The organism is Kitasatospora sp. NPDC056076 (genome assembly GCF_042266305.1).
Taxonomy (GTDB): domain Bacteria; phylum Actinomycetota; class Actinomycetes; order Streptomycetales; family Streptomycetaceae; genus Kitasatospora.
The window spans coordinates 1-57,671 of the sequence record NZ_JBHJWG010000023.1 but is presented as its reverse complement, the minus strand read 5'-3'; the positions used below and the strand labels follow the sequence as shown (position 1 = coordinate 57,671).

The 57,671-nt window shown below is 74.3% G+C and carries 33 protein-coding genes (1 of these 33 running past the window's edge); 12 read left to right on the top strand and 21 right to left on the bottom strand.

Features of this window, described 5'->3' with window-relative positions; all coding sequences use genetic code 11:
• The 3 genes from ACFC1T_RS20450 to ACFC1T_RS20440 all read right to left on the bottom strand — a co-directional run.
• Nucleotides 1–69, bottom strand: the 5' portion of a protein-coding gene (locus ACFC1T_RS20450) for an amino acid adenylation domain-containing protein (RefSeq protein ID WP_375890494.1). The gene continues 7,857 nt to the left of window position 1, outside the view; 69 of the gene's 7,926 nt are visible here — the first part of the coding sequence; its start codon is at nucleotides 67–69; its stop codon lies off the left edge, out of view.
• 175 nt (nucleotides 70–244) lie between these two features.
• Nucleotides 245–1,063: a phytanoyl-CoA dioxygenase family protein gene (locus ACFC1T_RS20445; protein ID WP_375890492.1), complete on the bottom strand. Its 819-nt coding sequence runs from the start codon at nucleotides 1,061–1,063 to the stop codon at nucleotides 245–247.
• Nucleotides 1,064–1,122: 59 nt separating this feature from the next.
• Complete coding sequence (locus tag ACFC1T_RS20440; RefSeq protein ID WP_375890490.1) at nucleotides 1,123–4,512, bottom strand: amino acid adenylation domain-containing protein; 3,390 nt, start codon at nucleotides 4,510–4,512, stop codon at nucleotides 1,123–1,125.
• 304 nt (nucleotides 4,513–4,816) lie between these two features.
• Here ACFC1T_RS20440 and ACFC1T_RS20435 point away from each other — a divergent pair, with 304 nt between their 5' ends.
• Nucleotides 4,817–6,676 (top strand): amino acid adenylation domain-containing protein, encoded by a 1,860-nt coding sequence (locus tag ACFC1T_RS20435; RefSeq protein WP_375890488.1) that lies wholly within the window; start codon nucleotides 4,817–4,819, stop codon nucleotides 6,674–6,676.
• A 119-nt stretch (nucleotides 6,677–6,795) separates the two neighbouring features.
• Here ACFC1T_RS20435 and ACFC1T_RS20430 read toward each other — a convergent pair whose 3' ends face one another.
• The 9 genes from ACFC1T_RS20430 to ACFC1T_RS20390 are packed head-to-tail and all read right to left on the bottom strand — an operon-like array spanning nucleotide 6,796 to nucleotide 21,760.
• Entirely contained in the window at nucleotides 6,796–7,296 is a 501-nt protein-coding gene (locus tag ACFC1T_RS20430) for an FBP domain-containing protein (RefSeq protein WP_375890486.1), read from the bottom strand.
• 59 nt (nucleotides 7,297–7,355) lie between these two features.
• Nucleotides 7,356–8,951, bottom strand: coding sequence for an amino acid adenylation domain-containing protein (locus ACFC1T_RS20425; RefSeq protein WP_375890484.1), 1,596 nt, complete (start codon nucleotides 8,949–8,951; stop codon nucleotides 7,356–7,358).
• Nucleotides 8,941–9,972, bottom strand: a complete 1,032-nt coding sequence (locus ACFC1T_RS20420; RefSeq protein WP_375890482.1) for a kinase — start codon at nucleotides 9,970–9,972, stop codon at nucleotides 8,941–8,943. The genes ACFC1T_RS20425 and ACFC1T_RS20420 overlap by 11 nt, the downstream gene beginning before the upstream one ends.
• Nucleotides 9,965–11,290: an MFS transporter gene (locus tag ACFC1T_RS20415; RefSeq protein ID WP_375890480.1), complete on the bottom strand. Its 1,326-nt coding sequence runs from the start codon at nucleotides 11,288–11,290 to the stop codon at nucleotides 9,965–9,967. Before ACFC1T_RS20415 ends, ACFC1T_RS20420 begins: the two co-directional genes overlap by 8 nt.
• Entirely contained in the window at nucleotides 11,287–12,030 is a 744-nt protein-coding gene (locus ACFC1T_RS20410) for a thioesterase II family protein (RefSeq protein ID WP_375890478.1), read from the bottom strand. The genes ACFC1T_RS20415 and ACFC1T_RS20410 overlap by 4 nt, the downstream gene beginning before the upstream one ends.
• 32 nt (nucleotides 12,031–12,062) lie before the next feature.
• A complete protein-coding gene (locus tag ACFC1T_RS20405; protein ID WP_375890476.1) occupies nucleotides 12,063–13,292 on the bottom strand; it encodes a cytochrome P450 in 1,230 nt (409 codons plus the stop codon).
• Nucleotides 13,289–15,103: a non-ribosomal peptide synthetase gene (locus ACFC1T_RS20400; protein ID WP_375890474.1), complete on the bottom strand. Its 1,815-nt coding sequence runs from the start codon at nucleotides 15,101–15,103 to the stop codon at nucleotides 13,289–13,291. The genes ACFC1T_RS20405 and ACFC1T_RS20400 overlap by 4 nt, the downstream gene beginning before the upstream one ends.
• Before the next feature lie 43 nt (nucleotides 15,104–15,146).
• Entirely contained in the window at nucleotides 15,147–15,938 is a 792-nt protein-coding gene (locus ACFC1T_RS20395) for a hypothetical protein (RefSeq protein ID WP_375890472.1), read from the bottom strand.
• Nucleotides 15,935–21,760, bottom strand: a complete 5,826-nt coding sequence (locus ACFC1T_RS20390) for an amino acid adenylation domain-containing protein (RefSeq protein WP_375890470.1) — start codon at nucleotides 21,758–21,760, stop codon at nucleotides 15,935–15,937. Before ACFC1T_RS20390 ends, ACFC1T_RS20395 begins: the two co-directional genes overlap by 4 nt.
• 461 nt (nucleotides 21,761–22,221) lie before the next feature.
• Between ACFC1T_RS20390 and ACFC1T_RS20385 the strand changes: the two genes are divergently transcribed.
• The 5 genes from ACFC1T_RS20385 to ACFC1T_RS20365 all read left to right on the top strand — a co-directional run bounded on the left by ACFC1T_RS20385 (nucleotide 22,222) and on the right by ACFC1T_RS20365 (nucleotide 26,419).
• Nucleotides 22,222–22,440, top strand: a complete 219-nt coding sequence (locus ACFC1T_RS20385; RefSeq protein ID WP_375890468.1) for an MbtH family protein — start codon at nucleotides 22,222–22,224, stop codon at nucleotides 22,438–22,440.
• Between the two features lie 107 nt (nucleotides 22,441–22,547).
• On the top strand, nucleotides 22,548–22,826 hold the full coding sequence (locus ACFC1T_RS20380) for a phosphopantetheine-binding protein (RefSeq protein WP_375890467.1): 279 nt from the start codon (nucleotides 22,548–22,550) through the stop codon (nucleotides 22,824–22,826).
• Complete coding sequence (locus ACFC1T_RS20375) at nucleotides 22,826–23,983, top strand: acyl-CoA dehydrogenase family protein (RefSeq protein ID WP_375890466.1); 1,158 nt, start codon at nucleotides 22,826–22,828, stop codon at nucleotides 23,981–23,983. The genes ACFC1T_RS20380 and ACFC1T_RS20375 overlap by 1 nt, the downstream gene beginning before the upstream one ends.
• 33 nt (nucleotides 23,984–24,016) lie before the next feature.
• Entirely contained in the window at nucleotides 24,017–25,279 is a 1,263-nt protein-coding gene (locus ACFC1T_RS20370; protein ID WP_375890464.1) for a class I SAM-dependent methyltransferase, read from the top strand.
• 27 nt (nucleotides 25,280–25,306) lie between these two features.
• Nucleotides 25,307–26,419: a DUF6421 family protein gene (locus ACFC1T_RS20365; protein WP_375890462.1), complete on the top strand. Its 1,113-nt coding sequence runs from the start codon at nucleotides 25,307–25,309 to the stop codon at nucleotides 26,417–26,419.
• Between the two features lie 122 nt (nucleotides 26,420–26,541).
• On the opposite strand, the gene ACFC1T_RS20360 is transcribed toward ACFC1T_RS20365, so the two are convergent.
• Together ACFC1T_RS20360 and ACFC1T_RS20355 are read right to left on the bottom strand one after the other, a co-directional pair.
• Complete coding sequence (locus tag ACFC1T_RS20360) at nucleotides 26,542–31,659, bottom strand: amino acid adenylation domain-containing protein (RefSeq protein ID WP_375890460.1); 5,118 nt, start codon at nucleotides 31,657–31,659, stop codon at nucleotides 26,542–26,544.
• A 91-nt stretch (nucleotides 31,660–31,750) separates the two neighbouring features.
• On the bottom strand, nucleotides 31,751–35,017 hold the full coding sequence (locus ACFC1T_RS20355) for an amino acid adenylation domain-containing protein (protein WP_375890458.1): 3,267 nt from the start codon (nucleotides 35,015–35,017) through the stop codon (nucleotides 31,751–31,753).
• Nucleotides 35,018–35,480: 463 nt separating this feature from the next.
• Here ACFC1T_RS20355 and ddaH point away from each other — a divergent pair, with 463 nt between their 5' ends.
• The 3 genes from ddaH to ACFC1T_RS20340 all read left to right on the top strand — a co-directional run bounded on the left by ddaH (nucleotide 35,481) and on the right by ACFC1T_RS20340 (nucleotide 39,348).
• Complete coding sequence (gene ddaH / locus ACFC1T_RS20350) at nucleotides 35,481–36,341, top strand: dimethylargininase (RefSeq protein WP_375890456.1); 861 nt, start codon at nucleotides 35,481–35,483, stop codon at nucleotides 36,339–36,341.
• A gap of 149 nt (nucleotides 36,342–36,490) precedes the next feature.
• Nucleotides 36,491–38,425: a non-ribosomal peptide synthetase gene (locus tag ACFC1T_RS20345; RefSeq protein ID WP_375890455.1), complete on the top strand. Its 1,935-nt coding sequence runs from the start codon at nucleotides 36,491–36,493 to the stop codon at nucleotides 38,423–38,425.
• Nucleotides 38,422–39,348 carry a TauD/TfdA family dioxygenase gene (locus ACFC1T_RS20340; RefSeq protein WP_375890453.1) on the top strand — a complete coding sequence of 309 codons (927 nt, stop codon included), beginning with the start codon at nucleotides 38,422–38,424 and terminating at the stop codon, nucleotides 39,346–39,348. The genes ACFC1T_RS20345 and ACFC1T_RS20340 overlap by 4 nt, the downstream gene beginning before the upstream one ends.
• Before the next feature lie 59 nt (nucleotides 39,349–39,407).
• On the opposite strand, the gene ACFC1T_RS20335 is transcribed toward ACFC1T_RS20340, so the two are convergent.
• Entirely contained in the window at nucleotides 39,408–39,977 is a 570-nt protein-coding gene (locus ACFC1T_RS20335) for a TetR/AcrR family transcriptional regulator (RefSeq protein WP_375890451.1), read from the bottom strand.
• A 93-nt stretch (nucleotides 39,978–40,070) separates the two neighbouring features.
• On the opposite strand from ACFC1T_RS20335, the gene ACFC1T_RS20330 reads away from it, so the two are divergent.
• Nucleotides 40,071–41,597 (top strand): MDR family MFS transporter, encoded by a 1,527-nt coding sequence (locus tag ACFC1T_RS20330; RefSeq protein ID WP_375890450.1) that lies wholly within the window; start codon nucleotides 40,071–40,073, stop codon nucleotides 41,595–41,597.
• A 71-nt stretch (nucleotides 41,598–41,668) separates the two neighbouring features.
• Here the strand turns inward: ACFC1T_RS20330 and ACFC1T_RS20325 are convergent, their stop codons facing one another.
• The 6 genes from ACFC1T_RS20325 to ACFC1T_RS20300 form a co-directional block, all read right to left on the bottom strand.
• Nucleotides 41,669–42,364, bottom strand: a complete 696-nt coding sequence (locus tag ACFC1T_RS20325) for a formyltransferase family protein (protein ID WP_375890448.1) — start codon at nucleotides 42,362–42,364, stop codon at nucleotides 41,669–41,671.
• A 63-nt stretch (nucleotides 42,365–42,427) separates the two neighbouring features.
• On the bottom strand, nucleotides 42,428–43,717 hold the full coding sequence (locus tag ACFC1T_RS20320) for a cytochrome P450 (protein ID WP_375890446.1): 1,290 nt from the start codon (nucleotides 43,715–43,717) through the stop codon (nucleotides 42,428–42,430).
• Nucleotides 43,714–45,510, bottom strand: coding sequence for a beta-ketoacyl synthase N-terminal-like domain-containing protein (locus tag ACFC1T_RS20315; RefSeq protein ID WP_375890444.1), 1,797 nt, complete (start codon nucleotides 45,508–45,510; stop codon nucleotides 43,714–43,716). Before ACFC1T_RS20315 ends, ACFC1T_RS20320 begins: the two co-directional genes overlap by 4 nt.
• Nucleotides 45,511–45,557: 47 nt before the next feature.
• Complete coding sequence (locus ACFC1T_RS20310) at nucleotides 45,558–47,384, bottom strand: amino acid adenylation domain-containing protein (RefSeq protein WP_375890442.1); 1,827 nt, start codon at nucleotides 47,382–47,384, stop codon at nucleotides 45,558–45,560.
• Nucleotides 47,381–53,455 carry an acyltransferase domain-containing protein gene (locus tag ACFC1T_RS20305; RefSeq protein ID WP_375890441.1) on the bottom strand — a complete coding sequence of 2,025 codons (6,075 nt, stop codon included), beginning with the start codon at nucleotides 53,453–53,455 and terminating at the stop codon, nucleotides 47,381–47,383. Before ACFC1T_RS20305 ends, ACFC1T_RS20310 begins: the two co-directional genes overlap by 4 nt.
• Nucleotides 53,456–53,595: 140 nt before the next feature.
• Nucleotides 53,596–53,880, bottom strand: a complete 285-nt coding sequence (locus ACFC1T_RS20300; RefSeq protein WP_375890440.1) for a hypothetical protein — start codon at nucleotides 53,878–53,880, stop codon at nucleotides 53,596–53,598.
• 404 nt (nucleotides 53,881–54,284) lie between these two features.
• On the opposite strand from ACFC1T_RS20300, the gene ACFC1T_RS20295 reads away from it, so the two are divergent.
• Together ACFC1T_RS20295 and ACFC1T_RS20290 are read left to right on the top strand one after the other, a co-directional pair.
• Nucleotides 54,285–55,631 (top strand): MFS transporter, encoded by a 1,347-nt coding sequence (locus tag ACFC1T_RS20295; RefSeq protein WP_375890439.1) that lies wholly within the window; start codon nucleotides 54,285–54,287, stop codon nucleotides 55,629–55,631.
• 95 nt (nucleotides 55,632–55,726) lie between these two features.
• Nucleotides 55,727–57,577 (top strand): acyl-CoA dehydrogenase, encoded by a 1,851-nt coding sequence (locus ACFC1T_RS20290; RefSeq protein ID WP_375890438.1) that lies wholly within the window; start codon nucleotides 55,727–55,729, stop codon nucleotides 57,575–57,577.
• Nucleotides 57,578–57,671 lie beyond the last annotated feature (94 nt).

Sequence of the window (57,671 nt, the reverse complement as noted above, 5' to 3'; positions counted from 1 at the left end):
GTCCGCGTCCACCACCTCGCTCGCGATGTCCCGGCGGGGCAGGGGGGAGTTCTCATCGTCGAGGGGCATGTCGTGTCCACTTCATGGAGGGTTCTGTGGATGGTCTCGTGATCGGAGGAGCGGGCGGGCGGCGTCGGCCGGTGGCGGCGCGCGGCCCACGCGGTCATGGCCTCCGGGCCCGCGCCGTCAGGGCCTCGGGGCCCGCGCGGTGGCGGGCCCCGAGGGCCCCGGCCGTGCCGTGCGGTCAGGAACGGACGTCCAGCGCCGTCGCGTCGTGGTTGAGGAAGAACTCGGGGCGCGGGTTCGCCCACTCCGCCGGAGCGTTGCCCACCGTGTTGTAGCTGATCAGCGCGAGCGTCCGGGGCTGGCCGGACCGGTTGGGCGAGGAGCCGTGCACGATGTTGCTGCTGAACAGCACCACCGTCCCGGCGGGCCCGGTCGCCCGGTGGACGCCGTGCTCCTCGGCGAGTTCCTCGGCCACGGCCGGCGGGATCGAGTGCGACAGGTTGGCGGAGACGATGGCCGACCAGTTGTCGTCCGCACGGCTGGCGCTGTCCGCCCGCTGTTCCTCGGCGGTCTCGTACCTGGTCGCGACGGCGTGGCTGCCGGGGATCAGCTGGAGCGGGCCGTTCTCCTCGGTGACCTCGTCCAGGAAGACGGCCGCGGTGAGCGCGTCGGGTGCGGGCATGCCGTCCTCCCGCTGCCAGAAGGTGAAGTCGCGGTGCCACTCCCAGCGGTCACCGGTGTTGGCGGCCTTCGGGTTGATCTTCCACTGGTAGACGTACATGTCCTCGCCCAGCAGCGTCCGTGCCGCGCGGGGGAGGAGCGTCTCCTCACTGACGGTGCGCCAGGGGGCGTCCTTGCGGTGCAGGCCGTAGACGGCGCGGACGGTGCTGCCGTCCTGCTCGAAGAAGCGCTGCGGGCCGTCCTCGGCGAGGAGGGCGGGGAGCGCCCGGCGGATCTCCTGGAGGAGCTGGTCGGGGATCAGGGCGGGGAGGACGACGAAGCCGTCCCGGCGGTACCGCTCAAGGATTCCGTCGAAGTCGACATCGGGTTCGGTCATGGCACGACACTCCTGCGTCGGTGGGTGGGCGCACGTCGGTGTGCGGGTTCAACACAGTGTCACCGGCCGGTCGCGGCGGCGCTGTCCAGCAGCGCGGCCAGCTCGGCCACCGTGGGGGTCTCGAAGAGCGCGCGGAGCGGCAGTTCGACGCCCAGCTCCGAGCGGATCCGGTTGATCAGCCGGGTGGCCAGCAGCGAGTGCCCGCCGAGGTCGAAGAAGCTCCGGTCGACGTCGATGTCCGGCCTGCGCAGGACCTTGGCGAAGACCGCGCTCAGCCGCCGTTCGGTCTCGCTGGTGAACTCCCTCGGGGTGGAGGGAGGTTCGGCCCCGGGCGCGGGGAGGGCGGCCCGGTCGAGCTTGCCGTTCGGGGTCAGCGGCAGCCGGTCGAGCCACACGTAGGACGCGGGCAGCATGAAGGAGGGCAGTGTGCGGGACAGGTGCTGTCGCAGCTCCGCCGGAGTCGGGGCGGGGTCGGCGGCGGGGTCGGCGGCGGGGCCGACAGCGCGATCGGGGCCGGCCGGGGCCGGGGCCGGGACGAGGTAGCCGACCAGGGTCTTCCCGCCGGGCCGGTCCTCCCGCGCCAGCACCGCCGCCCGGGCCACGGCCGGGTGCCGGGTCAGGGCCTCCTCGATCTCCCCGGGCTCCACCCGGAAGCCCCGGATCTTGACCTGGTGGTCCGCCCGGCCGAGGAAGGCCAGGGTTCCGTCGGGCAGCCACTGGGCCAGGTCGCCGGTGCGGTACATCCGCGAACCGGGCGGCCCGAACGGGTCGGGCAGGAAGCGCTCCGCCGTCCGGTCGGGCCGGCCCGCGTAGCCCCGGGCGACGCCGGCTCCGGCCAGGTGGACTTCTCCGACCACGCCGTACGGGACCAGGCGCAGGCCCGGATCCAGCAGGTACACCCGGGTGTTGGCGATCGGGCCGCCGATCGGGGCGGTGGCCGGCCAGCCGGTGCTGTCCGGCGCCGTGCTGTACGCGGTGACGGCGTGGGTCTCGGCCGGCCCGTAGACGTTGTGCAGCCGCCGGCCGGTGTCGGGGTGGTGGAAGGCGCGGGTCCGGGCGCTGGTGGTCAGCGCCTCGCCGCCCTGGTAGACGGTGCGCAGCGGGGCGAGGGCCCGTCCGTGCTCCTCGGCCGCCTCGTACAGGGCCTCGATCACCGAGGTGGGTGCGAACAGCTCGTCGACCTCGTACCGCTCGATCCACGCGGCCAGGTCCTCCGGGCTGCGGCGGATCGCGTCGGTGGGGACGACCAGGGTCTTGCCCGACACCAGGGTGGTCAGGATCTCCTGGACGGACGCGTCGAAGCCGATCGCGCAGAACTGGGCGGTCCTGGTGCCGGGACCGCCGGGGAAGGCGGCGCGGTGCCAGGCCAGCAGGTTGAGCAGGCCGGCGGCGGGCATCAGGACGCCCTTGGGGGTGCCGGTCGAGCCCGAGGTGTAGATCAGGTAGGCGGACTGCTGCGGGTGCAGCGGGGCGGTGCGGTCGCGGTCCTCGGGGTCGCGGTCCGGTCGCTGCGCGAGTTCCGCGGCGGTGTCGGCGGTGTCCGTCCGCAGCTGGGGGACGCCGTTCGGCAGGGCCGGCGCGGTGTCGGCGTGGGTGAGGGCGAGGACGGGGCGCGCGTCGCCGAGCAGGTGGGCGATCCGCTCGGGCGGGTAGTCCGGGTCGACCGGCAGGTAGACCGCCCCGGTCTTGAGCACCGCCAGCAGGCCGACGAACATGTCCGGGGAGCGCGGCAGCAGCAGCGCGACCACCCGTTCCGGCCCGGCGCCCCGGGCGATCAGCGCGTGGGCGAGCCGGTTGGCACGGCGGTTCAGCTCCGCGTAGCCGAGTGCCTCGTCCTCGTACAGCAGCGCCGCGGCGTCCGGGGTGCGGGCGGCCTGGTCCTGGAAGAGCTCGGGGACGGTGCGCGGGGGCGACGCGAGCTGCTCGCCGGTGCCGGTGGCCAGCAGCAGGGCGCGCTCCGCCGCGGAGACCGTGGGGAGGTCGGCGACGGGCCGGTCCGGGTCGGCCACGGCGGCGGTCAGCACCTCCAGGTAGTGCTCCGCCAGTCGCCGGACCCGGTCGCGGTCGAAGAGCTCGGTGGCGTAGACGAAGCGGCAGACCAGGCCGGTCGGGCGCCGCTCGACCTGGACCTCCAGGTCGAAGCGGGTGCTGCACCCGGCGATCTCGACGAACCCGGTGCTCAGGGCCGTTCCGGGCGCTCCGGCCGTTCCGGGCGCTCGGGGGGCCGGGGAGTCGTGGAGGTCCGTGTAGGTGCAGAGGACCTGGAAGGGCGCGGCGCCGGTCCGCTCCCGCCCAGCGGCGACGGCCTCGACCACCTGGGCGAAGGGGACGGCCTCGTGGTCCTGCGCCGCTGCCACCGTGCTGCGGGTGCGGCGCAGCAGCTCCCGGACGTCGGGGGAGCCGGCCAGGCTGGTGCGCAGGGCCACCGTGTTGGCGAAGAAGCCCACGACGCCGTGGAACTCGGGCTGCCGCCGGTTGGCGACCGGCGTGCCGACCACCAGGTCCGTGCCGCCGGTGCGGTGCGACAGCACGACGTTCAGGACGGCCGCCGCCAGCATGAAGGGGGTGACGCCCTCGGCCCGGCAGAGCTCGCCGACGCGGGCGGTGAGCGGTGGCGGCAGTTCGAGCAGGACGGCGTCGCCCGCGAAGCTCGGCCGCGCGGGCCGGGGGCGGTCGGTGGGCAGGTCGAGCCCGGGGAGCGGGCCGCGCAGCTGCTCCTGCCAGTACCGCAGGCCGTCCCGGAACCCGCCCTCGTCGACGGCCGCGCGTTCCCGGCGCGCGTGGTCGGCGAAGGTGGCTGTCAGCGGCGGGAGTTCGGCGGCGGAGCTGGTGGTCAGGCCGTCGTAGCGCGTCCACAGTTCGGCGAGGAGGACCCGCTCGGACCAGCCGTCGATCACGCTGTGGTGGACGTTCAGCAGGAGGACGTGCCGCTCGGGTTCCGTGCGCAGGAGCGCGGCCCGGACCAGGAGTTCGCCGTCGAGGGTGAAGGGCCGACGGGCCTCGGCGGTCAGCAGGCGGCCGAGCTCGGCCGCCCGGGCGGCCGGGTCGGCGCCCTCGACGGTGCGGTACGGGACGTCGAACTCCGGTGCGGAGACGGTCTCCTGGACGAGCTCCCGGCCGTCGAAGGTGAAGCGGGTCCGCAGCGCCTCGTGTCGGCGGACCAGGTCGCGGACGGCGGTGGTGAGGGCCTCGGGCCGGAGCGGGCCGTCGATCCGGACGGCGATCGGGACGTTGTAGGCCGCGTTGCCGCCGTGCAACCGGTCGAGGAACCACAGGCGTTGCTGGGCACTCGACGCGGGAATCGGTCCGGTGGCCGGAAGGTGTTCGACCGTCGGTTTTCCCGTCGTGGTCCTACGGTTTTCGCGTAGGCGTCGAAGGAGTTCGTTCTCGGAATTCACGCCGCACCCCCGTGTCGACGGCACTGTGTCAATCGACGTGCCCGGCCTCATGGTTGTGGAAGTTCGTAGGGGGCCGGGAGATTGTGTCCGCGACGGCCCCGTTGTCGATCAATCGTCGAGTCTGCCAGGAACCGGGGAGGTTCGGTAGCCCGAGTTTTCCCCGAACGGTATTGCCCCGTCGGGAAACTCGCCGGAATCGCGCCGTACCGGCGCAGGGGCCGACGAGAGGTGAGATATTGTCATGAACTGGACATCAGGGCGGGATGATCGCCCATGGATCTTGTTCCCGGGGCCCGCCCCGTTGCAGGATCGCTCTGTCGACGCAGTCCGCACCGTACCCGACGATGGGGGATCCATGCTCTCCGCAGACGACGCGCCGACGGTCCACCGGATGGTGGAGGCCCAGGTCGGCCGCACCCCGGACGCGCTCGCGGTGGTCAGCGGGCCGGACCGGACGACCTACCGGCAGCTGAACGCCCGGGCCGACCGGCTGGCCCGGGCCCTGCAGGCCCGCGGCGTCACCCCCGGCAGCCACGTCGCGGTGGCCGTCGAACGCGGCACCGGCCTGGTCGCGGCGCTGCTGGCGGTGCTCAAGGCGGGCGCCGCCTACCTGCCGCTCGACCCCTCGTACCCGGACGTGCGGCTGCGCTTCATGGTCGAGGACGCCGAAGCCGCCGTTCTGGTGACCGACCGTCACCACCGCGGCCGGGCCTGGGCCGAGGGCCTCCCGGAACTCCTGCTGGAGGACCTGGACGGGCCGCAGCACACCGATGACCCGGACGAGCCGGACGGCGGGGCCTGCCTCGACGGCCTCGCCGGACCCGACGACCTCGCCTACCTGATCTACACCTCGGGCTCCACCGGCCTGCCCAAGGGCGTGATGGTCCGGCACGCCGGCGTGGTGAACTTCCTGGCCGACATGGTCGAGCGGTTCGCGCTGGGCCCCGAGGACCGGTTCTTCGCGATCACCACCGTCTCCTTCGACATCGCCGTGCTGGAGATCTTCGGGCCGCTGGTCAGCGGTGGCACCGTGGTGCTGGCCGGGCGTGAACTGGTGCACGACCCGCGGCGGCTGGCCGAGGCGGTGCGGGGCTCGGCGGCGACCCTGCTGCAGTCCACGCCCTCGCTGCTGCGCCTGCTCGTCCCCGAGCTCCGGGAGCGGGTGCCGGGCCTGCGGGTCGTCGTCGGCGGCGAGGCGCTGACCGCCGAACTGGCCGGGGCGCTGGCCGGCGTGGCGTCCGCCGTCACCAACGTCTACGGGCCCACCGAGACGACCGTCTGGGCCACGGCCTGGGAGGTCGACCCCGGCGGCGGCCGGGTGTCGATCGGCCGCCCGATCCGCGGCACCGACGTGCTGGTGGTGGACGAGGCGGGTGCCGCCGTCCCCGACGGCACCCCGGGCGAGCTGTGGATCGGCGGGGCCGGGGTCGCCCGCGGCTACTGGCGGCGGCCCGGGCTGACCGCCGAGCGGTTCGTGCCGCACCCCGGCGCGCCGCGGGCGGGTTCCCCGCAGCCCGGCTCGCCTCAGCCCGGCTCGCCGCAGGACGGCTCCCCGGAGGCGTCCGCCCGGGCCTACCGCACCGGCGACCTGGTGCGCCGCCGCCCGGACGGCTGCCTGGACTTCCTCGGGCGGATCGACCACGAGGTCAAGCTGCGCGGCATGCGGATCGACCTCGGCGAGGTCGAGGCGGTGCTCGGCGCCCACCCGGAGGCCTTCGCCGTCGCCGTGCTGGCCCGCGAGGACCTCCCGGGCGGCACCGTCCTGGTGGCGTACGGGGTCTGGCGCAGCGGCCGGGCGCCCGAGGTCGCCGCGCTGCGGGACTGGTGCCGCCGCAGCCTGCCGGAGCACATGGTCCCCGGCCGCTTCGTGGCCCTGGACGAACTGCCGCTGACCCCGAACGGCAAGGTCGACCGGCGGGCCCTGCCCCGCCCCGACGAGGGCCGCCCGGACCTCGGCACGCCGTACGCGGCGCCGCGGGACGAGATCGAGGGCATCATCGCCGAGGTCTGGGCCGAGGCGCTCGGGATCCAACCGGTGGGCGTGCGGGACGACTTCTTCGAGCTGGGCGGCCACTCCCTGCTGGCGGCCGGGATCGTGGACCGGATCGAGGCCCTCACCGGACTGCGCCTCAGTGCCGAGGCGCTCTACGAACGTCCCACGGTCGAGCGGTTCACAGCCCACCTGCGGGAGGCCTTCGAGGCCGGGGTGTCGTGACCGGGGCGTCGAGGCCGGGGCGTCGAGGCCGGGGCGTCATGACGCCGGAGGCCGACGACCACCCGGGTCGTCGGCCTCCGGCCTCCCGCGTCCGCGGTTCGCCGCCCGCGGCCCGCGGGTCACACCTTCTTGAGCACCTGCGCCACGAAGGCGTCGAGGTTGGTCATCGTGCGGGCGATCTGCTCCTCCAGCGAGAGCGACTCCTCGGGGCGGCTGACCGAGGCCGACCTGCGCTTGCCGCGCACGTACAGCGAACAGGCCAGGTCGGCGCAGATGTACGTGCCGACGGTGTTCCCCTCGCGCCCGGCCGGGCCGGCCAGCCGGGCGGAGAGCAGGGCGACCCCGCTGCCGCCGTGGATGGTGATGCACAGCGAGCAGACGTTGGTCTTCGTCAGGCTGCGCCGGACGTTCGGCGACCGCAGGGTGATCCCCACCAGGCCGTCGCCCCGCTCCACCACCAGGTAGCCGCGGTCGGGCGCGCCCGGATCCCGCCAGCCCAGGAAGTCCAGGTCGTCCCATGGGAGTTCGGAGAGGTTGCGGGGAAGGCTGAGCCTGCGCGCCTCTCCCTTGGTGCAGTTGACGAAGGATTCACGGACTTCGTTGTCGTCGAGTGCGCGCATTTGGCAGATCCTAGCAGTGGGTTTGTGCGACACGGTCGGGAATATGACGGGTCGTTCATTCAGGAAAGGACGGAAGGGGCCTCGGTGGCAAGGGAATTCCGCGCCACCAGGGCGTCCCGGTCGACTTTTCCGCCGGGGGTCAGCGGGATCTCCGGGAGGACGGTCAGGAGGGTCGGCACCATGAACTCGGGCAACCGGGCGACCAGATGGGCGCGGAGCTCCTCGGCCCGCTCCGCCCGACCGGTGCGCAGCACCACACTGGCGGCCAGCCGGTCTCCCGGGGCGCCCGGTTCGGCGGGCTGGACGAAGGCGGCCGCCTGGGCCACCGCCGGGTGGCCGAGCAGCGCGGCCTCCACCTCGGCGGGTTCGATCCGGAACCCCTTGACCTTCACCTGGCGGTCGGCCCGGCCGAGGTAGCACAGCCCGCCGTCCGCGGTGCGCCGCACCAGGTCGCCGGTCCGGTACATCCGGGCCCCGGGCGGGCCGTCCGGGCAGGGCAGGAAGCGCTCGGCGGTCAGATCCGGCCGTCCGAGGTAGCCGCGGGCCAGCGCGGCGCCCGACACGTACAGTTCGCCCTCGGCCTCCGGCCCGTCGACCGGCCGCAGCCGCGTGTCCAAGACGTGGAGCCCGACGCCGTCGATGGCGGTGCCGATCGGGACGGGACCGGGCGGCAGCTCCGCGCCCGGTTCGATCCGGTACTCCGTGCAGCCGACGGTGGCCTCGGTCGGCCCGTACTCGTTGACCACGGTGGCCTCCGGGTGCCGGGCCCGCCAGCCGGCGAGCGCGGCACCGAGCAACTGCTCACCGCCGAGGACCAGTTCACGGCGGGGGGAGAACTCCGCCGGGAGCAGGTCGAGGAGCGGCAGGTGCCCCGGGGTCGCCTTGAGGAAGGTGCACGGGTGCTCGCGCAGTGCGGCCCGGCCGCCGCCGCGGCCGCCCGCCAGGTGCACCGCGCCGCCCGCCAGCAGGGGGGCGAACAGGCCGGTGACGGTCAGGTCGAAGGCGACCGAGGACTGGACCAGCGCCACCCCGCCCGTGCTGGGGTAGGAACGCGCCGCCCAGGTGAGGTAGTTGACCACCGAGGCGTGGCACAGCACGACGCCCTTGGGCCGGCCGGTGGAGCCGGAGGTGTAGATGACGTACGCCGGGTGCTGGGGCCGCAGCCGCCGCAGGCGTTCGGCGTCCCGCACCGGGGCGGCGCTGTGGCCGGCCAGGGCGAGACCGGTCGCGGCGGAATCCAGTAGCAGCACCGGGGCCGGGGTGCGGGGCAGCGCCCCGGCGGTCGGGGCGACCGTGAGCAGCAGCGCCGGTTCGGCGTCCCGGAGCACCTGGTCGAGGCGTTCCGCCGGGTACGCCGGGTCCACCGGGACGTAGGCGGCGCCGGCCTTGAGCACCCCGAGGAGGGCCACCAGCAGCGTGACCGACCGTTCCAGGGCCACCGCCACCAGGTGCTCCGGGCCGATCCCGCGCGCGATCAGCTCGCGGGCCAGCCGGTTGGCGCGCTCGTCCAGTTCCCGGTGGCTCAGCCGTTCGGCGCCGCACAGCACGGCCGTCGCGTCCGGGCAGCGCGCCATCCGGCGGGCCAGCAGCCCGGTGAGGGTGGACCCGTCGGTCCCGTCCGGGGCCGAGCCGTCCGGTGTGGCGTCAGCGCGCATGGGGCTGTCCTTCCCCGGCGCCGGGTGCGGCCGGTACGGCGGTGAACTCCGGTACGGCGGTGAGCTCCGGTGCGGCGGCGAACTCCTCGGGCCCGAGCGTGCGGTGCACCGACACGGTGCCGCCGACGGACCGGCAGGCGGCCCGGGCGTGCTCGACCTTCGCGGCCAGCTCCGGGTCGCCGGCTGGCAGCAGGACGCCCAGGTTGGTGCCGCTGTGCGCGCGGACCAGCCCGAGGCCGTCGAGCTCCGCGCAGAGCGCGCGCAGCTCCCCGGAGCCGCGGTGCGGCCGCCGCCGCAGGCTCAGTTCGGTGCTGCGGGTGGCGATCCTGCCGACCTCGGCGAGGTCCCCGGTGCGCACCGCCGTGCCCAGCGCGGTCAGCAGCCGGCCGTACTCCCGGCGTTCCTCGTCGGTGTAGTCCTTGGGGATCCGGTTGAAGCCGACGGTGTCGACCCGGCCGCCCTCGTCGTGGGCGAGGACGGTCATCGACGGCAGGAAGCCGAGCCGCTCGCGCAGCCGGACGTCCCGGTGCAGGAAGGAGACGATGCCGTCGTACATCACGCCGTCGGTCGGTTCGATCCGCCGCAGCAGGGCCTCGACCGCGGTCGGCGGCAGGGGTGTGCGTAGCGCCGCCGCGACGGCCCGGGCGGTCGCCACCAGGTCGGCGGAGGAGCTGGCCAGCCCCTTGCCCTCGGGCAGTTCACCGGTCAGGTCCAGTTCGCCGCCGCCGGGCCGCCCGGTCAGCTCCAGCAGCAGCCCGGCCAGCCGCCGGGACTTGGCCTTGTGGGCGGGCCGGACGGAGACCGCGGGCTCCTGCGGGTCGTAGCGGAAGGTCGCGGTGCTCCATCCGGCGATCGGGAGGGTGACCAGGAACTCCGGGCCGTCGTCGGGCAGTGCGCCCTGCAGCAGTTCGCCGAAGGTGCCGAAGGCCCGGCCGGTGCCCGCGCTGCGGCCGGTGCCCGTGCCGCGGCCGGGGCCCTCCCGCAGCGCGGTGGCGGCGGGCAGCTCGGTGGGGCTAGTCAACCGGGACCCCCTCGACGGGGTCGGCCTGGGCCGACCCGTGGTCCGCGGTCGGCGCCGGGTCGGCGGCCGCCCCGGGGATCTCGGTCACCCGCCGGACCGGTGACAGGGCGATGATCACGGCGGCCACCAGGAGGCCCACCGAGGCGAACACCAGGGCCGGGGAGACGCCGATCCGGTCGCCGAGGAAGCCGCCGAAGACGGCTCCCAGCGGGGCACCGCCCATGACGACCATCCGCACCACGGCGGTCATCCGGCCCTGGAGTTCGTCCGGGGTGATGGAGGTGCGGTAGGCGCGCAGGTTGATGTTGCAGACGATCACCATCGCGGAGTTCACCACGTGCATCACCAGCAGCAGCACGATCGCCGCCGCCTCCGGCACCACGGTGGCCAGCGGGGTCAGCAGCGAGGCGAGGCCGATCGCGGTCGAGGTGAACACCAGCAGCCGGCCCAGCGGCATCCGTCGGCTCATCGGCCCGGCCAGTACCGCCCCGATCAGGGCGCCCGCGCCCGAGGAGGCCAGGATGACGCCGACGAAGGTCGGGGCGAGGTCCAGGTTGCGGGTCACGAAGGCGAGGAAGAGCGGTTCGCAGGCCAGCGCGAAGAAGTTGGCGACCAGGGTGGCGAGCACCAGGACCCGCAGCAGCGGGTTGCCCAGGACGAAGCGGGCGCCCTCGGCCGCGTCCTTCCAGACCGAGCCGGGCCCGCCGGTGCTCTCCGGGGCAGGCTCGCGCCGCCGGATCCGCGAGGTGAACAGGGCGGAGACCACGAAGGTGGCGGCGTTGAGGGCCATCGCGACCGGGCCGGTCAGGGCCTGGACGATCACCCCGCCGAGCGAGTGGCCGCCGATGTTGGAGACCGAACTGCTCAGCTCCAGCTTGCTGTTGCCCTCGATCAGGTCGTCGCGCTCGACCAGGGCCGGCAGCAGGGAGGCGTTGCCGATGTCCGCCACCACGCTGCACAGGCCGACCAGCAGGACGACGCCGACCAGCAGCGGCACCGTCAGGGCGTCCAGCCACCAGGCGCACGGGACCAGCATCATCGTGGCCCCGCGCAGGAGGTCGGCCCCGATGATGATGGGGCGCTTGGGCTTGCGGTCCACCCAGACCCCGACGAACAGGCTCACCAGCAGGTAGGGCAGGTAGCTCGCGGCGCTGAGCACGCCCAGCTCGGAGATCGAGGCCGAGAGCGTGACCGAGGCGATCAGCGGGACGGCCACGGCCGTCATGTTGGAGCCGAGCATCGACGCGGACTGGCCGAGCCACAGGTTGCGGAAGTCGGTGTTGCGGCGCAGCACGCCGATCTGCTTGCCGGACGTCACAGTGCCAGTCCCTCGGTGAATCGTGCCATCAGTTCCGCCGGGGCCTTGAGGAAGGCGTGGTGCTCGCCGGCCAGCACCACCGGGTGGTAGCGGCCGGGGGCCGCGTACTCCCGCCAGCCGTCCATCTGGTCGGGCCGGATCTCCACGTCCCCGCTCCAGCCGATCGCGTGCACCGCCGCGTCCAGGACGACCGGGGCGTCCAGCCGGTAGTTCCGGTTGCCCGCCACGTCCTGCTCCAGGACGTTCAGCGCGAGGTCGAGGGCCGACGGCTGGACCCGGCCGCCCATCGACACCGTCAACCGCGCCAGTTCCTCGCGCAGTTCGTCCCGTCCCAGGCCGAGGAAGCGCCCGTACGGCCCCTGGTGCGGCGCGACCTGGGAGGAGACGAACACCGCGGTGGGCGCCGGCCGGCCGGTCCGTTGCAGGTGCAGCGCGGTGGCGAACGCGGCCAGCGCCCCGCCGCAGTGCCCGAACACGCCGAACGGACGGTCCAGGTAGGGCGCGAGCGCCTCGGCGGCCTGCTCGGCCAGCGACTCGTACGAGCCGTGGTGCGGCTCCCGCATCCGGTTCTCCCGCGCGGGCAGCTGCACCGCGCAGAGCTCGACGCCTCCGGTCCGCCGCGGCCATCCGTTGTACATGGACGCGCCGCACCCGGAGTACGGGAAGCAGAACAGCCGGGCCGCCGCGTCCGGCGACGGGCGGCGCAGCAGCCACCTCCCGGGCTTGCTGACCGTCGTCATACAGCACCTCACCTCTGGAGTCTCTCGTGCGCTCAGCGCAGCTTGGCGGTCACCGGCAGGCTCTTGATCCCGGCGACGAAGTTCGACCGCAGGTGCTCGACCGGGCCGGCGAGCTCGAACTCCCCGACGAGCCGCACCACTTCGGCGAAGAAGAGCCGCAGCGCGATCCTGGCCAGCGGGGCGCCGATGCAGTAGTGCGGGCCGAAGCCGAAGGCCAGGTGGCGGTTGGGGGAGCGGGACACGTCGAAGGCGAAGGGGTCGGCGAAGACCCGCTCGTCCCGGTTGGCGGAGCCGAGCCAGGCCACCACCGCCTCCCCGGCCCGGACCGGGACGCCGCTCAGCTCGGTGTCGACCACGCTGTAGCGCATGAAGTGGTTGGCGGGGGAGGACCAGCGCAGGCCCTCCTCCACGGCGTCCTCGACGGTGGCGGTGCCGTCCCCGAGCCGGCGGTACTGCTCCGGGTGCTCGGTGAAGGCCAGGACGGTCGCGGCCATCGCGTGCGGCGTGGTGACGTTGGCGCCCAGCAGCAGGCTGTAGCAGTTGTAGACGAGCTCCTCGCGGCGCATGGTGCGGTCCCCGACCGGCATGCTCCGCAGGAAGCCGACCAGGTCGTCCCGGGGCCCGCGGGAGCGGGCCTGCTCGGCGAAGTACGCGAACAGCTCGTGGTGCGCGCGGACCAGCTTGGCGCCCCCGCCGACCTGGTGGAAGGTGGCGTCCTCCGGGGCGACGGCCATGGTGGTGAGCCGGGCCAGGTACTCCCAGTCCTGCTCCGGCAGGCCCATCAGGGCGCCGGTGAAGGCCATCGGGAAGCCGGTGGCGGCCGCCGCGAGGTCCAGCGGGCCGCCGTCGGCGAGCGGTTGGAGCAGGGTGCGCACCAGGCGGCGGATCGCCTCCTGGTGGGGGCGCAGCCGGGCGAAGGAGAGCACCCGGGCCATCGGCTCGCGCAGGGCGCCGTGCACCGGCGGGTCGCAGGCGGCCATCATCTTGTCGCCCGCCGGGTCCCGTTCGCCGAGGATCGACAGCATGGTGCCCCGGCGGGAGGTGAAGCGGGTGTGGTCGCGCAGGACGGCGCTGACGTCGGCGTGCCGGGTCACCGAGAGGAAGGACCGGCCGTCCGGGAGGGTCCGGCGGTGCACCGGTGCCTCCCGGCGCATGACCGTCCAGACCGGGTGCGGATCGCCCTCGGCGTAGAAGGCCGGGTCGCCGAGGTCCACCGTGTCCGGGTCGATCCGCTCCGGGCGGGGCTGCGCGGTGATCCTCATCGGCCGGCTCCGTCGTGCTCGCGCAGGACCTCGGGATCGGCGCCCTCCTCGGCCGCGGCCTCGACGACCCGCAGGGCCAGCTCGGCCACGGTCGGGTTCTCGTAGAAGGTCCGGGCGGTGATCAGCAGGTCCGTCTCGGCGGAGATCTCACCGGTGATCCGGGTGGCCATCAGCGAGTGGCCGCCCAGTTCGAAGAAGTCGTCGTCGGCGCCGATCCCGTCGATCTCCATGACCTCCTCCCACAACCGGGTCAGCCACTCCTCGGCGGCGCCGTGCGGGGGCCGGTGCTCGCTGCCGACGTCCTCGCGCTCGCGGCCGCGGCGCTGCGCCAGGGCGGTGCGGTCGACCTTGCCGTTGGGGGTCAGCGGCAGGGCCTCCAGCCAGGTGAAGGTGCTCGGGACGAGGTGGCGCGGCAGTTCGGCGGCGAGGCCGGCGCGCAGTTCGGCGGAGAGCAGTTCGACGTCGCCCTGGTAGAAGGCGGCGAGCCGGCGGTCGCCGTCGGCCCGCTGCTGGAGCACCACCACGGCGGAGCGGACGTCGGGGTGGGCGCTCACGGCGGCCTCGACCTCGCCGAGTTCGACCCGGAAGCCGCGGAGCTTCACCTGGGTGTCGGTCCGGCCGAGGAAGGCGAGGGTGCCGTCCGGGGCCTGCCGGACCCGGTCGCCGGTGTCGTACATCCGGGCGCCGGGCTCGGCGGCGAAGGGGTCGGGGAGGAAGCGTTCGGCGGTCAGGTCGGGGCGGCCGAGGTAGCCGTGGGCGAGCCCCGGGCCGGCGGCGAAGAGCGTGCCGGTCCCGCCCACGGGCACCGGCCGCAGCCGCTCGTCCAGCACGTGCACCCGGGTGCCGCCGATCGGACGGCCGATCGGCACCGGGCGCCCGTCCAGGGGTTCGCGCACCGGGTGGCAGCAGGTGAAGGTGGTGTTCTCGGTCGGCCCGTAGCCGTTGACCACGACGCCGTTCGGCAGCGCGGCGGCCGCGCGGTCGACGTGGGCGGGGGAGAGGACGTCGCCGCCGGCCACCAGGTAGCGCAGCGCCGGCAGCGGGGGGAGCCCGGCGTCGACCACCTGGTGGAACAGGCCGGCGGTCAGCCACAGCACGGTGACCCCGGCCTCGCGGACCAGCTCGGTCAACTCGCCCGGCCCGAGCGGCCCGGGCGGTGCGACGACCAGGCAGGCGCCGTTCAGCAGGGCGCCCCAGACCTCCAGGGTGGAGGCGTCGAAGGCGATCGGGGCGTGCGCCAGGAAGACGTCCTCGGGGCGGAAGGCCAGCGGGTCGCCGCCGACCACCAGGCGGTGCACGGCCCGGTGCGGGACGCTGACGCCCTTGGGGCGGCCGGTGGAGCCGGAGGTGTACGCGACGTAGGCGGTGTCCTCGGGGCCGGGGGGCGTGTCGGGCCCGCTCAGGGCGGCCCCGCTCGCGTCGGCCCCGGTGAGCACGGTGAGGGCGAGGTCCGGACCGGCCAGCACCGCCCGGGCGCCGGCGTCGGCCAGCAGGGCGGTGGCGCGGGCCGGCGGGTCCTGGGGGTCGACCGCGACGTACGCGGCCCCGGCCTTGAGCACGCCCAGCAGGGCGGTCACCTGCTCCGCCGAGCGGTCGACGCGCACCCCGACCCGGTCGCCGCGCCGCACGCCGACGGCCCGGAGCCGGGCCGCGAGGGCCTCCGCCCGGGCGTCCAGCTCCCGGTAGGACAGGCGGGTGGCGCCGGACCGGACGGCGGTGGCGCCGGCCCGGTCGCGCGCGACGGACGCGAAGCGGTCGCACACGGACGTCAGGCCCCCGGTGGGGACCACTGCGGTGTCTACCGTGGCCATGGGCTGATCAACTGTCCCTTCGGGGCGGTCCGGACCGTGCCGGTCACGGGCCCGGTTTCGTGGGCGACTGGCGTGTCGTCGGGCGGTGGGGTGGTCGGGCGGCGGGGTCGTCGGAAGGTCGGACCTCCGTCCACAGCGCGGTGGCCCGCGCGAGCGGCCGCCCGTCCGCGTCGTACAGGGCGGTGAGGTTGACCACCGTCCGCCCGTGGGTCGCGTGCCGGGCGGCCACCACCTCGTACTCCCGGCCGGCCCGCACCGGCCCGGTGAGCGCGGCGGTCATCCGGCTCAGCACCATCGGGCGGGCGCGCGGGTCGGTCACCCAGCCGCCGGGGCAGTCGAGTGCGCCCCAGACCTGTTCGGCGGGTACGGCCGCGCCGGGGGCGCCGCGCGGGGTCCAGGTGCAGGCCACCGTGCCCGGGGCCACCGGACCGGGGGACAGCCGCAGGCCGTCCTCGGCCCGCTCCGGCCCGCACGCCCAGCAGGTGGGGAACGGGTGGCCGGTGCGGCCCAGGTAGCCGGCGGCGGCGGCGCGCGCCGCCGGGAGCCCGACCGGCGGCGGCAGCGGCAGTCCGTCCCGGGCCCGGGTGACGGTGGCCACCAGCTCGGCGCCGTGCCACAGCCCGGACCGGCGCTCGCCGGCCCGGAACTCCAGCGGGGCGTCCAGCGGCAGCGGGGCCAGCAGGGTCACCGCCGGGTCGGGGCCGTGCCGGCCGTCGGCCAGGGCGACGATCCGGGCGCAGGCGTAGCCGCCGTGGGCCGAGCCGTCCGGTCCGTTGTAGCGCGCGGGGATCACCAGTTCGGCGGCGGTGCGCGCGTGCTCCACGGCGCCGTTCACCGGGGCGTCCCGTCCGGGGCGGTGCCGGGTGCCCCGTCCGGTGCCCCGTCCGGTGCCCCGACCGCGGCGCCGTCCAGGGCCCGGTCCACCAGCCGGGCCATCTGCCGGACGTGCGGCTGCCGGAGGATGTCGTAGTGGCTGGCCTCGATGGTGTGCGCGCTGAACCGGCCGTCCACCGCGGCCCGCCAGGCGCCGGCACTGCCGATGGCGCCGCCGTCCAGGCCCTCGATGTAGACCACGTCGCCCGGGTACCGGCCCGGCCGGTAGTCGTTGTGCGCGGTGAGGTTGGTGGTGAAGACCTTGAAGTAGGCCTCCCACTGCTCCAGTTCGGTGGCCTTGCCGTCCTCCGCGGTGGGCAGCCGGCCGACCAGCCAGCGGAGCTTCTCGTGGATCGTCGGGAACTCGGCGAGGGCCGCCGCCCACTCCGCGTCGTCGTGCTCCGGGACGGCCATCCCGGCGGCCCGCAGCACGTCGACGAAGACCAGCAGCGCGAGGTCCTCGTCGCGCAGGCTCTCGTCGAACTGGCCCGGGTAGGCCGCGTCGATCATGCTCAGCGAGCCGACCTCGGCACCCCGGCGGCGGAGCCGGCAGGCCATCTCGAAGACCAGCACCGCGCCGAAGGACCAGCCGGCCAGGTGGTACGGGCCCTTCGGCTGCTTGGCCACCAGCAGGTCGACGTAGCTCTCGGCGATCCGCTCCACCGACAGGTTGGCCACGCTGCCGGAGACCAGGCCCTCCGAGACGATCCCGTACACCGGTCGGCCCGGTCGCAGCTGGGAGGCCAGCGGGAGGTAGCAGAACACGCCGCCGCCGACCGGGTGGACCAGGGTGAGCGGTTCGCCCTCCCCGGCCCGGCGGATCGGCAGCAGCCGGGCCGGGTCCTCGTCGCCGGACTCCCGGGCCGTCACCAGCGGGGCCAGCCGGGCCACGGTGTTGTGCGTCAGGAGCTCCGCGACGGGGAGCTTGCGGCCGAACTCGCGCCGGATCCGCATGGCCAGGTTGAGTGCCACCAGGGAGTGCCCGCCGAGCGCGAAGAAGCTGTCGTGGATGCCGATCGGGCTGACCCCGAGGGTCTCCTCCCAGACCCGGACCAGCCGGCGCTGGACGTCGGTGACCGGCGGCGCGGGGGTCCGCTCCCCGGCCAGGGCGGCCGGCCCGGGCTCCGGGAGGAGCTTGCGGTCCACCTTGCCGTTGGAGGCCAGCGGCAGCCGTTCCAGCCGCGTCCAGACGCTCGGCAGCATGTACTCGGGCAGGGTGTCGCCGAGGTACGCGGCCAGGGCGTCGCCGGTGACGGACTCCGGGGCCGCCACGTACGCCGCCAGCCGGTGCCCGCGCAGGACCACGGCCGCCTCGCGGACGTCCGGGTGGCGGGTCAGCGCGGCCTCGATCTCGCCCAGTTCGATCCGCATGCCGCGGACCTTCACCTGCTGGTCGGCCCGGCCCAGGTAGTCGATCGCGCCGTCCGGGCGGCGCCGGGCGAGGTCGCCGGTGCGGTAGAGGCGTTCGGCGGTGCCGTCCGGCCAGGTGTGCTCGACGAAGCGCTCGGCGGTGAGGTCCGGGCGGCCGTGGTAGCCGTCGGCCAGGCCGACGCCGCCGATGTGCAGCTCGCCGGTCACGCCGACCGGCACCCGGTTCATCCGGGCGTCCAGCAGGTGGATCCGGATGTTCGCGATCGGGTGCCCGATCGGCACCGTCGCGCCGTCACCGGGGCGGCAGCGCCAGCAGGTGACGTCGACGGCGGCCTCGGTCGGGCCGTAGAGGTTGACCAGCTCCGCGTCGAGGCGCTCGTGGTGGGCGTCCCGCAGGTCGGCCGGCAGGGCCTCGCCGCTGCACACCACCAGGCGCAGGCTCGCGCAGTCCGCCGGGTCCGCGTGGTCCAGGAAGACCCGGAGCATCGAGGGCACGAAGTGGACCGTGGTCACCGAGTGTTCGCGGATCAGCTGCGCCAGCTCCTCCGGCTCCCGGTGGGCGCCGGGAGCGGCGACGACCAGCCGGGCGCCCTGGACCAGCGGCCAGAAGAACTCCCAGACGGAGACGTCGAAGGTGTACGGGGTCTTCTGCAGCACCCGGTCCGCCTCGGTGAGGCCGAACTCCTCCTGCATCCACAGCAGTCGGTTGCAGATCGCCCGGTGCGAGACCACGACGCCCTTGGGGACGCCGGTGGAGCCGGAGGTGAAGATCAGGTAGGCCGGGGCGTCCGGGTCCACCGCCACCCGGGGGCCGCCGACGGGGAGCCCGGCGTCGGGGAGCCCGGTGCCGGGGGCCCCGGTGTCGGCGTTCCCGGTGTCCACCACCTCGACGGCCGCACCGGACGGCTCCACCCGCTCGGCGAGCGCGGTCGTGGTCAGCACCAGGGCCGGCGCCGCCTCCGTCACCATCGTGGCGATCCGGGCGACCGGGTGCTCCGGGTCGATCGGCACGTAGGCGCCGCCCGCCTTGAGGACCGCCAGCAGCGAGACCACCAGCTCGGTCGAGCGCTCCAGGCACACCCCGACCCGGTCGCCGGGCTCCACCCCGCGCTCCACCAGCCGGCGGGCGAGGGCGTCCGCCCGGCGGTCCAGCTCCCGGTAGGAGAGCGTGCCGCCCTCGAAGGCCACCGCGATCCGGTCCGGGGTCAGCCGGGCCTGCTCCTCGACCAGGACGTGCAGCAGGTGCGGCCGGTGGTACGTGGTCGCGGTGTCGTTCCAGCGGTCGAGCTGCGCCAGCTCGGCGGGGGCCGGCAGTTCGGTCCGGCCGATGCCCGCGGCGGGTTCCGCGGCAAGCGAGCGCAGCGCGGTCAGGTGGTAGCCGGCCCAGCGGTCGATCTCCTCGGCGGCGAACTGCGCCGCGTCGTACCGCAGTCCCAGGCCGATCCGCCCGGTCCGGGCGTCGCGCATGAACTCCACGCCGAACGGGAAGCTGGTCGGCACCACGCCGAACTCGTCGAGGATCTCCAGCTCCCCGGCGGTGCCCTCGTCGGGCGCGTGGAAGTGGGTGTAGTTGAAGAAGCTCTCGAACAGCGGCCCGCCGCCGGCGTCCTGCTGGATGGTGGCGAGCGGGAGCCGGCGGTGCGGCTGGAGCGCGAGATCGGTCGCGGCGACGTCGGCGACCAGCGAGGCCCAGGTGGTGCCGTCGTCGATCCGGGCGCGCACCGGCAGGGTGTTCAGGAACAGGCCGACGACCCGCTCCCCGTCCTCCTCGGCGATGCGGCCGTTGTAGACCGCGCCCGAGACCACGTCGTCGGTTCCGCCGAGCAGCGCCAGCACCCGCAGGTGCGCGGCCAGCAGCGCGATCCGGACCGGGACGCCGAGCTCGGCGGCCGTCCGCAGCAGGTCGGCGGAGAGCTGCCCGGGCAGCTCGTACTCGGTCATCACCAGGTCCGGCACCCCCGCGGCGGGGGCGGTGCGCGGCAGCCGCAGCGCCGTCATGCCGTCCAACCGCTCGCGCCAGAAGGCGCGTTGGCCGGGATCGGCGACGGCTTCGCGCTCCAGGGCGACCAGCGAGCGGAACCGGGCGAGCGGCGGCGGGGCGAGCTCCCGGGTGCTGCGCCCGAGGGCCTGGAGGTAGAGCTCCAGGAGTTCGGTCAGCAGCTGCCGGCCGCTCCAGCCGTCCAGGATCGCGTGGTGCTCGACCACCCAGAGCTGGAAGGTGTCGGCCGAGCGGCGCTGCACGTGGAAGCGGATGAGCGGCGGGCGCTCCCAGTCGAAGGGGTGCTCGCGCTCCCACGCGTAGTGGCGGCGCAGCGCCTCCGGCTGCTCGTCGGCGGGCACCGCGCCGAGGTCCTCGAAGGTGACCGGCGGCTCGGCGACCTGGTGGTGCACCAGCTGGACCGGCTCGCCGAGGTCGCGCAGGGCGAAGGAGGTGCGCAGCAGCTCGTGCCGCTCCAGCAGGGCGGCGACGGCGGAGCGCCAGGCTGGCGGCGAGTACGGGCCGCGCAGGTGGTAGCCGGCGACGTCGTGGTAGGCGCGGTGCACGGCGTCCAGCTCGCTGTGGTAGAGCATGCCGGCCTGGAGCGAGGTGAGCGGATAGGCGTCCGCCAGGCCGTCCGGCAGCCGGGCCCGGTCGGCGGCCGTCAGCAGGTCGAAGGGCTCCAGGACCGCTTCGGCCTCGGGGGCGGTGCGGGTCACCAGCGGGGTCAGCTCGCGGATCGTCTGGGCGACCAGGAGGTCCCGCAGTTCGAACCGCAGGCCGTGCCGGCGGGCCCGGGAGAGGATCTGGATGCTGAGGATCGAGTCGCCGCCGACCTCGAAGTAGTTGTGGTCGATGCCGATGTCACCGCGGCCGAGGGCCTCCTGCCAGACCTCGGCCAGGATCCGCTCGTCCTCGTCGCGCGGTGCCACGTACGGGGTGTCGTCCTCGTCGTCCCAGCCGTCGTCCCAGCCGTCGTCCCGACCGTCCTCCGCGGCACGGCCCGCGACGCCGTCCGGGGCGCGGTCCGGGGCGCGCTCCGCCGCCGGGAGCTCGAACAGCGCGTCGAGCGGGCGGTCGGGCTGCTCGACCACCAGCCGCAGCAGCCGGGCGTAGTGCCCGGCGAAGCGCTGCGCCCACTCGGGCGTGAACCGGTCGGTGCGGTACTCGAGTTCGAAGCCCGGCCGGTCGTCGTGCTCGTTCACCTGGAGGGAGAGCTGGAACTTGGCGGTGTCGGAGTGGACCGGCACCGGGACGATCTCCAGCCCCTCCGCCGCGGGCGGCTCGGTCGTGGTGTCGTCCAGCATGAACAGGGCCTGGAAGACCGGGTCGTGGCCGGGGTCGCGGCGCGGGTTGACCAGTTGGACGACGGACTCGAAGGGGAGCTCGTGGTGGTCCTGGGCCTGTAACGCGGCGGTGCGCACCCGGGTCAGCAGTTCGCGGAAGCTCGGTCCGGTGGGCCCCGGTTCTCCCGCCCCCGGTTCTCCCGCCCCTGACTCGGCCGGGCCGAGGTCGGTGCGGATCGCCACCATGTTGACGAAGAAGCCGACCGTCCGCTCGAACTCGATCCGGCTGCGGTTGGCCACCGGGCTGCCGACGATGACGTCCTCGACCCCGGTGTACCGGCCGAGCAGCACCTGGTACGCGGCGAGCATGACGGTGAACAGCGTGCTGCGGGCCGCGGTGGCCAACTCGTGCAGGCCGTCCAGCAGTTCGGGTTCCAGCGGGAAGCTCAGCAGGCCGCCGCCGTGGCCGGGGGCCGGGGTGCCGGCCGGCCGGTCCCCGGGCAGTTCCAGGACCGGCAGCTCCCCGCCGAGGGTCCGGGACCAGAAGTCGAGGTGCTTCTCGGCGCCGGGGCTGCCCAGCCAGGCGCGCTGCCAGTCGGCGTAGTCGCCGTACTGGAACTCGGGTTCCGGCAGGACGAGGTCCCGACCGGCCGCGAACGCGTCGTAGTGGCGGAACAGTTCGTCGACCACGATGCCCAGGGACCATCCGTCGCAGACGATGTGATGCATCGTCAGTACCAGGAGGGCGGTCCGCTCGTCGCGCCGCAGCAGGGCGGCGCGGAACAGCGGGGGCGACTCCAGGTCGAACGGCCGGTCGGTCTCCGACCGCAGCCGGGAGCCCAGTTCGTCCTCGGACGCGCAGTCGACGATCCGCCAGTCGGCGGGGCGATCGGTGACCACCTGCTGGAGCCCGTCGTCGCCGAGGGTGAAGTGCGTCCGCAGCGCCTCGTGCCGCAGGGCCACCCGGCGCACCGCGCGCTCCAGGGCCGCCGGGTCGAGCCGGCCGGTCAGGGCGAAGACGACCGGGACGTGGTAGGCGGGGGAGTCGCCGATGACCTGCTGCACGAAGTACAGCTGCTCCTGCGCCTTGGCCGCCGGAAAGACGTCCGGCTCGAACGTCTCCGGGCTGGGGCTTTCATTGCTGCTCAAAGCGCCGTGACCTTTCTTCATCCCATTTATCGGCCGCGAGGTGGGGGGCGGCGTCGATATGGTCTTCCGGTGCGCAGACGGCAGTCACTAAGTCGATCCAAGTCGATCTTAGCGTTGGCGATGCTCCTGTCAACAGCCGTTTTCCGGGTGTGCCACGGGAGTTGGGGCGGCGGGCCGGAATAGTGCGGTTCTGTCCCGGTTGGGATGGATATGGATATCGGCCCGGACGGGCCCCGGTCCGGGCGTCCCTACTTCTCTTCCGACCATTGACAGCGGGGTGGGACGCGGAGAGGATCATTGGCATCGAAGCCCCTGCCCGGAACCGGACTTATGGCCGCCGCGAGGCGTTCGGCCCCGCCGTTGCCGGATTGCCCGGCCGTTCGATCGGCCGATGAGGAACCCGGGCGGAAATACGTGTCGACGGGTGTGCGGGGGCAGGCCTTGATCGGAAAGAGGGACACGTGAGCGAGCAGAGCGACGAGGACCTCCGGTCCTACCAGGTCGTCGTCAACCACGAGGAGCAGTACTCGGTTTGGCCTGCGGAGAGCACCCCGCCGGCCGGCTGGACCGCGCCCGGGTTCACCGGGACCAAGCAGGAATGCCTCGACCGCATCGCCGAGGTGTGGACCGACATGCGTCCGCTGAGTCTGCGCCGGGCAATGGCCGGCGAGACCTCCTGAAATCCACGTCGGGGTCGCCGGCCGACGCGTCCTGAATCGCGCGGCCGAATTCAGTCGCATTCACCAGAAGCAGCGATGGTTTTCCGTACAGCGGGAGGGGCAACACCGTGAGCAGGCCATGGGACGACCGTTTCGAGAAAGTACTCCTGAAGGTCGTCCCCGGGATTTCCGGTGGCGCCGAACTGGTTCCTGATCTGGATCTCTCGGGAGCCGGTCTCACCTCCATCGGAATCGTCCAGCTGATGATGCAGCTGGAGCGTGAGTACGACGTCGAGTTCGCCTTCGAGTTGCTCAACTTCCAGATCTTCGCGACGCCCGCCACGCTGTGGGCCGAGGTTTCCGAAACCCTCGCGCAGGCGGGCCACGCGGTTCGGAAGGACGGCTGATGACGGCGGCCGCGGCCGAGCTCGTGGCCGGGATCCTGCCGGTCCTGCGCGAACAGGCCGCCGAGTCCGACCGGCGCGCGGCCTTTCCGGCCGCGTCGCTGGAGACCCTGCGCGAGCACCGGCTGCTCAGCCTGACCGTCCCGCAGGAGTACGGCGGCTCCGGCGCCTCCACCCGGCTGTGGACCGAGGTCGCGCAGGAACTGGCCGGCGCCTGCCTGTCCACCGCCCAGATCTGGGCGATGCACGTGTCGCACGTCGACGCGGTGGTCCGGTACGGCAGCGCGGAGCTCAAGGCCGACCTGCTCACCCGGATCGGTACGGAGGAGCTCTTCATCGCCTCCGTCACCAGCGAACAGGGCCGGGGCGCCAGCCTGTTCACCGCCCACAGTCCGCTGGTCCCCGACGGCGACCGGGTCGGCATCGACCGGATCGCCCCGGTGGTGACCGGCGGCGCGCACGCCGACGGCTACCTGATCAGCATGCGGGCCGGCGCGGAGGCCTCGGAGCACGAGGTCTCGCTGGTCTACGCCGACCGCGCGGACCTGGAACTGGCGACCACCGGCGAGTGGAACGCGCTCGGCATGCGGGCCACCGAGAGCGTCGGGATGGTCATCAAGGGCAGCACCCCGGCCCGGAACGTCATCGGCGGCTCCGGCCGCTTCGCCGACGTGGCGCGGGAGAGCATGATCCCGGTCTCGCACCTCGCCTGGGCCGCCTGCTGGCTGGGCGCCGCCCGCGGCGCGCTGAGCGAACTGGTGCGCTTCCTCTGGAAGTCCGGCCGGGCCGAGGGCGCCTCCGACCTCTTCCACGAGCGGCTCGCCCGGATCCGGGTGGACCTCGAACTCGCCAGCGCCTACCTCACCCGGGTCCGCGAGGAGGTCGACCTGGCCCGCGCCGAGGGCCGCTCGCTGGCCCACCCGCGGACCCAACTCCAGCTCAACGCCCTCAAGGTGGCCACCTCCGACCTGGCCTTCCGGGCGGTCGACAACATGGTGCAGCTGGGCGGACTGCGGCTGGGCTACCTCCAGGACGCCCCGATCCCCCTGGAGCGGCACTTCCGCGACCTGCGGTCGGCCAGCCTGACCCATGCCAACGACGGCCTGCGGGTGGGCATCGGAGCGCTGTCCCTGCTCGACCGCTCGGTGACCCTGATCTGATCGGCCGCCGATCCGCACCGCAACCCTGAGCGAATGGGAGTAGCACAAGTGTCGACGCCGCACGGGCTGATCGGGCACGAGAACACCGTCTCCGAGTTCTACGGGACGTTCCCCTACCCGTGGAAGCCGGTCTACTTCGACCGGATGAGCGACCCCGACTTCCACGCCGCCCTGATCCGCCAGGAGACCGGCCGGGCCGGCCTCGGGCCGATCCGCCGGATCTGGGTGGCCGGCTGCGGGACCAACCAGGCGCTGATCACGGCGCTCCAGTTCCCCGCGGCCGAGGTGCTCGGCACCGACGTCTCCGCGGAGTCGCTCGCCATCTGCCGGCAGAACGCCGAGCAGCTCGGGGTGACCAACCTGCGGCTGGTGCAGCAGGGCATCACCCAGGCCGGGTACGACCGGGAGTTCGACCTGGTCGTCTGTACCGGGGTGATCCACCACAACCCGGAGCCGCGGCGCTGCCTGGAGCGGCTGTCCGCGGCGGTGCGGGACGACGGCGTGCTCGAACTCATGGTCTACAACCGCTTCCACCGCCGGGAGGCCGAGTCCTTCCAGGCGGCCCTGCGGATCCTGGCCCCCGAGTCCGAGCACGGCCACCGCGAGCGGTACGCCCTCGCCCGGAGCCTGGCCGGCTCGCTCCAGGTCGAGAGCACCATGACGAAGCACCTGGAGGACACCCGGCGCAGCCCCGAACCCGCCTGGGCGGACCGCTGGATGAACCCCTGCGAGACCTCCTACGACGTCGACTCGCTGGCCGGGCTGGCCCGGGAGTGCGGCCTGCTGCTGGAGGCCCCGAAGGTCAACGGCTTCGACAAGATGCGCCGGCGGTTCCTCTGGACCACGGAGCTCACCGACCCCGAACTGCTGGCCCCGTACGAGCGGTTGGACGACCTGGCGCGCTGGCAGCTGGTCAACCTGCTGCACCTGGACAACTCGCCGATGCTCTGGTTCTACCTGCGCCCCGACCGCGCCGGCACGGGCACCAGGGTCTCGGACGCCGACCGCAACCGGATGTTCCTGGACGGCGTGCTGGACCGCCCGACGGCCGTGCGCCACCGCCACGTCCTGGACCGGGACGGCGCGTACCACCCCGACCCGAACGCCTCCGAGGTGGCCTCCTGGCCCGCCTGGCCCGAGGTCAAGGCGATCCAGGAGGCCGCGGACGGCCGCCGCACCGGCCGGGAGATCCTCACCGGGCTGGGGTACGGCACCGGCTTCAACGCCGTCCAGCGCGCCCGGGTCATGCTCACCACCTCGGAGTTCCCGCACCTGACCGTCACACCGGCCGGCTGACCGGCCGCGCGGAGAGGAGAACCAGTCGTGGACCCCGTAGCGCCGGTGATCGCCGAAGTGAACGCCCTGCGCCGCCGGTTGCAGCCGGTCGCGGACCCGAGGGACCCGGTGTTCCTGGAGCGGCTGGCCAAGGAGCTGGCGGACAGCGCCGAGCTGAGCCGCCAGCCGATCGTCCGGGCCTTCCTGGCCGACCTGCGGGACAGCCCGGACGGCTCCCGGCTCCGCGCGACCAAGGCGCACATCAACGAGGAGCGCGACAACCACGTCTTCTCGTTCTTCGACGCCTCGTACTTCCCGAAGCTCTCGCTCGACTACCTGGCGTACCGGACCCTGCCGACCGACCCGCACCTGGCCGTCCGGTACGCCAGCAACACCCGGCCGGTCAACCTGCTCGCCAAGTCGGAGGGGTTCGAGTCCCGGGTGGTCGTCGCCCTGTTCCCGGAGAACCACCTCGACGGCCGGCAGGACCCGGACGACCTGATCTTCTACTTCATCGACAAGTTCGTCGAGCGCCACAACCGGATCACCCGGAAGATGATCGACGCCGTGATGGCACCGGGCAGCTTCCCGCGGATCCAGGGCGCCCCCGACCACGTCGTCGAGGCCGCCTCCTCCTGGTGGGTCCGGTTGCACGAGTACCACCACCGGCAGGGCGACCTGCCGATCCCGGAGTTCCTGGACGCCAAGAAGCTCAAGCCGCTGGCCGGGCTGGAGGAGCTCCGGGTGGACGTCTCGGCCATGCTGGTCTGCCTCGACGACGCGCAGCTGCCCGAGCAACAGGCCCGGGCCGCCTACGAGTACATCCTCGCCGAGCGGCTGCTGCGCTACGCGGTGGAGGGCATCCCGCGCCCCAACTACGACGCCGTCGCCTCCCAGCTGCTGTTCAGCTACCTGACGGAGCACCGGGGCATCCGGCTGCGCGACGGCCTGATCGAGCTGGCCCCGGAGCTGCCGGCGGTGCTGGCCGCCTTCCTGGGCGAGATCCAGGCGATCGAGCGGCGGATCCGCACCGAGCCGCTGGAGCGGGTGCGCGCCGGGCTGCTGGAGTTCACCAACCGCTACACCGACTACGACCCGCAGGCCAAGGACTACCGGCACATCCCGTTCTTCGCCGAGGTCAAGCAGCGCCTGGGCCTCTGAGCCCCCGTACGGCCCCCGCACCGCCCGCACGTCCCGCACGACGCCCGCCCGGACGGGACACCGACGGACCGGCCCGCAGCTCCCGCCGCGGGCCGGTCCGGTCGTTCCCGGGGTCCGTCCGGTCACTCCGGCCGGGCGGTGTCGGTCAGCACGGTCCGACGGCGTCGGACCACCACCGGCTCCGCCCCGCCCGACTGCCCGGTCCGGTCCACCTCGGCAGCCAGTTCGGCGATCGTCGCGTGCTCGAAGAACCGCACCAGCGGGACCGTGGCCCCCAGCGAGGACCGGATCCGGCTCAGGATCTGGGTGGCCATCAGGGAGTGCCCGCCGAGCCGGAAGAAGTCGGTGTGCACGCCGATCCGTTCGACCCCGAGGACGGACTGCCAGATCCCGGCGAGCGTCTCCTCGACGGGCGTGCGCGGCGCCGTGTACTCCTCCTCCGGCTCCGGCGCGGCCGGCAGCGCACCGCGGTCCACCTTGCCGTTGGGCAGCAGCGGGAAGGCGTCCAGCACCACCACGGCCGAGGGCACCATGAAGTCGGGCAGGGTGCGGGCGGCGTGCTCGCGCAGCGCGGCGCCGTCCACCGCCGTCCCGGCCATCGGCACGGCGTACGCGACCAGCCGGTCGCCCGTCGCGGAGCCGCTCACCACGGCGACGGCGTGCGCCACCGCGGGGTGCGAGCCGACCGCCGATTCGACCTCGCCCAGCTCGATCCGCAGGCCGCGCAGCTTCACCTGGTCGTCGGCCCGGCCGACGAACATCAGCTCGCCGTCCGGCGTCCAGCGCACCACGTCCCCGGTCCGGTACATCCGCTCGCCCGGAGCCCCGAACGGGCAGGGCACGAAGCGGTCGGCGGTCAGGACGGGGCGGTGCAGGTAGCCGCGGGCCAGCCCGGTGCCGGCCAGGTAGGCCTGCCCGGGGACGCCCGGCGGCACCGGCCGCAGCGCCTCGTCCAGCACGTACACCCGGGCGTCCAGGTTCGGCCCGCCGAGGGTCGGCACGCCGTCGCCGGAGAGCGGGCCGGTGGTGGTGGAGATGACGGTGGACTCGGTGGCCCCGTAGATGTTGATCATCCGGCGCCCGGGCGACCAGCGGCCGACCAGGTCGCCGGGCAGCACCTCACTGCCGCTGGCCAGGCCGACCAGCGCGGGCAGCTCGACCGGGGGCACCGTGGCCAGCCGGGTCGGGGCGAGGAAGGCGTGGGTGACCCGCCGCTCGCGCAGGAAGTCCGCCAGCTCCTCGCCGGCCAGCGGGCCCGGCGGAGCCACCACCAGGGCCGCCCCGACCGGGAAGGCCATCAGCAGCTCCAGCACCCAGGCGTCGAAGCTCGGCGTGGACACCTGGAGCACCCGGGAGCCGTGGTCGATCCGCAGCCGCGCGGCCATCTGGTCGCTCAGCGCGAGCAGACCGGTGTGCGGCATCACGGCGCCCTTGGGGACACCCGTCGAGCCCGAGGTGTAGATCGCGTACGCGGGGCTGAGCGGGTCGAGCGGGGCCGTCCGGTCGGCGTCGGTGGGATCGCTGTCCGGCTGCCGGGCCAGCAGCTGCGCCGTGGCGGCGTCGTCCAGCACCAGCCGGGCCGTCCCGGTGTCCGGCAGCCCGGAGTCCGCGGTGGTGACCACCAGGGCCGGACCGGCGTCCGCGAGCATGAACGCGATCCGCTCGGCCGGGTAGCCCGGGTCGACCGGGATGAACGCCGCCCCGGCCTTGGCCACCGCGAGCACCGCCACCACCAGCTCGACCCCGCGCGGCAGCGCCACGGCGACGAACTGCTCCGGGCCGATCCCGCGCCCGATCAGCAGCCGGGCCAGCCGGTTGGCCCGCGCGCCGAGCTCCCGGTACGTCAGCCGGGTGTCGCCGAACTCCAGGGCCGGCGCCTGCGGGGCCCGGGCGGCGGCGGCCTCGAAGAGCGCCGCCAGCGTCACCGCGGGGACGCCGGCGCCGGTGCTGTTCCAGTCCTCCAGGATCCGTCGGCGCTCGGCCGCCGGGAGCAGCTCCAGCTCGGACAGCGGCCGGGCCGGCTCGGCGACGGCGGACCCGAGCAGGGTGGTGAACCGCTCGGCCAGCGCGGCGACGGTCCGCCGGTCGAACAGCGCCGTGTTGTAGGTGACGTGCCCCAGCAGACCGGCCGGGCCGCCGTCCGCGCCCTGCTGTTCGGTCAGCGAGAAGTCCAGGTCGAAGGGGGAGACCGGCAGCTCGAACAGCACCGGCTCCACCCGGAGCCCGGCCAGCTCCGGGCTGGCCTCGGGCCGGCCCGCGACCGACAGCAGGACCTGGAACAGCGGGTTGCGGCCCGGCTGGCGGGCCGGGTTCAGGGCGGACACCAGCAGGTCGAAGGGGACGTCCTGGTTCGCGTAGGCGGCCAGGTCGGTCTCCCGCACCCGCTCCAGCAGCGCCGCGAAGCTCGGGTCGCCCGAGGTGTCGGTGCGCAGCACGACGGTGTTGATGAAGCAGCCGACCAGCCGCTCCAGGGACACCTCCGAGCGGCCCGCGACCGCCGTGCCCAGCGGGATGTCCCCGCCCGCGCCCATCCGGGTCAACAGGGCGGCCAGCGCCGCCTGCACCACCATGTGGACGCTGGCCCCGGCGGAGCCGGCCAGCTCGCCGACCGCCCGGTGCAGCGCGGCCGGGACGGCGAGCGGGACGGTGTCGCCCCGGTAGTCGGCGGTGGCCTGGCGCACCCGGTCGGCCGGCAGCGGCAGCTCCTCGGGCAGCCCGGCCAGGCGCCCGGTCCAGTGCGCGAGCTGCCGCGCCAGCCCGCTGTCGCGGTCCGTCGCGGAGCCCAGCGCGTCGTGCTGCCACAGGGCGTGGTCCGGGTACTGCAGCGGCAGCGGCTCCCAGCGCGGCGCGGCCCCGGCCCTGCGGGCGGCGTAGGCCGTCGACAGGTCCTCGCACAGCGGCTGCCAGGAGAGGCCGTCGCAGGCGATGTGGTGGATCACGATCAGCAGCAGGTGGTCCTCGGCGCCGACCTCGAACAGGCAGGCCCGCACCGGCGGTTCGCCGCTCAGGTCGAAGGGCCGGGCCGCGGCCGCGCGCAGCGCCGCGTCGAGGTCCCCGGCCGCGACCGGGAGCACCGGAAGCGCGGGCTCGAACGGATCCCGCACCAGCTGGCACGGCTCGCCGTCGCGGACCGGGAACACCGTGCGCAGGCTCTCGTGCCGGGCGATCACGTCACCGAGCGCCGCGTGCAGCGCCGCCCGGTCCAGCGGACCGGTCAGCCGCAGCGCCAACGGCATGTGGTAGTAGGAACTCTGGCCCTCGACCTGGTTGTTGAACCAGATGCCGCGCTGGGCGAGCGACAGCGGCAGCGTCGCCGGACGCGCCACCGGGGCCGGCCCGGACGGCTGGGTGGCCGGCTCCGCGCCCCGCTCGGCGACCAGCCGGTCGATCTCGGCGGCCAGCGCGCCCAGGGTGGGGGAGCGCAGCATCTGGCGGACCGACAGCTTGACGCCCCAGGCCCGGCGCACCCGGGCGACCACCTTGGTGGCCAGCAGGGAGTCGCCGCCGGTACGGAAGAAGTCCTGCTCCCGGCCGGGCGTGCCGCCGTCGAGCACCTGGCTCCAGATCGCGGCCAGCCGCCGCTCGGTGCCGGTCCGCGGGGCCTCCGTCGCGGGGGCCGGCGCCGACGCCGGGGCGGCGGCGGAGGGCTCGTCCCGGTACTCCAGGGTGCCGTCGCGCAGCCGCCGGGCGGTGCGGCCGTCCGGCACGCCCGCCACCGTCACGGCGCCGAACACGCCGACCGGGCAGGGCCGGCCGTACCGGTCGGTGAGCACCACCCCGTCCTCCGGCACCGCGCCGGGCTCGTCACCGCCCGGGGCGAGGTCCCCGGCGCGGGACCGCGGCCGCTCCAGGAAGGCGGCCAGCAGCAGCCGGAAGTGCCCGGCCAGCTGCTCCACGGTCGCGCGGTCGAACAGGTCGGTGGCGTACTCGAAGCGGCAGTCGACCCGGTCCCGGTCGTAGGTGACGACCAGCTCCAGGTCGAACTTGGCGGTGTCGTTGTCGAGGTCCACCAGCTCGACCCCGCAGTCCGCCAGGGCCGGCGGCGCGGTGGCCTGGTTGACCGAGCACATGACCTGGAAGACCGGATTGCTGCCCGGGGCGCGCTGGATCCCGAGCGCCTCCACGACCTGGTTGAACGGGACGTTCTGGTGGGACAGCGCCTCCACCGAGACGGTCCGGACCCGGTCCAGCAGCTCGGCCTGGGTGGGCCCGTCGGCGAGGTCGACCCGCAGGGCGACGGTGTTGGAGAAGAACCCGACCACCGGCTCCAGCTCGCGGCGGGCCCGGTTGGCCACCGGCACGCCGATCACCACGGTGTCCTCGCCGCCGTAGCGGTGCAGCAGTTGGGCGAGCACCGCGACCGCGCCGGTGAACAGCGAGGCCCGGTCGCCGCCCTCCCAGCGCCGCAGGGCCGCCTGGAGGTCCGCCGGCACCGCGACCGGCACCGAGGCCCCGCGCATGCTCGGCTCGACCGGGCGCGGCCGGTCCGTCGGCAGGGCGGGCCCGGCGGGGACGCCCTTGAGCCGCTCGCGCCAGTAGCCGAGCTGCTGCTCGTACAGGTCCCGGGCCTCGGGTTCGGCCTCCCAGCCGGTGTAGTCCGCGTACTGGAGCCCGGGCGGCGGCAGTTCGGGCTCCTCGCCCCGCACCCGGGCCGAGTAGAGGACGCCCAGCTCCTGGAAGAGGATGCCCTCGGACCAGCCGTCGGTGACGATGTGGTGGAGGTTGACCACGGCGTGGCAGAGCTCGTCCCGCACCCGGATCAGCACCACGCGCAGCAGCGGTTCGCCGTCCAGCCGGAACGGCCGCCGGGCCGCCTCGGCGATCAGTTCCTCGGCCGCCCGCCCGCGTTCCGCCTCCGGCAGCCCGCGCAGGTCGTGGTGGTTCCGGGCCACCCGCACGGACGGCGCGATCTCCTGGAACAGCTCCTCACCGGTGAAGCCGAAGGTGGTCCGCAGCGCCTCGTGCCGGGCGAGGAGCGCGTCGAAGGCCCACCACAGGGCGTCCTCCCGCAGCGGGCCGGAGATCCGCAGCGCGAACGGCACGTTGTAGGAGGTGCTGGACTCGTTCAGGTGGTCGATGAACCAGAGCCGCCGCTGCGCCGCGGAGGCCGGGATCCGGCCCTCCCGGGGCCGGCGGCGCAGTCCTCCGGCGGGATCGGGCCCGCCGTCGCCGGAGAGGATCCGGCGCAGCAGGTCGCGCTTGAGTCCGGTCAGTCCCGTGCCGGATGGCTCGTCAGGCATGTCGCTCTCCCCCATGGTCGAGAAACGGTCGAGAAGTGGTCGGACCGCCGGCCTGCTCGCCCGGTGGGCCGGCGGTCGGGTGGGCGACCGGTCAGGACAGCTGCCGCAGCAGCTCCCCGGCCTCGGCCTCGGTCATCTCCTCCAGCCGTCGCACCAGCAGCTGCTCGACCTCCGCGCTCAGTTCGCGCAGCGTCGGCTTGGTGAAGACCGACATCAGCGGCAGGTCGATGCCGGCCCGCTGGCGCACCCGGGAGACGAACCGGGTGGCGACCAGGGAGTTGCCGCCCAGGGCGAAGAAGCCGTCCAGCGCCCCGATCCGGGCCAGGCCGAGCAGGTCGCGCCAGATGTCGGCGACGAAGGCCTCGACCGGCCCCTCGCAGGGTTCGCCCGGGGCCCCGGCGTCGTCCAGCAGGCGCTCCGGGGGCGCCAGCGCGCCGCGGTCGATCTTGCCGTTGGCGGTCACCTCGAAGCGGTCCTGGACGGTGACGAAGGAGGGCACCATGTACTCCGGCAGCCGCTGTCCGACGTGGGTGCGCACCTCCTCGGGCGAGGGCCGCCGGTCGGGCCGCAGCGCGGTCACGTAGGCGACCAGGCGGCGCAGCCCGTTCTCGCCCTCGTGGACCAGGACGACCGCCTCCTTCACCCCGGGGTGGTCCTCCAGCACCGCCTCGATCTCGCCCAGTTCCACCCGCATGCCGCGGATCTTGACCTGGTGGTCGGTGCGGCCGACGAACTCCAGCCGCCCGTCCGACCGCAACAGGCCCTTGTCGCCGGTGCGGTAGAGCCGCTCACCGGCCACCGAGGGGTGCGGGAGGAAGGCGGCGGCGGTGCGGGCCGGGTCGCCGGCGTAGCCGCGGGCCAGTCCGACGCCGCCGATGTACAGGTCGCCGACGACGCCGATCGGGACCGGCCGGAGCGAGGCGTCCAGCACGTGGACGGTGTTGTTGTCGAACGGCCGGCCCAGGCTGACCGGCCCGGCGCCGGCGAGGTCCTCGGCCGTGCAGGTGTGGTGGGTGGAGTCGATGGAGACCTCGGTGGCGCCCCAGGTGTTGTGCAGCTCGCCGGGCATCAGCGCGCGGAACCGCCGCACGGTGCCGGGGGACAGCGCCTCGCCGCTGGAGGTGGTGCCGCGCAGCGCCTCCAGTCCGGCGGCGCCGCGCTGCTCCACCACGTCCAGCACGGAGTTGAGCATGCTGGGGACGACCTGGAGGTACACCGAGCGGTGCCGGGCCAGGGCCTCGACGATGGCCTGCGGGTCGCGGTGCAGGTCGGGCGGCAGCACCGCCACCCGGCCGCCGACGGACAGCGGCCAGAAGATCTCCAGGGCGGAGTCGTCGAAGGTGAGGGTGGTCTTGTGCAGCACCGTCTCGCCCGGTCGCAGGGCGTGCCGGCGCTGCATCCAGGTCAGCCGGTTGACCCAGCCGCGGTGCCGGTTGGCCACGCCCTTGGGGGCCCCGGTGGAGCCGGAGGTGTAGTACACCGAGACCAGGTGCTCAGGGTGGGCCACCGGGGCGGGTTGGTCGGGGTGCTCGGGGTGCTCGGGGTGGTCGGGGCCGTCCGACGGGTCCCGGTCCGGCAGCGGGCCGATCGGCTCGATGCCGTCGAACGGCTCCAGCGGCACGCCGCCGGTCAGCACCACCCGGGCGCGGGCGTCCCGCAGGATCTGCTCCAGCCGGGCGCGGGGCGCCGCCAGGTCGAGCGGCAGGTAGGCGCCGCCGGCCTTGAGGATGCCGAGCAGGGCCACCACCAGGGCCACCGAGCGCTCGACGAACACGCCGACGCACTGGTCCGCGCCGACCCCGCGCCCGCGCAGGTGCTCGGCCAGGGCCGAGGCGCGGCGGTCCAGTTCACGGTAGGTCAGCTCGCCGTCCGCCGCGCTCACCGCGACGGCGTCCGGGGTGCGGGCGGCCTGCGCCTCGAACAACTCGTGCACGCAGCGCTCTTCCGGGAACTGCGCCCCGGTGCGGTTCCCGCGGGCGATCAGGGCCCGTTCGGCGGGCGAGCAGAGCTCGTACGCCTCCAGCGGCCGGTCGGGGTCGGCCAACAGCCCGTCCAGCAGCGTCCGGTAGTTCTCGGCGAGCCGGGCCACCGTGGTGCGGTCGAAGAGCGCGGTGGCGAACTCGAACCGGCCGTCCAGGCCGCCCTGCGGCGAGCGGTCCAGGTAGAGGCCGAGCTCGTACCGGGCGGTCGCGGTGCGCACGTCGAGCGGGCGGACCTCCAGGCCGTCCAGGTGCGGGCGGTGCTGGGTGTGGTTGTACGCGAAGACCGTCTGCACCAGCGGGGCGTGGCTCAGTCCGCCCTGCAGCCCGAGCCGTTGGACGATGTGGTCGAACGGGGTCTCCTGGTGGGCGAAGGCGTCCAGGCAGGTCTCGCGCAGCGCGCCCAGGTAGTCGGCGAAGGTCTGCCCGGGGGTGTGGTCGCTGCGGATCGGGAGGGTGTTGACGAAGAAGCCGAGGGTCTGTTCCAGGCCATCGCCCGGCCGGTTCGCGACCGGGGTGCCGACCACGAGGGACCGCTGTCCCGAGTACCGGTGCAGCAGGAGGGTGAACGCCGCGAGCAGGACCATGTAGTGCGAGGCGTTGTGCTGTTTGGCGACTTCGGTGAGGCGTTGCGTGGACGAACCGGAGAGTTTGAAGCGGACGTCGCCCCCGGCGAAGTCCTGGGTGGCCCCGCGCGGGCGGTCGGCGGGCAGCCGGAGCAGGCCGGGAACGCCGGTCAGCGCCGACTCCCAGGACGCCAGGTCGGCTTCGGCCGCCGGGCCGGCGAGGCGCTCGCGCTGTTGCACCGAATACCGTGGATAACTCACCGCGAGCGGCTCGGAAACCGGCGGGCGACCGGTTTTCACGTTCCGGTAGGAGCGGCCGATCTCGTCGATCAGAAGTCGGCCGGACTGGCCGTCCGTGATGAGGTGGTGGAGGTTGAGGTACAGGATGTGGTGGTTCTCGGACAGCTTCGCCAGCCGGATGTCGAAAAGCCCGGGGCGGCTCAGGTCGAAGGGTTGCGAGGCGGCTTCGGAAAGCCGGCGCAGGACCGCTCCGGCATCCGTTCCGAGGTTTTCCACCGGGAGTGCGAAGGGCAGTTCGTCGGCTATCAGTTGGACCGGCCGGTCCCCCCGGACGGCGAATCCGGTGCGGAGCGGCTCGTGCCGTCCGACCAGCGCGCGGATCGCCTCGGTGAGTGCCGGGACGTCGAGTTCACCGGTGATTCCGTAGGCGGCCGGCTCGTTGTACACCGGCACGTCCGGGTGGAGCTGGTGCAGGAACCAGAGGCGTTCCTGGGGGTGGGCGAGCGGGATCTCCCGGAGGGCGGGGTGCTGTTCCTCGGCCGGAATTCCGGTCCCGGTGTCCTGGTTCGTCATCCGGCGGTCCGACCTTTCCTTCCCGCGGATCGCCGGAATTCCGGTGGAGTTCGGCGATGCCGGGTCGTGATTGCGCGGTTCGGGGCATCTGGGCACTCCGGCGCAAGCTATTGACTGACGCCCGGGAAAGTCAAGGCCCCGGATCATTGATCCCCCCTGCGGCGGTTGGAGGGGTAACGGAGCGGTTGTGCCCGGTATGTCGCCGGGGTCGCGGGGTGCGGGCCGTCCGCCGGAGGGGCGGAGCGGCGGAGTCCGGTCGGCCGTTCCTGGCATGAACACCCGGGACAATGGGCAGGTCGACTGCTAGGGTCGGGTGATTGTGGGCTTGCCGATGACATGTCAGGATCGTTGCGGTGGCGGCGTTTCGTGACCTGGCCCTCGTGAACCCCACCGGCGCCGCGGTCCGCACGGCGACCCGGCACCTTTTCCCTCTCCTGAAACCACCATCGCAGAGGAGATCCCTGTGTCCAGTGGCGGTACTCAGCCCGAGCCGATACGGCCGACAGCCCGGAGGGCCACCCCGCGCCGACTCCTGATGTGTCGTCCGCAGCACTTCGACGTGACGTACTCCATCAACCCGTGGATGCACCCCGAGAAGCCGGTGGACCGCGAGTCGGCGCTGCTCCAGTGGGAGCGGCTGCGGGAGGTGTACCTGTCGCTGGGCCACACCGTCGAGGTGATCGAGCCGGTGCCCGGCCTGCCGGACATGGTCTTCGCCGCCAACGGCGCGACGGTGGTGGACGGCAAGGTCCTCGGGGCCCGGTTCCGGCACGTCGAACGGACCGCCGAGGGGCCGGCCTACCTGGCCTGGTTCGTCCAGCAGGGCTACCGCGAGGTGCTGTGGCCCGAGTTCGTCAACGAGGGCGAGGGCGACTACCTGCCGGTCGGGCGGCGGATCCTGGCCGGCACCGGCTTCCGCACCGACCAGCGCTCGCACTACGAGGCGCAGGAGTTCTTCGGGCTGCCGGTCACCTCGCTGACCTTGGTCAACCCCGAGCACTACCACCTGGACACCGCGCTCTCGGTGCTCTCCGACACCGAGGTGATGTACTTCCCGGCGGCCTTCACCCCCGGCAGCCGCTCCGTCCTGGAGACCCTCTTCCCGGACGCGATCCTCGCCGACGCCCAGGACGCCGCGGTGTTCGGCCTCAACGCCTTCTCGGACGGCCTCAACGTGGTGCTGCCGCAGGCGGCGGCCGGCCTGATCGAGCAGCTCCGGGAGCGCGGCTTCAACCCGGTCGGGGTGGACACCACCGAGCTCCTCAAGGCGGGCGGCGCCGCGAAGTGCTGCACGCTCGAACTGCGGCCCGAGCCGCGGGGCTGAGCCGCCGGGGCGTCGCCGCCCGGCGGAGCGGTCGCCCCGCTGTGCACCCGCCCCGCCGTGCAGTCGTGCAGTCGTGCAGTCGAGCAGTCGAGTCAACTCGCCGAACGACCCGGGCCGGACCGGGGCGTGGGAGGAATGAGGAGTCCGCGTTGCAGGCCGAGCAGAACAGAGCCGAGCCCGACAGGGCCGAGCCCGACCGAACCGCCGCATCGGCCGTCACGGCGGAACGGCTGGCCGAACTCTCCGCCGGGCCCGCCGTCCCGGCGGCCGAGCCGGTGTACCGGCGCTTCGCGCGCTGGGCCGAGCGGGACGGCGGGCGCCCCGCCCTGCTGACCGGCATCGGCGACCTCGACTACGCGGAACTGGACAGCTGGGCCGGTGAGTTGGCCGGCCGACTGCACGCCGTCGGGGCCCGGCCGGAGCAGCGGGTCGCGATCTGCCTGCCGCGCTCGCCCGCCCTGGTCGCCGCGGTGCTCGCGGTGCTGCGGGCCGGTGCCGCCTTCGTGCCACTGGACCCGGAGTGGCCGAAGGAGCGGATCCGGGCCGTCCTCGCGGACGCCGAACCCTGCGCCGTCGTCGGCGACGCCCGCACCGCCGCGCTCCTCGACGGCGGGGCGGTCCCGGTGCTGGACGTGGACCACGGCGGCGGACGCCCGCTGGAGCCGGTCGCGGTCCGGCCGGACCACCTCGCCTACGTGCTCTACACCTCCGGCTCCACCGGCCGGCCGAAGGGCGTGCTGATCGAACAGCAGGCGCTCGCCAACTACGTGGACCACGCCGCCCGCGCCTACCTCACCGGCGACCCCGCCGCCGAGGGCGCCGCGCTGCACACCCCGCTCACCTTCGACCTGACGCTCACCGGCCTGCTCGCCCCGCTGGTCACCGGCGCCGGCGTCCGGATCGTCCCGGACGGCCAGGGGGTCGACGAACTGGCCGAACTGCTGCGCCAGGGCGTCCGGTTCGACCTGGTCAAGCTCACCCCGGCGCACCTGCGGATGCTGGAGCACGCCCTCCCGCTGTCCTTCCACACTCCCGAGGTGGGCACCTTCGTGGTGGGCGGGGAGGCGCTGCCGACCGAGCTGGTGCGCCCGTGGCTGGAGCGGATGCCGCAGCTGCGGGTGGTCAACGAGTACGGCCCGACCGAGGCCACGGTGGGCTCCTCGGCTGCCTTCGTGTCCGCCCCGCTCCCGGTCGGACCGGCCGTGCCGATCGGCCGGCCGATCGCCAACGTCCGCCAGTACGTGCTGGATCCGGACCTGGGGATCGCCGGGGTCGGGGCCACCGGGGAGATCCACATCGGGGGAGCGGGCCTGGCACGCGGGTACGCGGGGCTGCCCGGCCCGACCGCCGGGCACTTCGTCCCGGACCCGTACGGGCCGCCCGGCAGCCGGCTCTACCGGACCGGCGACGCGGGACGCTACCTCCCGGACGGCTCGGTGGAGTTCGTCGGCCGACTGGACGACGAGGCGAAGGTGAACGGCCACCGGGTCAGCCCGGGGGAGATCGAGGCGGTGCTCCAGCGGCACGAGCAGGTGGCGGCCGCGGCCGCCGTGGTCCGGGACGTCGGGGAGACCCGACGGATCATCGCCTTCGTGACCGGCCGGCCCGGGGCGCGGCCGGAGCCGGAGGCGATCCGGGCCTGGACCCGGGAGGTGCTGCCCGGCTACCTGGTGCCCTCGGTGGTGGTGCCGGTGGAGGACCTGCCGTTGACCGCGAACGGCAAGGTGGACCGCTCCCGCCTCCCGGACGCCCCCGTCGAGGCCTCCGGCCCGAGTGCCCCGCCGGTCACCCCGGTGCAGCAGGCACTGGCCGGGATCTGGCAGGAGGTGCTCGGCCTGGACGAGGTCGGGATCGACGACCACTTCCTGGACGTCGGCGGCGACTCGGTCGCCACCCTGCTGGTGGCGGGCCGGGCGGCCAGGCTGGGGATCCGGCTGGAGAGCCGGATGCTGCTCGACCACCCGACGATCCGCTCGCTCAGCGCGGCCCTGGAGCAGGAGTCGGAACAGGAGCAGGAGCAGGAGCAGGAGCAGGAGTCGGAGCCGGGGTCCGCGCGGCCCGCGTCGGCGGTGAGCGCCCGATGACGCTCCCGTACCGGATCGAGCCGGACCGGGCGTCGACCCTGCTGGTCGACCACGCGCGGCAGCACCGGGCGCGGATCAGGGAGCTGGTCCGCGAGCACGGGGCCGTGCTGCTGCGCGGCTTCGCGCTGCGGGGCGTCGAGGACTTCGAGGAGACCGTCCGCCGACTGGCCGGCCCGCCGCTCGCGTACCAGGAGAAGTCGTCCCCGCGCAGCCGGATCCAGGGCGGGGTCTACACCTCGACCGAGCACCCGGCCCGGGAGGAGATCTTCTTCCACAACGAGAACTCGTACCAGGCCTCCTGGCCGATGACGCTGTTCTTCCACTGCGTCCAGCCGCCCGCCGACCGCGGCGCGACCCCGCTGGCCGACTGCCGGGAGATCCTCCGGCTGCTCGACCCGGAGGTGCTGGCCGACTTCACCCGGCGGCGCTGGATGCTGGTGCGCAACTTCGGCCCCGGCTTCGGCCTGCCCTGGCAGGAGGTCTTCGGGACCACCGACCGGGACGAGGTGGCGGCCTACTGCGCGGCCAACCGGATCGAGCCCGAGTGGCTCGACGACGGCACCCTGCGCACCCGGGTGGTCCGCGACGCCGTCCGGACCCACCCGGGGACCGGTGAGCCGGTCTGGTTCAACCACGCGGCGATGTTCCACCTGTCCACCCTCTCGCCCGGTGTCCGGGCCGGCCTCGAAGCCCTCTTCGCCGCCGAGGAGTTGCCCAACAACACCTACTACGGCGACGGCGGCCGGATCCCGGACGACGTGATGGCGCACGTGCGGGACTGCTACCGCAGGGCCGCGACGCGCTTCGACTACCGGGAGGGCGACGTCGTGATGCTCGACAACATGCTGACCGCCCACGCCCGCGAGCCCTTCACCCCGCCCCGCCGGGTCGCCGTCGCCATGGCCGAGCCGCTGAGCGGCTGAGCGGCTGAGCGGCTGAGCGGCCGGGTCGTCGGAGCGGACCGGCGGGCCGCCGCCCGCGGTCAGTGCAGCAGGGGCAGGAAGAGGGTGTCGACGATCTCCTCCAGGACGTCGTCGGGCGCGGGCGCGAACGTGGTGAGGATCTGGAGGCGCAGCAGGTCGAAGGGGAGCGACTTGAGCCGGGGGGTGAGCCGGGCCGGGTCGACCTCGCCGCGGGCGGCGGCGCGTGCGAAGAGCAGGTCGAGTGCTTCGGCGCGGCCGGTGACCAGGGGGTCGACGAGGTCGGCGGGGCTGGTGCCGGACTCCTGGCGGTAGCCGGCCAGGTGCATCTGCACCACGGTGATGAGTTCGACCCGGGTGGTGTTGATCTCCCGCATCAGGGTGAGGACGTCCCCGCGCAGGCTCCCGGTGTCGGGGGTGTCGATCCGGGCCCCCCGGACGGCGTGCACGATGGCGGCGCGGGCCAGTTCGTCGCGGTTGGGCCAGCGCCGGTAGAGGACCGGCGGGCTGGTGCCGGCGCGCTTGACGACGGCGTCCATGGTGAACCGGGCGTAGCCGTGGTCGGCGAGTTCCGCCCAGGCCGCGTCGAGCAGTGCCTTCTCCAGTGCCGGCCCGCGGCGTCGCTCGGCCATCGCCGATCCCTCCGTTAGGAAGACTTGTCTTTCTTATTCTAGCGCCCTACTCTGGCCGCCGTAAGATAGAACTGTGTATCTAAAGGAGCCGTCGTGGGCACCCCCCACCGCACCGACCCCGCCGCCGCACCCGCGCCCGCCGCCGCACCCGCCGCCACGCCGTCCGGCCCCGACCGGGTGGACCCCGCCGTGTGGCGGCTGGCCGTCACCCTGATCACCGGCGCCCTCGCCGTCGTCTTCGACACCACCATCGTCAGCGTCGCCCTCGACGACCTCGCCGAGCGGCTGCACGCCCCGCTCTCCACCGTCCAGTGGGTGGGCACCGGCTACCTGCTCGCCGTGTTCGTCACCATCCCGCTGGCCGGCTGGGCCCAGGCGCGGTTCGGCGGCCGCCGGCTCTGGATCGCCGCCCTCCTCGGCTTCCTGCTGGGCTCCGTGCTCAGCGCCCTGGCCTGGGACGCGGCCTCCCTGATCGCCTTCCGGATCGTCCAGGGCGTCGCCGGCGGGCTGATGATGCCGCTGGTCAGCACCCTGCTGATGCAGGCCGCCAAGGGGCGCAACACCGGCAAGGTGATGGCGATCATCACCGTGCCCACCGCGCTCGGCCCGATCCTCGGCCCGGTGCTGGGCGGACTGATCCTGCACGTCGCCGACTGGCGCTGGCTGTTCCTCGTCAACATCCCGTTCTGCGTCGTCGGCGTGCTGCTCGCCCGCCGCGACCTGCCCGACGACCGCCCCGGCCCGGACCGGCCGCGCGCCCGGCCGGACGTGCTCGGCATGCTGCTGCTCTCCCCGGGCTGCGCCGCCGTGATCTACGGCCTCTCCCGGGTCGACGGCCGGGGCGGCTTCGCCACCGCCGAGGTGCTCGTCCCGCTGCTCGGCGGGCTCGCCCTGGTCGCCGGCTTCACCGCCCGGGCGCTGGCCCGCCCCGAGGGCGCGCTGGTCGGCGTGCGACTGTTCCGCCACCGTTCGGTGGCCTCCTCCGCCACCCTGCTCTTCCTGGGCGGCGTCGCGCTGTACGGGCCGATGCTGCTGCTTCCGCTGTACTTCCAGCAGCTGCGCGGGCAGGACGCGCTCGGCGCAGGCCTGCTGCTCATCCCGCAGGGCGTCGGCGCGCTGCTGGCCCGCGGCCTGGCCGGCCGCTACACCGACCGCTTCGGCCCCCGCCGGGTCTCGCTCGCGGCCTTCGCCCTGGTCGCCGCCGCCACCGTGCCGTTCGCCTTCGTCGGCGCCGACACCGGTCTGCTCCCGCTGGCGGCGGCCCTGTTCGTCCGCGGCCTCGCGCTGGGCGCCGCCATGATCGCCCCGGCCGGTGCCGCCTTCGCCGGTCTGGAGCGCGCCGAGATCCCCGACGCCAGCATCATCACCAGGGTCGCCCAGCAGATCGGCGGCTCGGTGGGCATCGCGCTGCTCACCGTGGTGCTCCAGCACGGCACCGGCGGCATCCGCACCCCGACCGCCCTGGCCCAGGGCTTCGACCAGGCCTTCTGGTGGTCGGTGGCGCTCACCGCCGCCGCCGTGCCGCTCTGCCTGCTGCTGCCCGGCCGCCCCGAGACCGGCCGCCCCGAGACCGGCCGCCCCGCCGCCGAGGGCGCCGCTCCGGCCGGTGCCGGGGACTGACGCACCGCAGGCCGTCGGCCCCGCACCCGGAGGAGACGGGTGCGGGGCCGACGGCGCTTCGCCGTGCGGGCTCAGTGCTCGTGCAGCGCCCACCGGCTGCCGTCGACCCGCGTCGTGCCCGGCAGGGCGATCAGCTCGGGCTTGAACAACGGCGGCGCGCCCATCGCGGGCTCCCAGGTCGCCAGCGACTCGTCCTGGGGGACCTCGATCCGCCGGTCGGCGGCCAGGTCGGCGACCACCTTGAGCAGCAGCCGCACCCCGAGCGGCGCCAGGTGGTCGCGCCACAGGCTCTGCGCGGTCGAGCCCGGCGGTACGAACAGGTGCTGCTGGGCGGCGATCGGGCCGCCGTCGGTGCGCTCGGTCAGGTGGTAGACGCTTCCGCCGGTCACCTTGTCGCCGTCGCGGATCGTCCACCGGATCGCGTCCCGGCCGCGGTGCAGGGGCAGCAGGCTGGGGTGGTAGCCGATGGTGGCGACGGCGGCCCGGGCGCGGGTCTCCCGGCCGAGGAAGGCGTGCGAGTGCGCGGCGAGGATGACGTCCACCCCGTCGGGGACGTGCCGGGCCCGCAGTTCGGCCGAGTCCGTCCAGGGGATGTCCCTGGGGAACGCCCAGGCCCGTACGCGGTCCCAGCACATCGCGTCGGCCTCGTCGGACCGTCCTCTGCGCAGCCGGGGCGCGGCCGCACCGACGATCTTGTGTCCGCCGTCCAGCAGGGCCTCCGCGACCTGCACCGCGAACGCCCCTTGTCCCGATAGGTAGATGTTCAACCGTCCTCCTGCGCTCACTGGTCGGGTCGGGTCGGGTCGGGTCTCGGTTTCGGCGTCGGCGCGTCAGTCGGCCCCGTCCAGTCCGGCCCCGTCCAGCCCGGCGCGGTCGGGCTCGAAGCGCACCGGCAGGGTGGCGAACCCGGTCAGGAAGTTGGAGCGGATCGGCCGCGGCTCGGCGGTCAGGTCGAAGCCGGTGGTGAAGTCCCGCAGTGCGCCGAGCAGTTCGGCGATCTCCACCTTGGCCAGGTAGGAGCCCACGCAGAAGTGCGGGCCGTACCCGAAGGCCAGGTGCTTGTTGGGGGTGCGGCCGAGGTCGAAGTGCTCGGGCCGGTCGAAGACCCGCTCGTCCCGGTTGCCGGAGGCGTGCCAGAGCGTGACGATCTCGCCGGGCCGCAGCCGTACGCCGTGCACCTCGGTCTCCCGGACGACGCTGCGCCCGAAGTGCAGGGTGGGCGAGGCCCATCGCAGCACCTCGTCCACGGCCGTCCCGAGCTCGACCTCGCCCCGCTTGAGCCGGTGCCACTGGTCGGGCCGGGCCGCCAGGGTGCGGACGCAGTCGATCATCGTCAGCCGGCTGGTCTCGTCGCCGCCGATGATCAGGCTGTAGCAGTTGAGCACCACGTCCTCGTCGGTCAGCGGCACGCCGTCGATCGAGCTGGCGACCAGCATGCTGATCACGTCCTCGCCGGGGTGCTCGCGACGCTCCTCGACGACGTCCATGAAGTACATCAGGATCTCGTTGCGGGCCATCTCGGAGTCGACCTCGTCGACGTCCTCGTCGTCCGCCGAGAGCGCCGCCCTGGTGAGGCCGAGCAGGTGGTCCTGGTCCTGCTCGGGCACGCCCAGCAGGCTGCAGATGGTGGTCATCGGGATCCGGGCGGCGATCTGCTCGGCGAAGTCGCAGCCGCCGGAGGCGACCGCCGCGCGGATCCACCGCCGGGTGTTGGCCCGGACGGTGGTGGCCACCTCGTCCAGCACCCGTGGGGAGAGCACCCGTTGCAGGATCTTGCGCAGCTCGTGGTGGCGGTGCCCGTCGGTGACGGCCAGCATCCGGCCAGCCCCGGCGTCGCCGCCCTCCAGCAGGGTGACCAGGACGTTGCCGCGCTCGGAGGTGAAGTGCGCGTCGTCCCGGTAGGTGGCCAGGATGTCCTCGTGCCGGGAGAGCGCCCAGAACCCGCGCCGGCCGTCGGCCGGGGGGTTCCAGTGCAGCGGCGCCTCGTCCCGCAGGGTGCGCCAGTACCCGTCGAGGTCGAGGTCGGGATCGGCGAAGGTGGCCGGGTCGCCCAGGTCCACGGCGGCCGGGGCGAGCGCCGGGCCAGGGGTCGGGGCCGGGGCCGGGGTGCGCACGGTCACCAGTCCGTGCGCCAGAACCGGCGCGGCTGGAAGGGGTAGGTGGGCAGCGGCACCCGGTGGCTGGCCTCGCCGCGGTGCAGGGCGTCGAAGTCCACCGGCCGGCCGCCCACCCAGGCGGCGGCCAGCTCGGCCAGCGCCCCGGCGTCCCGGCCGACCGGCACCAGGCCGTGGTCGGTGCGGGCGAACGCGCCCGGGTCGACGGCCGGGGCGGCGGCGGTCGAGGTGACGACGCCGCCCGCGGGCTCCCCGGCGAGCGCCGCGATCAGCTCCTCCCGGCTGCGCACCACGGCCGCCCAGCGGCGGGGCAGCACCTTGCGGCCGAGGTTGAGGCTGTAGCAGACGTCGTCCAGCCGCAGCGTCGGGTCGGCCGCCAGCCGCTCCCGGAGCCGGGTGCGCTGGCGGGCCAGGGTCTCGTCGTCCAGGGCGGACAGGGTGGCCAGCCGGGGCCGGCCCGCCTCCTCGGGCTCGCGCCGGGCCGGGGCCGGCGGCTCCTCCAGCAGCAGGTGGGCGTTGTAGCCGCCGCCGCCGATCGAGGTGATGCCCGCCCGGCGGATACCGGACTCCGGCTCCCAGTCCGCCCCTTCGAGCTGCGGCACGAACGGAGTGCCGGGCAGGTCGAGGTCCGGGTTGACCTCGGTCAGGTTGATCGTCGCCGGGAGCTGCCGGTGGTACAGCGCCAGCGCGGCCTTGACCGCCCCGAAGCCGCCGGAGACCACGCCGCCGTGGCCCACGTTGCCCTTGACCCCGCCGATCGAGGTGGTCGCGGTCTGCTTGCCGAACGCCATGGTCGCCGCGTGCACCTCGAGCTCGTCGGTCATCGGCAGGCCGAGTCCGTTGGCCTCGTACATGCCCACCGTCTCGGGGGCGACGCCGCCGACCTCCATGGCGCTCGCGATGCAGGCGCTCAGCCGCTCGGGCTGGGCCAGGCCGTAGGCCATCGCGCTGACCCCGTTGTTGTTCACGGCCGAGCCCTTGACCACGGCGTAGACGTGGTCGCGGTCGGCGACGGCGTGCCCCAGCGGCTTGAGCAGCACGGTGACCACGCCGCTGGACAGCGCGGTGCCGGTGCCGTTGGCGTCGAAGGGGCGGCAGTGGCCGTCCCGGGACAGGATCCGGTTCTCCTCCCACAGGTGGCCGCGCGGGTGCGGCAGCCGCACCATCGCGCCGCCCGCGACCGCCAGGTCGGTCTGGCCGAGCAGCAGCGACTGACAGGCCAGGTGCACCGCGTAGTGGAAGCCCGCGCAGACGGCCGCGACGGTGACGGCCTCGCCGGTGAGCCCCAGGTAGTACAGGGCGTTGGAGGTCATGGTGTCCGGCGACCAGGCCAGGCTGGCCTCGATCGCCTCCGGGCCGACCGACACCCGGTCCGGCGGGGAGCTGTAGAGCGCGGCGGTCTGCGGGTTGTTGGCGCCGTACATCCCGATCTCGGCGTCCAGCCGCTCCGGGTCGTAGCCGCCGTCCTCCAGCGACTCCCAGGCGCTCTCCAGGAACAGCCGGTTCTCCGGGGTCATCGCGGCGGCCATCCGGTCGCTGATGCCGAACACCGAGGGGTCGAACCTGTCGTAGGTGTCCAGCACGCCGCAGGCGCGCACGTAGAAGGGGCTGTGGATCAGGGTCTCGTCGACGTGGATGTCGTCCTTGGCCAGGAAGGAGATCGACTCCCGGCCGTGGACGAGGTTGTCCCAGAACTGTTCCTTGGTACGGGCGCCGGGGGCCCGTAGCGACATGCCGATGACGGCCACGTCGCCCGGGTCGTAGTCCTGCTCGGGGGCCTGCTCGGGGTGGTCGGTCATGGAAGGCTCCTGCTCCGTGGTGGGGTGGGGCGGCTCGGGTCGCGGGCTCAGCGGTCGCCGGCCGGGCGTCCGCGCAGGGCCGCGCGGCGGGCGCCGGCCCGGCGGCGGGCCGACTGCACCACCTCGGGGGTCGCGCCCTCCTCCTCGTCGAGCCAGCGGGCGAGCGAGGCGATGTCGCGGAAGCTGAACAGGTCGGGCACCCGGACCCGCCGGTCGAAGCGACGGGTCATCAGCCGGGCCAGCCGGATCAGCAGCAGCGAGTCGCCGCCGAGGTCGTAGAAGGCGGCCTGGACGTCGATGCCGGACGGTTCGAGGTCGAGCAGCTGCCCCCAGATCTCGGCCAGGGCGAGCTCGGTGGGCGTGCTCGGCGCGGTCGTCGGCCCGCCGGTGCCGGCGGCCGGCGGCTCGGGGAGCGCGCTGCGGTCCAGCTTGCCGCCCGGCCCGAGCGGCAGGGCGGGCAGCACCACCAGGGTGGCGGGCACCAGGTAGTCGGGCAGTTCGGCGGCGAGCCGGGCGGTGACGGCGCCCTGGAGCGCCGCGTCCAGCCGGGGCCCGTCCGGGGCGGGGCCGTCGCCCGCGGGCACCAGGTAGCCGACCAGCCGGTTGCCGCGGACGGCGGCGGCGGCCTCCCGGACCTCGGGGCAGCCGGTCAGCCGGGCCTCGACCTCCTCCAGCTCGATCCGGTAGCCGCGCAGCTTGACCTGGTGGTCGGTGCGGCCGAGGAAGCGCAGCTCACCGCCCTCGGTGAACGCGACCAGGTCGCCGGTGCGGTACATCCGCCCGCCCGGGTGGAACGGGTCGGGCAGGAAGCGCTCGGCGGTGGTCTCCGGCCGGTTGACGTAGCCGTGCGCGACCCCGGCGCCGCCGAGGTACAGCTCGCCCGGGGCGCCGGTCGGGACGGGCCGGCGCTGCTCGTCCAGCACGTACACCAGGGCGCCCTCGGTCGGCGGGCCGATCGTCGGCTCCTCGGCCGACTCCTCGGGGACGAGGCCGAAGGAGCAGAACACGGTGCCCTCGGTGGGGCCGTAGGCGTTGAACACCCGGGTGGCGCCGGTCTCCCGGTACGTCCGGTCGACCAGCTTGCGGCGCAGCGCCTCGCCGCCGAACACCACGGTGCGCAGGTTGGGCGGCAGCGCCCCGGCGTCGAGCAGGCCGTTCATCACCGACGGCACGGCGTTGAGGTGGGTGATCCGGTCGGCGTACCGGCTCTCCGGCAGGTGCACGGCGCTCTCGACCAGCACCACGGCGCCGCCCCGGCACAGCGCGTTGAAGATCTCCATCACGGACATGTCGAAGCAGACCGAGCTGGCCGCCGCGACCCCGCTCAGGTCGCAGCCCTCCAGGACGCGGTCCATCGCGGCGAGCATCGCCACCGCGCCGCCGTGCCGCACCGCCACGCCCTTGGGCCGGCCGGTGGAGCCCGAGGTGTAGATGATGTACGCGGTGTCCCCGGGCACGACCGGGACGGGCCTCGCGCCCGGCTCGGTGCGCACCGCGGCGCCGTCCAGCACCAGCACGGTCGGGCCGGGCGGGCAACTCGCCCGGGAGGCGGGGGTGGTGAGCAGCAGCCGGGTGCCGCTGTCCTGCACCATGAGGCCCAGCCGGTCGGCGGGGTAGTTCGGGTCCAGCGGCAGGTAGCAGGCGCCGCTGCGCAGCGCGGCCAGGAGGGCGACCAGCAGGTCGGGGGTGCGTTCGACGCAGATCCCGACCGGGACGCCCGGGCCGGCCCCGGCGGCGGTCAGCCGTTCGGCCAACTCGGCCGAGCGGCGGTCGAGTTCGCCGTAGCCGAGGACGCCGGCCTCGGCGTACACCGCGATCGCGTCGGGGTTCTTGGCGGCCAGTTCGACGAAGGCGGAGTGCAGGGTGTCGGTCACCGGTCCGCCTCCTCGGGCAGGCCGGCCGGGGCGACGGCGCCGAGGGCGAGGCCGGGCCGGGCGATCGACTCGAAGAGCACGGTGCGGTACAGCGCGAGCAGTGCGGTCACGGTGTGCCTTTCCAGGTAGCTCGGTTTGAACTGGACGTGGCCGGCCACTTCGCCGTCGATGTCGGCCATCGAGATCTCCAGGTCGAACTTGGCGAGGTGGCGGCGCACCTGCAGCGGTTCGAGCGGCAGGGCGCCGTCCGGGGTGAGGGTGGAGCCGACGCCGTGGAAGAGCTTGACCGAGCGGGGGAAGGCCTCCGAGGACAGCCAGTTGACCACCACGTCGAACCACGGGGAGCGGCCCTCGGCGCGCGGCGGCCGGAGCCGGGAGGCCAGCAGGTCGAGGGGGTAGTTCATGTGCTCCAGCAGGCCGAGCGAGAAGTCGTGCACCTCGCGCAGCAGGTCGCGGAAGCTGCGGTCGGCGGCCGGGTTGGCCCGGACCAGCACGGTGTTGAGGTAGTAGCCGACGGCGGACTCCCAGCCGGGCTCGGCCCGTTGGGCGATCGCGGTGGCCAGCACCGCGTCCTCGGTGCCGACCGCGCGGTTGAGGGTGGCGAAGAACCCGGCCAGCACCACGGTGCTGATCGACACGCCCTCGCGCAGCGCGAACTCCCGCAGCAGCCGGGTCTCCTCGGCGCTCCAGCGGAACGCCAGGTCGCGGCCCTCGTAGGTGACGCCCGGCGGCCGCTCCCGGTCGGACAGGTCGAGGTGGGCGGGCGGGTCGGCCAGCTTCGCCGACCACCAGTCCAGCGCCGCCGCGGCGGCCGGCCCGGCCAGCCACTGCCGCTCCCATGCGACGAACTCGGTGTACGGGGCGGCCGGTGCGTCGGCGCCTTGGTCGGCAACCGGGTCGGCGCCTTGGTCGGCGCCCTGGCAGGAGGCCTGGTAGAAGGCCTGGAGTTCGCGGATCATCACATCGGCGGAGGCCGCGTCCGAGGCGATGTGGTGGACCAGCACCAGCAGGTAGTGGTCGGCCGGACCCCGGCCCAGCAGGACGACCCGCACCAGCGGCCCGTTGTCGAGGTCGAGCGGCCGGTGCCCCTGCCGGGCCAGCTCCTCGCGGGCCTGCTCCTCGTCCAGCGCGGAGCCGTCCAGCGCCAGGAACTCGTACACCGGTTCGTCCAGGACGACTTGGTACGGCCGCCCGCCCGCCTCGACGAAGAGGGTGCGCAGCGCCGGGTGGCGGGCCGTCACGGCCCGGACGGCGCGCTCCAGGGCCTTCTCGTCGACCGTGCTGCGGATCCGGGCGGTCACCATGAAGTTGTAGGGGACGGCGTCCGGCGAGACCATCTGCATGAACCAGAGCGAGGCCTGGCCGTGCGAGGCGGGTGCCAGGGCGAGGCCCAGGTCGTCGGCGCGCAGCTGCTCCAGGGCCGGCGCGTCGGTGGCGTCCAGCAGGCCGCGGGCGTCCAGTTCGTCGAGCAGTTCCTCGGCGTCCAGCTCGGAGAGTTCGTCGAGGAAGGCGTGGTCCGCCGGGCGGGTGGGGGCCGGCACGGGAGTCGGCGCGGCAGCCGGTGCGGGTACGGGGGCGGTGGCGGGGGCGCCGCCGCCGGTGAGCTCGACGAAGTGGCCGACCACCTCGGAGATCGGGCGGCCGTCCAGGAACACCACCGGCGACACCCGGTGCCCGAACAGCGCCTGCATCCGGTTGACCAGCCGGATCCCCACCATCGAGTCCAGGCCGAAGTCCCGCAGGCAGGCGCCGGTGTCGAAGCCGCTCACCGGCACGCCCAGCGCGTCGGCGAGTTCGGCGAGGACGACCTCCGCCACCGGCCGGGCCGCGGGCTCGGGCCCGGCCTGCACGACGGCCTGCACGTCGGCTTGTACGACGGTCGCCGCCGCGGGCGCGGTGGCGACCGGCGCAGCCGCCGGGGCGGCCGGGGCCCGTGGGGCCTGCGGCTCGGTGTCGATCCAGTAGCGCTCCTTCTGCCACGCCACCAGCGGGGTCTCCACCGGCTCGACGTCGTCGTCGAACAGCGGGTCGAAGGTCAGCGGCAGGCCCCGGACGTACAGCGAGGCGGCCGCGCCCAGCAGGCAGCGCAGGTCGCTCTCCTCGCGCCGCAGCGAGTTGACCGCGTGCACCCGCGCCCCGCGGGTGAGGGCGATCTCCTCGACCGCGCCGCGCAGCGTCTCGTGCGGGCCGATCTCGACGAAGGTGCCGATGCCCCGGTCGACCAGCGCCCCGATGGTCTCGGCGAAGCGGACCTGGTTGCGCAGGTTGTGCACCCAGTAGTCCACGTCGGTGGCCGGGTTGACCGCCTCGGCCAGCGCGGTGGAGTGGAAGTCGATGACGGGCGGCAGCGCGGTGATGCCCTCGATGCCCTCGCGCAGCGGCTGGAGCAGCGGGTCCATCCCCGGGCTGTGCACCGGCCGTTCGACCCGGATCCGGCGGACCGACACCCCCTCCCGCCGCAGGTCGGCCTCCAGGGCGTCGACGGCCTCGGGCGAGCCGGAGACCGCCGCGCTGGTGGGGCTGTTGACCACGGCGACGGCCGCGTGCGCGGCGTACGGGGCGAGCCGGGGCAGCAGCTCCGCCTCCGGCAGGTCGACCGAGATCATCGAGCCCGCGGCCGCCTTGCGTTCCAGCAGGTGCGAGCGGGTGACCACGACCCGGGCGGCGTCCTCCAGCGACAGCGCCCCGGCCACGCAGGCGGCCGCGACCTCGCCCAGGCTGTGCCCGACCACGGCGGCCGGCTCGACGCCGAGCCCGAGCCAGACCTTCGCCAGCGACACCTGGAGGGCGAACAGCACCGGCTGCTGGACGTCCATCTCCTCGTACCGGGCCCGCTCGGCCGGGGCGGCCAGCTGCTCCAGCACCGAGCAGCCGCCGGCGGCGCGCACGGCGGCGTCGCAGGCGGTCATCCATTCACGGAACCCGGCGTGGGAGCGCAGGAGTTCGCGGCCCATGCCGACCCACTGGGTGCCGCCGCCGGAGAACACCAGCGCCACCCGGCGGTCGACGTTCCCGGAGACCGCCCCGGTGACGACCTCGGGGTGCGGCCGGCCGGACGCGACCCGGGCGAGGCCGTCCAGGACGTCCTGCCGGCTGCGGGCGAACAGCGCGATCCGGTGGTTGTGGTGGGTGCGCCGGGCGGCGAGGGTGTACGCGAGGTCGGCGACCCGCAGGCCGGGGTCGCGTTCGACGCGGTTGGACAGTTCGCGGCAGGTGTCGGCCAGCGCGCCCGCCGTGCGGGCCGTGACGGGCACCAGGTGCAGCCGGCCCGCCGGGGCGGGGTCGGCCTGGCCGGGGGCGGTGTGCCGGCCCCGGTCACCGGCCAGGAAGGGGTGCGCCGGGACGGCCAGCCCGGCCGCGTACAGCGCGCCGAGCGAGCCGAGCAGGGTGACGGACTCGTCCTCGCCGCGCCGCAGCGAGGGCAGGGTGGCGGCGGGGAGCAGTTCCGACACCGACTTGAGCAGCAGCGGGTGCGGGCTGAGCTCGATCACCGCGTCGACGTCGTACCCGCGCAGGCCGGTCAGGGCGTCGACCACCCGGATCTCCCGGCGCAGGTTCTCCGCCCAGTAGTCCGGGCCGAGTTCGGCGCCGTCCACGGCCTCGCCGGTGACGGTGGAGATCATCGGGATCCGGGTGCTCCGGGGGCGGATGCCGTCGAGCTCCACCTTCAACGGCGCGAGCACGTGGTCGACCAGCGGGGAGTGCGGGGCGTGGCCCATCCGCACCCGGTGGTTGGTGACACCCGCGTCGGTGAGCCGCCGGACCAGGCCGTCGATCTCCTGCGGGGTGCCGGTGACCAGGGTGGAGCGCAGGCCGTTGCGGCCGGAGAGGGTGAGCCCGCCGGTCAGGTACGGCGCGACCTCGTCCGCGGCGGTCATCACCACGATGCCCTCGCCCCGCCCGACGGCCAACTGCTGGAGCAGCCGGCCGTGGTGGGCGGCCAGCCGGGAGGCGTCGTCGAAGTCGAGTGCGCCGGCCACGTGGGCGGCGGCGAACTCGCCGACGCTCTGCCCGACCACCACGTCCGGCTCCACGCCCAGCGCGCGCCAGGTCTCGGCCAGCGCGACCTGGAGGGAGAACAGCAGCGGCTGGAAGACGTCCATGTCGTCCAGCCGGCCGTCCGCGGAGAGCAGCTGCTCGACCAGGGAGAAGCCCAGCAGCTCCTTCATCCGCCGGTCGGAGCGCAGCATCGAGCGGCGGAACACCGGCATTCCGGCCAGCAGTTGGCGGCCCATGCCGACCCACTGGGAGCCGTTGCCGGAGAACAGGAACGCCACCCGCGGGCGGCGTCCGGCCGCCTCGCCGACGCTCAGCCCGCGGGCCGGCGCCCCGGCGCCGAAGGCGTCCAGCTGGGTGCGGAGTTCGGCCAGGTCCCGGGCGGCGGCCGCGAGCCGGAACGCCCCCTCGCCGGGTGCGCGGCGGCACAGTTCGCGCAGGTCGGTGGCGTCGCGCAGGGCGCGGGCCCGTTCCGCCAGCGCCTCCGGGGAGTCGGCGGCCAGCAGCAGCAGGGAGCCCTCGGGGCGCGGCAGTTCCTCCACCGCGACGTGGCAGATCGCGCCGCCGAAGCCGAAGGAGCTGACCCCGCCCCGGCGGGCGTCGGAGCGCCGCGGCCAGGGCGTCAACCGGTCCTGGACGGTCATCCGGTACTCGTCGAAGAGGATCTGCGGGTTCGGCGTGCTGTAGTGCAGGCTCGGCGGCAGCACGCCGTTGCGCATCGACAGCGCCAGCTTGACCAGCCCGACGATGCCCGCCGCCGCCTCCAGGTGGCCCACGTTGGACTTGACGGAGCCCAGCCGCAGCGGCTCGGTGCGGTCGCCGCCGAGGACGGCGCCGATCGCATTGGCCTCGATCGGGTCGCCGAGCGGCGTCGCCGAGCCGTGGCACTCGATGTAGTCCACCAGGTGCGGGTCGATGCCGGCCCGCCGGTACGCGGTGCGCAGCATCTTCTCCTGCGCCTGCGGGTTCGGCGCCGTCATCCCGTTGCTCAGGCCGTCGTTGTTGGAGGAGCTGCCCTTGATCAGGCAGTACACCGGCAGGTCGCGCTCCAGGGCCACGCTGAGCGGCGCGAGCACGACGACACCGGCGCCCTCGCCGCGGACGTAGCCGTCGGCCCGGGCGTCGAAGGACTTGCAGCGGCCGTCCGGGGCGAGCGCGCCCATCGCGTCCATCGCGGTGTAGTAGTCGGAGACGAAGCTCAGGTTGACGCCGCCGGCCAGCACGAGGTCGCTCTCGCCGAGCTGGATCGACTGGCAGCCGACGTGCACCGAGACCAGGGAGCCCGCGCAGGCGGCGTCGATGGCCATGCTCGGGCCCTGCAGCCCCAGGACGTAGGAGACCCGGTTGGCGATGATGCCGTCGTGCATGCCGGTCGCGGTGTGCGGGGTGATCTGGGCGTCGGGCCCGCGGTAGTGCGCCAGGGCGGCGTAGTCGCCCCAACAGGAGGCCATGAACACGCCGGTGTCGCTGCCGAGCAGGGTGTGCGGGGCGATGCCCGCGTCCTCCAGGGCCTCCCAGCACAGTTCCAGGACCAGCCGCTGCTGCGGGTCCATCTGGACGGCCTCGCGCGGCGAGATGCCGAAGAACAGCGGGTCGAACCGGTCGATGCCGTCGACGAACCCGCCCCAGCGGACCGCGTCGTTCATCAGCGCCCGGCGCGCGGCCGGGACCGGTCCGACGGCGTCACCGCCCTCCACCAGCAGCCGCCAGAACGCGGACGGGTCCGGACCGCCGGGGAAGCGGCAGCCGATGCCCACGACCGCGACCGGCTCGTGGGGACGGGCGCCGCGCTCGGCGCCCCGGGCGGGCTGCGCCTCGCGCGGACCCTCGACCAGGGCCCGGGCCAGCTCGCCGACGGTCGGGTACTGCCAGAGCCAGGTGGCGGGGACGGCGCGCCCGAGGAACGCGGACAGCTCGGCGGCGAGCTCCACCGACCGCGCGGAGTCCAGCCCGTACCGGTGCAGCGGGGCCCGGGGGTCCAGGGTGTTCGCGGACACGTCCAACAGTGCGGATACGCGGGAGAGCAGGAAGTCCGTGACGGCGGACAGGTCCGGCACCGTGCGTTCTTGGGGCATGGCGACTCCCTGGGCAGGGCGGAAGGAGGGAACGGGGAACGGGGGAATGGACGGGGGAACGGGTGGGGCAACGGGTGGGTCGGGACTGCCCGGCCGGACGGCGCGCGACAGCCTGGATCAGCCGCGTGCGGACGTGCGGATCAGCGGCTCGGATCGCTCGGATCGGCTCGGGTGATCGCGCAACAGCGGCCCACTGTGAAGTTCTCGCCGACGCGTGCGGCGCGGCGCCTGCCGGCCGGTCCGTCGGCGCTGTGGTCGCCGTGGACCGCGCGGAGCTGGTGTCCCGGTCCGCCCTGGATGCGGAGGTCGATCGGAAGGCCGATCGGACGGTCGATCGGGTCTGGCGCAACGAGTGTGCGAACTGTGCGAATCGATGTGCAGCGGATCACCGGGTCTTTACCGACCAGCGGGTACGAGAGTGCCACTTGGCGATTGGTGAGACAAGCGTCGTCTGCGAGCCGGTCCGGGCAGTGGCGGGATCCGATCGCCAAAGTGTCCGATTCGACCTGCTCGATCGAACGGCTCGGCCGAACGGCGGCGACGGCGGGTGAACCGCTGCACGGCGGGCTTACGTTCGCGCGCGATACGGCGAACCTGCCTGAGAGGCAAGGGAGTTGGAGCACGGTCGGAACTCCCCGGGGGTGGCGAGGGGTGGACAGCGGACGATCAGCGCGGGCAAGCTGACCCCCATGCCAGTTGCGAGCCCTGAGACAGCGTCAGCCTGCGTCGACCGCTCCTTAGCCCCTCGGGGCCCCGCACGGTGCCCGGCGCTTGCACCGCCCGGTGCACCGGGCCGTACCGGCCGGGCCGACCGTTCCGGCGGCCGGGCATGACCGACGTCGCCGTGCAGCCGCTGACCCGTCCGGGACTGGCCCTCGGGGTGCTGGCCGGGGCGCTCGCCCTGGACGTGAGCGGCCTCGGGGTGCTCAACGCCGCCCTGCCCTCCGTCGGCAGCCGCTTCGACCTCGCCGACACCACCCTCCAGTGGGTGATGACCGCCTATGCCGTCACCTTCGCCGGCTTCCTGCTGGTCGGCGGCCGACTGGCCGACGTGCTCGGCCGGCGGCGGGTGTTCGAGGTCGGCGTCGCCGTGTTCACCGTCTCCGCGCTGGTCGGGGCGGTGGCGCCGAACATCGGGGTGCTGCTGGGGGCGCGCGCCGTCCAGGGCGTCGGCGCCGCGCTGTCGGGACCGGCCGCGCTGGCCCTGCTCTCCGAGGCGTTCCCGGCCGGTCCGGCCCGCAACCGGGCGTTCAGCGTCTACGCGGCGGTCGGCGCCGCGAGTTTCAGCGGCGGCGTGCTGCTCGGCGGCGTGCTGACCCAGTTCCTCGGCTGGCGTTCGGTGCTGTGGTTCTCGGTGCTGCTGGGGGCCGCCGTGCTCGCGGTGACCAGGATCGGCCTGCCCGACGGCCCCGGGCACCGCGGCCGGCTGGACCTGCCCGGCGCGGTCGCCGGCACCCTCGGCCTCACCCTGCTGGTGGTCGGGGTGAGCAGCTCCGGCGCCACGGCCTGGACGGTGCTGGCCGCCGCCGCGCTCTGCCTGGTGCTGTTCGTGGTGCGGGAGCACCGCACCGCCGACCCGGTCCTCCCGCTCGGCCTGTTCCGGCTCGGCTCCGTCCGGGCGGCGAGCCTGGCGGCGTTCCTCCAGTACACGGGCTCGGTCGGGATGCTGTTCTTCGCGCCGCTGTACCTCCAGGGGATGCTGGACTACTCCCCGTTCGAGTCCGGCCTGGCGCTGGTACCGATGTCCGCCGCGGTGTTCCTCACCGCCAACTTCGCCACCGGCCGGCTGCTGGCCCGCTTCACCCCGCGCACCCTGATGTCCGTCGGCCTGGTGCTGATCGGCGTCGGCACCGGGCTCTGGCTGGGCACCCCGCACGAGGGCTCCTACCTGGTGCACGTGCTCCCCGGCCTGGTGCTCAGCGGCATCGGCCAGGGCCTGAACTTCCCCTCGATGACCACCGCCGGGCTGGCCGGCGTCCCGGCCGAACGGCAGGGCGTCGCCGGGGCGGTCAACGTGGTGACCCAGCAGATCGGCGCGAGCGTCGGAGTGGCGCTGCTGGTCCTGGTCGCCGGGACCAGTACGGACCGGCTCGACGGCTACCACCTCGCCTACGTCACCGCCGCCGCGGCCTGTCTCCTCGGCGCCGCCGCCATCGCCGCGGGTCGCCGCACCTGACGGGCCCCGCGCCTGACGGGCCCCGCGCCTGACGCACCCCGCACCCGGCCCGCGGGCCCTGCTCGCGACGGTTGACGGCTCCGGTCCGGTGGAGCATGCTGCTGACGAAGCCAAGCAAGCGCTTAGTCACTCGCGAAAGGCGCCACCCCGTGCCGTCCCTGCTGCTCTCCCGCCGCGACCTCGACTTCCTGCTGTACGAGTGGCTGGACGTCCCCTCGCTCACGGCGCGCCCCCGGTACGCCGACCACTCGCGGGAGACCTTCGACGCCGCCCTGGACCTCGGCGAGCAGGTCGCCACCCGGCACTTCGCGCCGCACAACAAGCGGAACGACGCCGAGGAGCCGCGCTTCGACGGCGAGCGGGTGCACATCATCCCCGAGGTCCGGGAGGCGCTGGCCGTCTTCGCGGACACCGGGCTGCTCGGCAGCGCCATGGACCAGGAGGTCGGCGGCGCCCAGCTGCCCTCCGTGGTGGCCAGCGCCTGCTTCGCCTGGTTCCAGGCCGCCAACCCGGGGACCTCCGGCTACCCGTTCCTCACCGTGGGCAACGCCAACCTGCTGCTGGCGCACGGCAGCCGGGACCAGATCGACACCTACGTCCGGCCCATGGTCGAGGGGCGGTTCTTCGGCACCATGTGCCTGTCGGAACCGCAGGCCGGCTCCTCGCTCGCCGACCTGCGCACCCGGGCGGAGCCGCGCGCCGACGGCAGCTACCGGCTGTTCGGCAACAAGATGTGGATCTCCGGCGGCGACCACGAGCTGTCCGAGAACATCGTCCACCTGGTGCTGGCCAGGATCCCCGGCGGGCCGCCCGGGGTGAAGGGCCTCTCGCTGTTCATCGTGCCCAAGGTGCTGGTCGGTGCCGACGGCACGCTCGGCGAGCGCAACGACGTCGTACTGGCCGGGCTGAACCACAAGATGGGCTTCCGGGGGACGACCAACACCCTGCTCAACTTCGGCGAGGGCGTGCACCGGCCGGGCGGCGAGCCCGGCGCCGTCGGACACCTGGTCGGCGAGCCGCACCACGGCCTCGCCTACATGTTCCACATGATGAACGAGGCCCGGATCGGCGTCGGCCTCGGCGCCACCGCGCTCGGCTACACCGGCTACCTGCACGCCCTGGACTACGCCCGCACCCGCCCCCAGGGCCGTCCGGTCGGGGCCAAGGACCCGGACGCGCCCCAGGTGCCGATCATCGCCCACGCCGACGTGCGCCGGATGCTGCTGGCCCAGAAGTCCTACGCGGAGGGCGCGTTGGCCCTGGTGCTGTACTGCGGCCGACTGCTCGACGAGGAGCGAACCGGCGCCTCCCCGGAGGACCGCGCCCGCGCCCACCTGCTGCTGGACGTCCTCACCCCGATCGCCAAGAGCTGGCCCTCCCAGTGGTGCCTGGAGGCCAACAGCCTCGCCATCCAGGTGCACGGCGGCTACGGCTACACCCGGGAGTACGACGTCGAGCAGTTCTACCGCGACAACCGGCTCAACCCCATCCACGAGGGCACCCACGGGATCCACGGCCTCGACCTGCTCGGCCGCAAGGTCGTCATGGACGGCGGCGCGGGCCTGCGCCTGCTCGTCGAGACGGTCTCGGCGACCACCGCCCGCGCCGCGAGCGCCGGGGGCGAGGCCGCCGAGTACGCGGGCCAGCTCGACGAGGCCGTCCGGCGCATCGTCCCGGTCACCCGGCGGCTGTGGGCGACGGGGGACCCGGAGACGGCGCTGGCCAATGCCACCGTCTACCTCGAAGCGGTCGGGCACACCGTCGTGGCCTGGCTGTGGCTGGAGCAGCTGCTCGCCGCCGACGGGGGCACCGAGCCCGTGCACGAGGGGAAGCGGCACGCTTGCCGGTACTTCTTCCGGCATGAACTGCCCAGGACCGAGGCCCAGTTCAGGCTGTTGGAGAGTCTGGACCGGACTGCCGTGGAGATTCCGGACGACGCGTTCTGAGGGTGGTCCTGCCGGGGTGGAGCCACGGCCGCGGGGGCGGCGCGGGGGGGGGGGGGTGGGGGCGCGGGTGCGGGGGGGGGGGGGCGGGCGGGGC

Bases quoted from the DNA above. Each gene is read 5' to 3' on its own strand.
- ACFC1T_RS20445 (WP_375890492.1), bottom strand. From the start codon at position 1,063: ATGACCGAACCCGATGTCGACTTCGACGGAATCCTTGAGCGGTACCGC.
- ACFC1T_RS20440 (WP_375890490.1), bottom strand. From the start codon at position 4,512: ATGAGGCCGGGCACGTCGATTGACACAGTGCCGTCGACACGGGGGTGC.
- ACFC1T_RS20435 (WP_375890488.1), top strand. From the start codon at position 4,817: ATGCTCTCCGCAGACGACGCGCCGACGGTCCACCGGATGGTGGAGGCC.
- ACFC1T_RS20430 (WP_375890486.1), bottom strand. From the start codon at position 7,296: ATGCGCGCACTCGACGACAACGAAGTCCGTGAATCCTTCGTCAACTGC.
- ACFC1T_RS20425 (WP_375890484.1), bottom strand. From the start codon at position 8,951: ATGCGCGCTGACGCCACACCGGACGGCTCGGCCCCGGACGGGACCGAC.
- ACFC1T_RS20410 (WP_375890478.1), bottom strand. From the start codon at position 12,030: ATGACGACGGTCAGCAAGCCCGGGAGGTGGCTGCTGCGCCGCCCGTCG.
- ACFC1T_RS20405 (WP_375890476.1), bottom strand. From the start codon at position 13,292: ATGAGGATCACCGCGCAGCCCCGCCCGGAGCGGATCGACCCGGACACG.
- ACFC1T_RS20400 (WP_375890474.1), bottom strand. From the start codon at position 15,103: ATGGCCACGGTAGACACCGCAGTGGTCCCCACCGGGGGCCTGACGTCC.
- ACFC1T_RS20375 (WP_375890466.1), top strand. From the start codon at position 22,826: ATGACGGCGGCCGCGGCCGAGCTCGTGGCCGGGATCCTGCCGGTCCTG.
- ACFC1T_RS20370 (WP_375890464.1), top strand. From the start codon at position 24,017: ATGGGAGTAGCACAAGTGTCGACGCCGCACGGGCTGATCGGGCACGAG.
- ACFC1T_RS20360 (WP_375890460.1), bottom strand. From the start codon at position 31,659: ATGCCTGACGAGCCATCCGGCACGGGACTGACCGGACTCAAGCGCGAC.
- ACFC1T_RS20355 (WP_375890458.1), bottom strand. From the start codon at position 35,017: ATGACGAACCAGGACACCGGGACCGGAATTCCGGCCGAGGAACAGCAC.
- ACFC1T_RS20340 (WP_375890453.1), top strand. From the start codon at position 38,422: ATGACGCTCCCGTACCGGATCGAGCCGGACCGGGCGTCGACCCTGCTG.
- ACFC1T_RS20335 (WP_375890451.1), bottom strand. From the start codon at position 39,977: ATGGCCGAGCGACGCCGCGGGCCGGCACTGGAGAAGGCACTGCTCGAC.
- ACFC1T_RS20315 (WP_375890444.1), bottom strand. From the start codon at position 45,510: ATGACCGACCACCCCGAGCAGGCCCCCGAGCAGGACTACGACCCGGGC.
- ACFC1T_RS20305 (WP_375890441.1), bottom strand. From the start codon at position 53,455: ATGCCCCAAGAACGCACGGTGCCGGACCTGTCCGCCGTCACGGACTTC.
- ACFC1T_RS20295 (WP_375890439.1), top strand. From the start codon at position 54,285: ATGACCGACGTCGCCGTGCAGCCGCTGACCCGTCCGGGACTGGCCCTC.
- ACFC1T_RS20290 (WP_375890438.1), top strand. From the start codon at position 55,727: ATGCTGCTGACGAAGCCAAGCAAGCGCTTAGTCACTCGCGAAAGGCGC.